Origin of the sequence: Rhodopseudomonas sp. WA056, from assembly GCF_010906995.1 — a bacterium.
Classification (GTDB): Bacteria; Pseudomonadota; Alphaproteobacteria; order Rhizobiales; family Xanthobacteraceae; genus Rhodopseudomonas; species Rhodopseudomonas palustris_G.
This window is the reverse complement of sequence record NZ_QPFS01000026.1, coordinates 1-42,925: the sequence shown is the minus strand read 5'-3', so window position 1 is coordinate 42,925 and position 42,925 is coordinate 1. Positions and strand designations below refer to the sequence as shown.

General features: G+C 65.3%; 37 protein-coding genes, 2 tRNA genes and 1 pseudogene. 9 read left to right on the top strand and 31 right to left on the bottom strand.

What is annotated here, in order from left to right; translation table 11 throughout:
* On the bottom strand, positions 1 to 2,637 hold a 2,637-nt coding region (dnaE, locus tag DU475_RS07885), incomplete at its 3' end, for a DNA polymerase III subunit alpha (protein ID WP_164631616.1).
* Between the two features lie 495 nt (positions 2,638 to 3,132).
* On the opposite strand from dnaE, the gene DU475_RS07880 reads away from it, so the two are divergent.
* Complete coding sequence (locus DU475_RS07880; RefSeq protein ID WP_047309583.1) at positions 3,133 to 3,378, top strand: DUF3551 domain-containing protein; 246 nt, start codon at positions 3,133 to 3,135, stop codon at positions 3,376 to 3,378.
* Positions 3,379 to 3,490: 112 nt separating this feature from the next.
* Positions 3,491 to 3,745, top strand: coding sequence for a DUF3551 domain-containing protein (locus DU475_RS07875; RefSeq protein WP_041807282.1), 255 nt, complete (start codon positions 3,491 to 3,493; stop codon positions 3,743 to 3,745).
* 178 nt (positions 3,746 to 3,923) lie between these two features.
* Here the strand turns inward: DU475_RS07875 and DU475_RS07870 are convergent, their stop codons facing one another.
* The 27 genes from DU475_RS07870 to DU475_RS07740 form a co-directional block, all read right to left on the bottom strand.
* Entirely contained in the window at positions 3,924 to 4,622 is a 699-nt protein-coding gene (locus tag DU475_RS07870) for an ABC transporter ATP-binding protein (protein WP_013502289.1), read from the bottom strand.
* Positions 4,623 to 4,632: 10 nt separating this feature from the next.
* Positions 4,633 to 5,913, bottom strand: coding sequence for a lipoprotein-releasing ABC transporter permease subunit (locus DU475_RS07865; protein ID WP_041807280.1), 1,281 nt, complete (start codon positions 5,911 to 5,913; stop codon positions 4,633 to 4,635).
* Between the two features lie 76 nt (positions 5,914 to 5,989).
* Positions 5,990 to 7,309 carry a proline--tRNA ligase gene (gene proS, locus DU475_RS07860; RefSeq protein WP_164631615.1) on the bottom strand — a complete coding sequence of 440 codons (1,320 nt, stop codon included), beginning with the start codon at positions 7,307 to 7,309 and terminating at the stop codon, positions 5,990 to 5,992.
* A gap of 175 nt (positions 7,310 to 7,484) precedes the next feature.
* Complete coding sequence (locus DU475_RS07855) at positions 7,485 to 9,083, bottom strand: copper resistance CopC/CopD family protein (protein ID WP_164631614.1); 1,599 nt, start codon at positions 9,081 to 9,083, stop codon at positions 7,485 to 7,487.
* Positions 9,080 to 9,607, bottom strand: a complete 528-nt coding sequence (locus DU475_RS07850; protein WP_164631613.1) for a YcnI family protein — start codon at positions 9,605 to 9,607, stop codon at positions 9,080 to 9,082. Before DU475_RS07850 ends, DU475_RS07855 begins: the two co-directional genes overlap by 4 nt.
* On the bottom strand, positions 9,607 to 10,146 hold the full coding sequence (locus DU475_RS07845) for a copper chaperone PCu(A)C (protein ID WP_164631612.1): 540 nt from the start codon (positions 10,144 to 10,146) through the stop codon (positions 9,607 to 9,609). Before DU475_RS07845 ends, DU475_RS07850 begins: the two co-directional genes overlap by 1 nt.
* Before the next feature lie 118 nt (positions 10,147 to 10,264).
* Positions 10,265 to 10,609: a hypothetical protein gene (locus DU475_RS07840; protein WP_349644169.1), complete on the bottom strand. Its 345-nt coding sequence runs from the start codon at positions 10,607 to 10,609 to the stop codon at positions 10,265 to 10,267.
* Between the two features lie 648 nt (positions 10,610 to 11,257).
* Complete coding sequence (locus DU475_RS07835; protein ID WP_013502282.1) at positions 11,258 to 11,539, bottom strand: DUF1467 family protein; 282 nt, start codon at positions 11,537 to 11,539, stop codon at positions 11,258 to 11,260.
* 3 nt (positions 11,540 to 11,542) lie between these two features.
* Positions 11,543 to 11,947, bottom strand: a complete 405-nt coding sequence (mce, locus tag DU475_RS07830) for a methylmalonyl-CoA epimerase (RefSeq protein ID WP_011158483.1) — start codon at positions 11,945 to 11,947, stop codon at positions 11,543 to 11,545.
* A 40-nt stretch (positions 11,948 to 11,987) separates the two neighbouring features.
* Positions 11,988 to 13,658, bottom strand: coding sequence for a ribonuclease J (locus DU475_RS07825; RefSeq protein WP_013502281.1), 1,671 nt, complete (start codon positions 13,656 to 13,658; stop codon positions 11,988 to 11,990).
* The gene (locus DU475_RS07820) at positions 13,658 to 14,464 is read right to left on the bottom strand and encodes a biotin--[acetyl-CoA-carboxylase] ligase (protein WP_013502280.1); all 807 of its coding nucleotides are present in this window, start codon (positions 14,462 to 14,464) and stop codon (positions 13,658 to 13,660) included. Before DU475_RS07820 ends, DU475_RS07825 begins: the two co-directional genes overlap by 1 nt.
* Positions 14,465 to 15,904: an NADH-quinone oxidoreductase subunit NuoN gene (gene nuoN / locus DU475_RS07815; protein WP_142882810.1), complete on the bottom strand. Its 1,440-nt coding sequence runs from the start codon at positions 15,902 to 15,904 to the stop codon at positions 14,465 to 14,467. It lies immediately after the preceding gene.
* Between the two features lie 19 nt (positions 15,905 to 15,923).
* A complete protein-coding gene (locus tag DU475_RS07810; RefSeq protein ID WP_164631610.1) occupies positions 15,924 to 17,441 on the bottom strand; it encodes an NADH-quinone oxidoreductase subunit M in 1,518 nt (505 codons plus the stop codon).
* Positions 17,442 to 19,538 (bottom strand): NADH-quinone oxidoreductase subunit L, encoded by a 2,097-nt coding sequence (gene nuoL / locus DU475_RS07805; RefSeq protein WP_164631609.1) that lies wholly within the window; start codon positions 19,536 to 19,538, stop codon positions 17,442 to 17,444.
* Positions 19,539 to 19,597: 59 nt separating this feature from the next.
* On the bottom strand, positions 19,598 to 19,909 hold the full coding sequence (nuoK, locus tag DU475_RS07800) for an NADH-quinone oxidoreductase subunit NuoK (protein ID WP_013502276.1): 312 nt from the start codon (positions 19,907 to 19,909) through the stop codon (positions 19,598 to 19,600).
* Complete coding sequence (locus DU475_RS07795) at positions 19,906 to 20,544, bottom strand: NADH-quinone oxidoreductase subunit J (protein WP_013502275.1); 639 nt, start codon at positions 20,542 to 20,544, stop codon at positions 19,906 to 19,908. Before DU475_RS07795 ends, nuoK begins: the two co-directional genes overlap by 4 nt.
* Before the next feature lie 9 nt (positions 20,545 to 20,553).
* The gene (nuoI, locus tag DU475_RS07790) at positions 20,554 to 21,042 is read right to left on the bottom strand and encodes an NADH-quinone oxidoreductase subunit NuoI (protein ID WP_013502274.1); all 489 of its coding nucleotides are present in this window, start codon (positions 21,040 to 21,042) and stop codon (positions 20,554 to 20,556) included.
* Between the two features lie 7 nt (positions 21,043 to 21,049).
* Positions 21,050 to 22,075: an NADH-quinone oxidoreductase subunit NuoH gene (gene nuoH, locus DU475_RS07785; RefSeq protein ID WP_013502273.1), complete on the bottom strand. Its 1,026-nt coding sequence runs from the start codon at positions 22,073 to 22,075 to the stop codon at positions 21,050 to 21,052.
* A 9-nt stretch (positions 22,076 to 22,084) separates the two neighbouring features.
* Positions 22,085 to 24,160 (bottom strand): NADH-quinone oxidoreductase subunit NuoG, encoded by a 2,076-nt coding sequence (nuoG, locus tag DU475_RS07780; protein WP_164631608.1) that lies wholly within the window; start codon positions 24,158 to 24,160, stop codon positions 22,085 to 22,087.
* 5 nt (positions 24,161 to 24,165) lie between these two features.
* Complete coding sequence (gene nuoF, locus DU475_RS07775) at positions 24,166 to 25,491, bottom strand: NADH-quinone oxidoreductase subunit NuoF (protein WP_013502271.1); 1,326 nt, start codon at positions 25,489 to 25,491, stop codon at positions 24,166 to 24,168.
* Between the two features lie 18 nt (positions 25,492 to 25,509).
* Positions 25,510 to 25,725 (bottom strand): hypothetical protein, encoded by a 216-nt coding sequence (locus DU475_RS07770; RefSeq protein ID WP_013502270.1) that lies wholly within the window; start codon positions 25,723 to 25,725, stop codon positions 25,510 to 25,512.
* Positions 25,722 to 26,471, bottom strand: a complete 750-nt coding sequence (nuoE, locus tag DU475_RS07765) for an NADH-quinone oxidoreductase subunit NuoE (RefSeq protein ID WP_013502269.1) — start codon at positions 26,469 to 26,471, stop codon at positions 25,722 to 25,724. Before nuoE ends, DU475_RS07770 begins: the two co-directional genes overlap by 4 nt.
* Before the next feature lie 2 nt (positions 26,472 to 26,473).
* The gene (locus tag DU475_RS07760; protein ID WP_047307262.1) at positions 26,474 to 27,445 is read right to left on the bottom strand and encodes an FkbM family methyltransferase; all 972 of its coding nucleotides are present in this window, start codon (positions 27,443 to 27,445) and stop codon (positions 26,474 to 26,476) included.
* A complete protein-coding gene (locus DU475_RS07755; protein WP_164631607.1) occupies positions 27,442 to 28,650 on the bottom strand; it encodes an NADH-quinone oxidoreductase subunit D in 1,209 nt (402 codons plus the stop codon). Before DU475_RS07755 ends, DU475_RS07760 begins: the two co-directional genes overlap by 4 nt.
* Before the next feature lie 51 nt (positions 28,651 to 28,701).
* Positions 28,702 to 29,316: an NADH-quinone oxidoreductase subunit C gene (locus DU475_RS07750; RefSeq protein ID WP_164631606.1), complete on the bottom strand. Its 615-nt coding sequence runs from the start codon at positions 29,314 to 29,316 to the stop codon at positions 28,702 to 28,704.
* 13 nt (positions 29,317 to 29,329) lie between these two features.
* Complete coding sequence (locus tag DU475_RS07745; RefSeq protein ID WP_013502265.1) at positions 29,330 to 29,926, bottom strand: NuoB/complex I 20 kDa subunit family protein; 597 nt, start codon at positions 29,924 to 29,926, stop codon at positions 29,330 to 29,332.
* 11 nt (positions 29,927 to 29,937) lie between these two features.
* On the bottom strand, positions 29,938 to 30,303 hold the full coding sequence (locus DU475_RS07740; protein WP_013502264.1) for an NADH-quinone oxidoreductase subunit A: 366 nt from the start codon (positions 30,301 to 30,303) through the stop codon (positions 29,938 to 29,940).
* Between the two features lie 310 nt (positions 30,304 to 30,613).
* Between DU475_RS07740 and DU475_RS07735 the strand changes: the two genes are divergently transcribed.
* A complete protein-coding gene (locus tag DU475_RS07735) occupies positions 30,614 to 30,808 on the top strand; it encodes a hypothetical protein (protein ID WP_164631605.1) in 195 nt (64 codons plus the stop codon).
* A 312-nt stretch (positions 30,809 to 31,120) separates the two neighbouring features.
* Here the strand turns inward: DU475_RS07735 and DU475_RS07730 are convergent.
* Positions 31,121 to 31,197, bottom strand: a tRNA-Asp gene (locus DU475_RS07730).
* A gap of 245 nt (positions 31,198 to 31,442) precedes the next feature.
* Between DU475_RS07730 and DU475_RS07725 the strand changes: the two are divergent.
* From DU475_RS07725 to DU475_RS07700, 6 genes and pseudogenes are all read left to right on the top strand, one after another.
* Positions 31,443 to 31,757 (top strand): annotated as a pseudogene (locus DU475_RS07725) (HU family DNA-binding protein); the annotation flags it as partial.
* A 295-nt stretch (positions 31,758 to 32,052) separates the two neighbouring features.
* Positions 32,053 to 33,306 (top strand): peptidase T, encoded by a 1,254-nt coding sequence (pepT, locus tag DU475_RS07720; RefSeq protein ID WP_013502201.1) that lies wholly within the window; start codon positions 32,053 to 32,055, stop codon positions 33,304 to 33,306.
* 145 nt (positions 33,307 to 33,451) lie between these two features.
* Complete coding sequence (locus tag DU475_RS07715; RefSeq protein WP_164631604.1) at positions 33,452 to 34,696, top strand: efflux RND transporter periplasmic adaptor subunit; 1,245 nt, start codon at positions 33,452 to 33,454, stop codon at positions 34,694 to 34,696.
* A gap of 28 nt (positions 34,697 to 34,724) precedes the next feature.
* Positions 34,725 to 37,865 (top strand): efflux RND transporter permease subunit, encoded by a 3,141-nt coding sequence (locus DU475_RS07710; RefSeq protein WP_164631603.1) that lies wholly within the window; start codon positions 34,725 to 34,727, stop codon positions 37,863 to 37,865.
* 89 nt (positions 37,866 to 37,954) lie between these two features.
* A tRNA-Val gene (locus DU475_RS07705) sits at positions 37,955 to 38,031 on the top strand.
* A gap of 343 nt (positions 38,032 to 38,374) precedes the next feature.
* On the top strand, positions 38,375 to 41,023 hold the full coding sequence (locus DU475_RS07700; RefSeq protein ID WP_164631602.1) for an EAL domain-containing protein: 2,649 nt from the start codon (positions 38,375 to 38,377) through the stop codon (positions 41,021 to 41,023).
* Positions 41,024 to 41,136: 113 nt separating this feature from the next.
* On the opposite strand, the gene darG is transcribed toward DU475_RS07700, so the two are convergent.
* Both darG and DU475_RS07690 read right to left on the bottom strand, forming a co-directional pair.
* Positions 41,137 to 42,243 (bottom strand): type II toxin-antitoxin system antitoxin DNA ADP-ribosyl glycohydrolase DarG, encoded by a 1,107-nt coding sequence (darG, locus tag DU475_RS07695; protein ID WP_164631601.1) that lies wholly within the window; start codon positions 42,241 to 42,243, stop codon positions 41,137 to 41,139.
* Between the two features lie 16 nt (positions 42,244 to 42,259).
* Positions 42,260 to 42,847, bottom strand: coding sequence for a DUF4433 domain-containing protein (locus tag DU475_RS07690; protein WP_164631600.1), 588 nt, complete (start codon positions 42,845 to 42,847; stop codon positions 42,260 to 42,262).
* Positions 42,848 to 42,925 lie beyond the last annotated feature (78 nt).

Genomic DNA, 42,925 nt, shown 5'->3' with positions numbered 1-42,925 from the left:
GACGACGCGCCGGTTGATGGGGCGCGGATTGACGCGCGCGGCAAGGTCGGCGAGCGAGGCGAACGGCTTGTCGCCGCGCGCCTCGACGATCTGTTGCACCGCCTGCAGGCCGACGCCCTTCAGGCCGCCGAGCGCGTAGTAGATCGTGTTGGGACCGACCTCGAAAGTGGCGCCGGAGCGGTTGACCGACGGCGCCTCGACCTTGATGCCGAGCCGCTGCGCCTCGGCGCGGAATTCGCTGAGCTTGTCGGTGTTGTGGATTTCCAGCGTCATCGACGCGGCGAGGAATTCCACCGGATAGTGCGCCTTCATGTAGGCGGTGTGGTACGACACCAGCGCATAGGCGGCCGCGTGGCTCTTGTTGAAGCCGTAGTCGGCGAATTTGGCGAGCAGGTCGAAGATGGTGTCGGCGGCGTCCTTGGCGACGCCGTTCTTGACCGCACCCTCGACGAAGATCGCGCGCTGCTTGTCCATCTCGGCGCGGATCTTCTTGCCCATCGCGCGGCGCAGCAGGTCGGCGTCGCCGAGCGAGTAGCCGGCCATCACCTGCGCGATCTGCATCACCTGTTCCTGGTAGATGATGACGCCGAACGTCTCCTTCAGAATCGGCTCCAGCATCGGATGCAGATACTCGGGCTCCTCGTCGCCGTGCTTGCGGGCGCAATAGGTCGGGATGTTGGCCATCGGGCCCGGACGATACAGCGCCACCAGCGCGATGATGTCCTCGAACCGGTCGGGACGCATGTCGATCAGCGCCCGCCGCATGCCGGCGCTTTCAACCTGGAACACGCCGACCACGTCGCCGCGAGCCAGCATCTGGTAGCTCGGCGCATCGTCGATCGGCAGCGTGTGCAGATCGACATGGATGTCGCGCTGCTTCAGGAGCTTCACCGCGACGTCGAGCGTCGTCAGCGTCTTCAGGCCGAGGAAGTCGAATTTGACGAGGCCCGCCGGCTCGACCCATTTCATGTTGAACTGGGTCACCGGCATGTCGGATTTCGGATCGCGATACAGCGGCACGAGATCCGACAGCGGGCGATCGCCGATCACGATGCCGGCGGCGTGGGTCGAGGCGTGACGGGTCAGGCCTTCGAGCTTCTGGGCGATGTCGAACGCACGCGCCACGATCGGGTCTTCGTCGCGCGCCGCCTGCAATTTCGGCTCGCCTTCGATCGCCTGCTTCAGGGTGATCGGCGCGGCGGGATTCTGCGGCACCAGCTTGGTCAGCTTGTCGACCTGACCGTACGGCATCTGCAGCACGCGGCCGACGTCGCGCAGCACGCCGCGCGCCTGCAGCGTACCGAAAGTGATGATCTGCGCCACCTGATCGCGGCCGTAGCGCTGCTGCACGTATTCGATCACTTCGCCGCGGCGGTCCTGACAGAAGTCGATGTCGAAGTCCGGCATCGACACACGTTCGGGATTGAGAAAGCGCTCGAACAGCAGGCCGAAACGGATCGGATCGAGATCGGTGATGGTCAGCGAATACGCCACCAGCGAGCCGGCGCCCGAACCACGGCCCGGACCGACCGGAATGCCGTGCGCCTTGGCCCATTTGATGAAGTCCGACACGATCAGGAAGTAGCCGGCGTATTTCATGCGGGTGATGACGTCGAGCTCGAAAGCGAGCCGCTTGTTGTAGTCCTCCTCGGTCGTGCCCGGCGACAGGCCGTGAACGCTGAGCCGTTTGGCGAGGCCCTGCTCGGCCTGGCGGCGCAGCTCGGCGGCTTCGGCGGCGGCGGCTTCCACCGCGTCGCTGACGCCGGCGCCGACCGTGAACAGCGGCAGGATCGGCTTGCGCGTCAGCGGCCGATAGGCACAGCGCTGCGCGATCTCCACCGTCGAGGCCAGCGCCTCGGGCAGGTCGGCGAACAGCACCGCCATCTCGGCGCGGGTCTTGAAGCGGTGATCGGGCGTGAACTGGACACGATCGGTCTCGGCGATCAGCTTGCCGGATGCGATGCACAGCAATGCGTCGTGCGCTTCGTAGTCCTCGGTGCTGGCGAAATGCGGCTCGTTGGTCGCGACCAGCGGCAGGCCCTTGTCGTAGGCGAGATCGATCAACCCGCCCTCGGCGCGGCGCTCGGCCTCGGTGCCGTGGCGCTGCAGCTCGACATAGAGGCGGTCGCCGAACGCCTGCTGCAGCCGCTCGCAGCGCTGCGCGGCGAGCGCCGGGTCGGTCAGCATCGCCAGCGAGATCGGACCGTCCGGCCCGCCGGTCAGCGCGATCACACCATCAGTCTCGTCGTCGAGCCAGTCGAGCTTGATATGGGGAACCTGGTTGACCGGCGTTTCGAGGAACGCACGCGAATTCAGCCGCATCAGGCTGCGATAACCCTGCTCGCGCGCCGCCAAGAGCACGATCCGCGCCGGCGTCGCGAGTGCGCCGTGGCGGGAGTTCGGATCCTGGTCGCCGAAATCAATTCCGAGTTCGAGCCCGACGATCGGCTGGATCCCGGAGCCCGACAGCTTGTCGGAGAATTCCAGGCCGCCGAACATGTTGTCGGTGTCGGTGAGCGCCAGCGCCGGCTGGCGGTCGGCTTTCGCCAGCTCCGCGAGCTTGGCGATCTTCATCGAGCCTTTCAGAAGCGAATAGGCCGAATGGACGTGCAGATGGACGAATCCGGCGTTGCTCATCGGCGCGGCGGCTCTTCGGATAAAACGTGCGGGTTGAACGGGTGGATCGCGGAACCGGAGCCTCACGGCCCCCGACTCGGAAGCCCAATCGTGGGCTCCCTTACCCTTCACCGCAAGCATTCGCGGCCTGCTTATCCCCGCTATGCCGAAGCGGTCGCAACGCAGTCCGGATTCAGGCCTGTGCCAGAACCTGAGCCCACACCGCCACCATGCCGACGAAGAGCGCAATCGACGTCAGCGCCGCAGCTTCCTGGATGAAGATCTTCAACATCGTCCGCCTCCCTGACCTTGTGAACATAACCAGAACATTGTTCTCATTTCGTTCTAGAGTCAAGCAAGCGCGCTGCGCAGCAACCCTGACCGTTAACGAGACGTTACTATCCCCGAAGTTCACCGGCGCAACACGGATTGACGGTCATTCGGGATTGGCGCACGGATCGACGACGACGCGTCTCGCTTCGCAACAGCGAACGCGCCATAGCAGCGGAGACGACGATGCGGATTGCAGCGATGGGACTGCTGGCAGGGCTGATGCTGCCCGCGGCGGCCGCGGCGCAGGCGCCCTACGACAACTATCCGGTCTGCCTGCGGGTGTACGGCCCGGTGCGCTACGACGAGTGCCGCTACGTTTCGATCGAGCAGTGCCGGCCGTCGGCCTCGGGCATCGCCGGACAATGCGTGGTCAATCCGTGGTATCAGCCGCCGGCGGCGCTGCGGGCCAGCCGTGCCAAGCGGCATTGAGCCGGCGCATGTGCGCCTGGCCCCTCGGACGTCATAAATTTCTGCAATACTGGTACGTAGGCCTTGAGTCGCCGCTGAGGCGCTCGGCCGCTCAGCAAGGATACCCACGACGATGCGCAAGCTGTTCCTGATCGCGATGCTCGCCGGCCTCGGCCTCACCACCACCGCCGAGGCGCGGGACTATCCGGTCTGCCTGCGGGTGTATCAGAGCTATCACGACTGGTACGACGAGTGCAGCTACGACACCATGGCACAGTGCCGGATGTCGGCCTCGGGTCGCCATGCCGACTGCATGACCAATCCGTGGTACACCGCGCCGCAACAGCAACCGACCAAGAAGAAGCGCAAGCATCGCCGCCAGCACTGAGGACGAGCGCGGAGGCGCTTCTGCTACTCCGTCATTCCGGGGCGCGCGCAAGCGCGAACCCGGAATCCCGAGATGTTCTGCGTTGATGCGCTGCACCCTGCACCGCGGGATTCCGGGTTCGCGAACTTCGTTCGCGCCCCGGAATGACGTGCCAATGACCGGCGAAAGCCGAGCCCCTCTATTCCAGTTCGACCACTACGCCGTCCTGCAGCGACACCCGGCGGTCCATCCGGCCGGCCAGTTCCATATTGTGGGTGGCGATCAGCATCGCCACCCGGGTCGCCTTGACGAGCTGCATCAGCGCGTTGAACACGTGATCTGCGGTGTGCGGATCGAGATTGCCGGTCGGCTCGTCGGCGAACAGCACCCGCGGCGCGTTGGCCACCGCGCGGGCGATGGCAACGCGCTGCTGCTCGCCGCCGGACAATTCCGACGGCCGATGGGTGACGCGGTCGCCGAGCCCGAGATAGGCCAGGATCTCCTTGGAGCGGCTGATCGTCTCTTTACGCTTCAGGCCGCGGATCATCTGCGGCAGCATCACGTTTTCCAGCGCGGTGAATTCCGGCAGCAGCCGGTGCGACTGGTAGACGAAGCCGATATCGGTGCGGCGGATCTGGGTGCGCTCGGCGTCGGTCAGCGCCGAGGTCGCCGCACCGCCGACATAGACCTCGCCGTCGTCGGGATGCTCGAGCAGCCCGGCGATGTGCAGCAGCGTCGACTTGCCCGAACCCGATGGCGCCACCAGCGCCACCGACTGCCCCGCCCACAGCGCCAGCTTGGCGCCATCGAGGATCGTCAGCGTCGCCTCGCCTTGCGAATAGTGCCGCTTAATGTCGTGCAGATACACGACGGGGATGTCTTCGGCGCCCTGCTCCATCCTATTCGCCTTACTCGTAGCGCAGCGCGTCGACCGGATCGAGGCGCGCGGCGCGCCACGACGGGTACAGCGTGGCGAGGAACGACAGCGTCAGCGCCATGATCACCACCGCGCTAGTCTCGGCAAAGTCGACCTCGGCCGGCAGCTTCGACAGGAAATACAGCTCCGGCGAGAACAGCTCGGTGTTGGTGACCCAGGACAGGAACTGCCGGATCGTTTCGATGTTCATGCACACCAGAAGGCCGACGAAGAACCCGGTCAGGGTGCCGACCACACCGATCGCCGCCCCGGTGATCAGGAACACCCGCATGATCGAGCCCTGGCTCGCGCCCATGGTGCGCAGGATGGCGATGTCCGCCCCCTTGTCTTTCACCAGCATGATCAGACCGGAGACGATGTTCAGTGCCGCCACCAGCACGATCAGCGTCAGGATCAGGAACATGACATTGCGCTCGACCTGTAGCGCGTTGAAGAACGTCGAGTTGCGCTGCCGCCAGTCGACCAGGAACACCGGCCGCCCCGCCGCCTCGGTCACCGCCTTGCGGTAGACGTCGATCCGGTCGGGATTGTCGGTGTAGACCTCGATCGCGGTGACGTCGTTGGCGCGGTTGAAATACGCCTGTGCTTCCTTCAGCGGCATGAACACGAAGGTCGAATCGTATTCCGACATGCCGATCTCGAACACCGCCGCGACCTTGTACGGCTTGATCCGCGGCGTGGTGCCCATCGGCGTCACCGCGCCGCGCGGCGCCACCAGCGTGACGCTGTCGCCGGCGTGCAGCGAGAGCTGATCGGCGAGCCTGCGGCCGATCGCGACGCCCTGGCCTTCGTCGAAGCCGTCGAGCGTGCCTTGCTTGAGGTGATTGGCGATCGACGACAGACGGTTCAGATCTTCGGCACGAATGCCGCGCACGAACACGCCCGATGCGTTGAACGGCGACGACGCCAGCGCCTGGCCGTCGACCACCGGAGCGGCGAGCTTGATGCCCTGAAGGCCGCTGAGCCGGTCGGCGACGTCCTTCCAGTCGGTCAGCGGACTTTCCAGCGGCTGCACCAGCAGATGGCCGTTGAGGCCGAGAATCTTGTCGAGCAGTTCCTTGCGGAAACCGTTCATCACAGCCATCACGATGATCAGCGTCGCCACCCCGAGCATGATGCCGAGGAACGAGAAGCCGGCGATCACCGAGATGAACCCCTCACGCCGACGCGCCCGCAGATAGCGCCCGGAGAGCAGCCATTCGAATGGCGCGAAAGGAGGGGTTCGAACTGGCTCGTTCATGGCGTGATCCATAGTCCGAATTTCACACGATTCGGGCTTTATCTGGCCGACGCCGCCCTCGCCGCTCAGGCCCGCGGTGGATAAGTGCCTATTGCGTCAGACGTGCGACCAGATCGGCGAGCGCGAGGTTCTCGCGCGACCCGTCGCTGCGGCGCTTCAGTTCGACCTTGCCTTCGGCAAGACCGCGCGGACCGACATGCACCTGCCACGGAATGCCGATCAGGTCCGCGGTCGCAAACTTCGCGCCCGCGCGCTGGTCGGTGTCGTCGTAGAGCACCTCGACGCCCTTGGCGGAAAGCTCGCGATAGAGCTGGTCGCAGGCCGCGTCGGTCGCGGCGTCGCCCTGCTTCAGATTGAGGATCGTTACCCGGAACGGCGCCACCGCCTCCGGCCAGATGATGCCGTTGTCGTCGTGGCAGGCCTCGATGATCGCACCGACCAGCCGCGACACGCCGACGCCGTAGGAGCCGCCGTGGATCGGCGCATCGGTGCCGTCGGGGCCGGCGACATTGGCCTTCATCGAATCGGAATATTTGGTGCCGAAGTAGAAGATCTGGCCGACCTCGATGCCGCGGGTGTTGAGCCGGTTGGCCTCGGGCACCTCGCTCTCATAGCGCGCCGCCTCGTGAACGTCCTCGGTCGCCGCATAGACCGAGGTCCACTGCTTGATGATCGGGCTCAGGTCGCCGTCGTAGTCGACGTTCTCGTCCGGCACCGGCAGGTTCAGCACGTCGCGGTCGATGTAGACGCCGGACTCGCCGGTCTCGGCCAGCACGATGAATTCGTGGCTGAGATCACCGCCGATCGGGCCGGTCTCGGCGCGCATCGGGATCGCCTTCAGGCCCATCCGCGCGAAGGTGCGCAGGTAAGCGACGAACATCTTGTTGTAGGACTTGCGCGCGCCGGCTTCGTCGACGTCGAACGAGTACGCGTCCTTCATCAGGAATTCGCGGCCGCGCATCACGCCGAAACGCGGACGCTGCTCGTCGCGGAATTTCCATTGAATATGATAGAGATTCAGCGGCAGGCTCTTGTAGGACTTGATGTAGGCCCGGAAGATCTCGGTGATCATCTCCTCGTTGGTCGGGCCATACAGCAATTCCCGCTTGTGGCGATCGGCGATCCGCAGCATCTCCGGCCCGTAGGCATCGTAGCGGCCGCTTTCGCGCCACAGGTCGGCGAGCTGCAGCGTCGGCATCAGCAGCTCGATCGCGCCGGCGCGGTTCTGCTCCTCGCGCACGATCTGCTCGATCTTCTTCAGCACCCGATGGCCGAGCGGCAACCAGGCATAGATGCCGGCGGCCTCCTGCCGCAGCATGCCGGCCCGCAACATCAGCCGGTGCGAGACGATCTCGGCCTCCTTCGGGTTTTCCTTCAGGATCGGCAGGAAGAATCGCGACAAACGCATGGGATTTGCTCGGAGAATCGGGTGGAAGTTGAATTTCCGCCAGTGAAACCGGATCGGGCGCCAAAACACAAGGGCGGCAGCCGCGCAACTCGGCAAATCGAGCCGGATTGGCGTCGTTTCCGCGCAGCGCGCGACCACGATGGCCTAGCACGGCGGGCCCGCCCCCGGCACCCGACTATCGAATCACGATCGGGCCTTCGAGGTTCACCTTCTCGAAATCCGAGATCAGCACGCCGAGCGTCAGCGTCCACTTTCCCGGCACCGGCGCCGTCAGCCGCGCCCGCCACGATCCGTTCGCCGCCCGCTGTGCCGCAGCGCCGAGAGGCTCGATCCCAGCGTCCGGATTGGCGAGTGTCACCGATAGCGCCTGCGCGGCGAGCGGCGCCTCGTCGGCGGTCTGCAGCAGCACCTCGATCTCGACCGGGCCGGCCCGCGCCGACGTCAGCGTGACCGTGGCCATCGCCCGCTCGCCATGGAGGTGCACGACGTCGGCGGCCACTGCAGCGACGCTGCGCGGCGGCGGCGTGAACCGCCACAGCCCGACAACACCGAGAATCGCGACCACCAGCATCAGCTCGGCGAAAATGCTGGCCCGCATCGTCCGCACCGCGGCCACTTCGCCCGCCAGCAGACGCGGCGTCAGCCGGCCCCGGTTCCACAGCGCCAGCGCGAGCAGCACCAGGACCAGCACCAGCTTGGCGATCAGCACGCGCCCATAGCCGCTCTGCCACAGCGCATCGAACCGGCCGAGTTCGATCGCCGCCAGCGCCACGCCGCTGACCAGCAGCGCCACGATCGCCAGCGGAATCGCGCGCGAGAACCGCCGCAGCGTCGCCGGCGCCGTGTCGCGCTTGCCGATCGCGATCGCGAGCGGCAGCAGCGCGCCGATCCACAGCGCGAGGCTGACGCCATGCACCCACACCGCGGCGGAGGCGAGCGCGCGCGGTTCGGCCGTGGCGGCGTGGCCGCTGACGGCGAACGCCGTGCCCAGGCTCACCACCGCACCGAGCGACAACAGCCGCGCGTTCCAGCCGCGCCAGCGCAGCGACAGCAGCGCCACCATCAATGCGATGCCGGACAGCGCCGCGGCGTCGCCGAACGAGCCGGACCCGCCGGCCCGCCATACCGCAGCCTCGCCGATCCGGGAAAGCGGCAGGTCGAGCACGTCCAGCCCTTGCAGGCCAACCGAGAGAGTGAGCGCAGCGAGACCAAGCAGCGCGACGGCGGCGCAGCCGGCCCGTGCACCGCGCGACGGGGTTGCGGCGATCCAGCCGAGAAATGCCGCGCCGCCGACCGCCATCAGCAGCGTCAGCTCGAACGCAATCCTAGTCAGCCAGATCGCGGTCCGACGCATCGGATCGTCCGGCACCTCGATCGCCGGCAGCCTCTGGCCGGGCGTCCCGATCCAGAACGTCAGCGCTCCGCCGATCGGATGGCCGTCGGCGGACGACACCCGCCAGCTCAGCACATGCGCGCCCTCGCCCAGTGCCTCAGGCGGCGCGAACCGCAGCGTCGCGCCGTCCTGATCGATCGCGGTGATCGGCTGGCTGCGGCCGCGGGCGTCGATCAGTTGCAGCCGCAGCGCGGTGACCGGTTCGTTGAAGGTCAACGTGAACACGGTCGGCGGCGTCGCCAGCACCGCCTCGGCGGCAGGATCGCTGGCGACGAGGCTCGCATGCGCGGCCGCGAGCGCCGGCCACAGCATCACGGCGATCGCCGTGATCCAGGCCAGCCAGCGCCCGCGGCTGAGCGTGTGTCGGCGAGCCGCGGTCACGGCGCTTTCGGCTTCAACCGCAGCACCGGGGCCGGCTCGTGCAGCGCGTCGGACTTCTGCCCCGCGGCCGGGATCTCGATCCAGCGCGACACGCCCTTGTCGCATTCCTGCACCACCGGGAAGTACAGCGTCTTGCGGGCGGCATCGGGCAGTTTCATCACCAGACCGAAAGTGTCGTAGAGATTGTCCGGGAGCGGCCCGCCGCGCCAGGTCACCTCGTCGACGGTCTCGGTGATGGTCTTGCCGTGCAGCTTCGGCTGTTCACCCTCGATCTTGCGGGTCTTGATCTCGACCGACCAGCCCGGCTTCATCTGCGGCTTCACCGACAGCACGCCGTCCGGAATCTTGACCCGCACAGCGAGCGTCGCGCTGCCGTCGCAGCCGTGCGGCACGCTGAATGCGGCCTGGAAGTAATTGCCCGCCGTGGCCTCGTTCGGTTGCAGCGTGACGTGGGCCAGCGCCGGTGTGGCGCCGAACGCGGCGGCCACGAGGGCCGCCGCTGCCGATACGGATCGGGATCGCATCACTTCTTCATCCCGTGGCCGCTGTGATCCATCGTGCCATGGTCCATCTTCATCATGCTGCCGCCGGCATCGCCCGGCGCCTTGGCGCCGACGCCCTCAACGTCGAGCGTGAGCTGCACCTTGCCGGCCTTTTCGAACTCCAGCGTCACCGGCACCTTGTCGCCCTGCTTCAGCGGCCCTTTCAGGTCCATCAGCATGATGTGGTAGCTGCCCGGCATCAGCGTCACGGTCTTGCCGGGCTCGATCGCCAGCCCGTTGTCGAGCGGCCGCATCTTCATCACGCCGTTGTCCATCGACATTTCGTGGATCTCGACCTTGCCGGCGATGTCGGCACTGCCGGCCACCAGACGGTCGGCGCTGCTGCCCTTGTTCTCGATGGTCAGGAAGCCGCCGGCGACCTTGGCACCCCCCGGCGTGGCGCGGCTCCACGACTTGCTGATCACCAAATCGCCGGCCTTGACCTCGGCGGCCTGCACCGCGGCGGTGGACAGCACGGTGGCGATTGCGACGGAGGCGACGCTGCGGATGAAGAAGTTCATGATGGTTCTCTCTGTCGGTTGAGGAATGGAGGATTCCGGACGGCGCGGGCCTCGCGATGCGAGCCCGCCGTCCGGCGATGGTCTGCGATTGGTATTCGGAGAGCGGCGGAGGCCGCGGTCAGGCAGAGGCCGGGAGCGCGGCGGGCGGCCCGCGGGCCTGAGCGTGAGCGACGCCCGGGGCGTACCGCATCGCCGGATCGCCGGGATGCCAGACAACAGTCTGGGCAAACCGGGTCAGGACGTGGTGCTGCGGCGGCAGCGCCGGCACCGACGCACCGCTCAAGGCGATCGAGCAGATCACGCAGCAGCCGGCCTCATCAGTAGCGGGGGTCGAGTCCGGCGACCGGTCCACCATCGCCGCGCACAGCGGCGCGACCGTCACAGGGTCGGCAATCGCGGCCGCGATGAACCGTACCGCCCCGATCGGCGCCAGCAACTGCACCAACACCACCACAGCGACCACAAGCGCCGGCCCGAAGGCTCGCCGTTGTGCCGTCCGCGCGTGGGGGCGATGAATTATCATGCAGGTCCGTTTCGTCCGCTGGAGCCCCCTACCATCGCACGACAAGTCAAGCGCGCCAAACGAAACTGCCAAGCGAATGCACGTGACAGGTTTTCGTTCATTTCACGCCTTGCCTTAAATTTGAACATTCGTTGCCGTGAATGATGACAAGGCTGTTCGAATAGGCTACCAATATCGGCACAGGCTCAGCCTCGCGGCGAAAGTCTGAGTGGTCCAAGTCTCGGGAGGAACCCTGACGTTCAACAATGGACGTCGCCCGGCCAACAACATCAACAAGCACTCGGGAAAATCATAGGGTCGACAAGTTTTTCAGCAGGGCACCGTGCCCTGCTTTTTCTTTTTCGGCATCATTTCGGCACTATTTTTCATTCGACGGATCGCCAAGCAGCCGACGTGGCTCACCAGCGAATCCCCAACCCAACGACATTTGGCAGATTGACTCGCTGCCCGTGCCTGACTCGCAGGACGGGTTGAGCGTATGCGAAACCTGTCGCCACGAATCGTGCGTGCGCCCGTGGATTCGCTGCGCTCGACCCATGCGATCAGCGCAGCAGGGCGCGCCGGCGCCGCCGAGTCGGCGCGCTTCCGCTACAGAGGCAGATTCATCAGCTTGGCGAGACGATCGATACCGAGCCAGCCGGAACGATAGGCATACAGCGCGACGGAGAAGATCACCGCCGAGATCAATGTGGTCCACAGCGCCTTGCGCGCCAGCAGCGTCGCCACCGGCGCACCGGGGTCGGTGCCGGGCGGTGCGCCCTCGCCTCCGCTCTCGGCGTGATTGCGCACACCGAACGGCAGCGTCACGAACAACACGATCCACCACAGCACGAAGTAGATCGCGAGCAGGCCGGCGACGGTGGAGACCATCGCTCAGGCTTGTTCGATTTCGACCAGCGCGCCGGAGAAATCCTTCGGATGGAAGAACAGCACCGGCTTGCCGTGGGCGCCGATCTTCGGATTGCCGTCGCCGAGCACGCGGGCACCTTCCTTGGTCAGGCGGTCGCGCGCTTCGATGATGTCCGGCACTTCGTAGCAGACGTGGTGAATGCCGCCGTCGGCGTTGCGCTCAAGAAACTTGGCGATCGGCGAGGCTTCGCCGAGCGGCTGGATGAACTCGATCTTGGTGTTCGGCAGGGTCACGAACACGGTGATGACGCCGTGCTCGGGCAACGGCACCGCTTCCGAGATCGCCGCATCGAAACCTGCACCGTAAACCTTGGCGGCCTGCACCGCATCCTTCACCGCGATCGCCACGTGGTTGAGCCGCCCGAGCATCGTCACCCTCTTTCGTTGTCGTGTTCTTGTGGTGTTTAACTCAAACCGTGAGCACGTGCACCGTGCACAGAGGTTTCTTGCCCCATTCCATCTGAACGATCGAGCGGACCGTGCGCCGCACCGACTCGGCGACCGCGTCCGGATCGCGCCGCCGGGCCCGCGGCAGGCCCTCGATTGTAGCCACCACGGCATCGAACACGATGTCTTCGAGCGGCTCGCCGGCGGTGTTGTTCTCCGGGATGCCGACCAGTTCGACTTCGGGATCGTCGGCGAGTTCACCGGTCTCGGTCAGCGCCAGTGCCACGAAGGCGCAGCCGGCGAACGCCATCTTGCGGCGCTCGACCACCGCTCGGGACTTGTCCTCCTCGAGGATGGTGCCGTCCTTGTAAAGCCGTCCCGATGGCAACTGATCGATCACAGCCGGATCGCCGGGTCCGAGCCGCACCAGATCGCCGTTGCGGCAGATCATCACCTTCGGCACGCCCATCTGCCGCGCCAGCTTGGCGTGCTCGTTGAGATGCAACGCCTCGCCGTGCACCGGGATCAGCAGTTGCGGCCGCACCCAGGAAATCATCTCGCGAAGCTCGTCACGGCGCGGATGGCCGGAGACGTGAACGAGATGATCGCGATCGGTGATCACCTCGATGCCCTGCGTCACCAGCCCGTTGATAATACCGCCGACCGCCTTCTCGTTGCCCGGGATGGTGCGCGACGAAAAGATCACGCAGTCGCCTTTGTTGAGCGTGATCTCCGGATGATCGTCCCGCGCGATCCGCGCCAGCGCGGCGCGCGGCTCACCCTGGCTGCCGGTGCACAGCGCCAGCACCTTGTCGGGCGGAAAATGCCCGTAATATTCGGGCCCGCGGAAGCTCTGCACGCCGTCGAGATGGCCAGTCTCGCGCGCAACCTGGGCGACGCGATCCATCGCGCGGCCGACCAGTACCACTTCCCGGCCTGCCGCTTTCGCGGCCTCGGCGACGGCGCGGAGGCGGCCGACATTCGACGCGAAGGTCGTGACCGCGACGCGGCCCTTGGCGGACTTGATCAGGCCGGCGAGCGACGCGGCGACCTCGGTCTCCGACGGTGAGCGGCCGTCGCGCACCGCGTTGGTGGAGTCGCCGATCAGCGCCAGCACGCCTTCGTCACCGAGCTGACGCAGCCGCGCTTCATCGGTCGGCGCGCCGACCACGGGTGTCGGATCGATCTTCCAGTCGCCGGTGTGCAGCACGGTGCCGACCGAGGTGCGGATCGCGAGCGCATGGCTTTCTGGGATCGAATGCGCCACCGGGATGAATTCGACGCTGAACGGACCGAGGTCGATGGTGCCGCCCGACGGCACCTCGGTGATCGGGATCTTCAGCGTGGTGCGTTCGGCCGCCAGCTTGGCGGCGAACAGCGAGGCGCTGAATTTAGTTGCGTAGATCGGGCAGCCGAGCTTCGGCCACAGATCGATGATCGCACCGAAATGATCCTCGTGGGCATGGGTCAGCACCAGCCCGACCAGGTTCTTCTTCTCTTTCTCGAGAAAACGGATGTCCGGCATGATCAGGTCGATGCCGGGCAGATGCTCCTCGTCGCCGAACGACACGCCGAGATCGACCGCCAGCCAGCTCCGCTGATGGCGATTGCCGAGGCCGTAGATCGACAGGTTCATGCCGATCTCGCCGACGCCGCCGAGCGGTGCAAATGTAAACTCGTCCGGACGCGCCATCACGCCGCTCCCTTCGATGCGACGCTTCTGAAATACACGTCGCCGGCCGAAACCGGCACCCTTCTTCCGTCGGTGGTGCGCACGATCAGACAGCCGGTGTCGTCGATGCTGTCGAACACGCCTTCGAGGACACTGTCGCCCGACGTGATCGACACCGGCTCGCCTAGGCCGGCGGCACGCTCGAGCCAGCGCCGGCGAATCTCGGCAAAGCCGCGGCCACCGTCCCAGATGCCGCGCAGCTCGGTCCATGCGTCGGACAATGCAGCGAACAGATCCTCGGCGCTGACCGCAATGCCGAGATCGTGCAAAGATACCGCCGGATACGGCGTATCGGTCGGCGCCGCGACGACGTTGGTGCCGATCCCGACCACCACGGCGAGCCGGTCACCGACGTTTTCGGCCTCGAGCAGGATGCCGGCGAGCTTCTTTCCCGAAGCCAGCACGTCGTTCGGCCATTTCAGCCGGAAACCGAAATCCGTCCCCGATCGTGCCCGGGCTTCGAGACTGACCTGTTGCAGCGCAGCTTCGAGCGCGAGACCCGCGGCGAAACCGAGCGTCGCGGCCGTGCCGGGCGGCACCCGCATCACTTCGAGGACGCTGCTGGCGAGATTACCGCGCGGCGCCACCCAGGCGCGCTGGCGGCGACCACGCCCGGCGGTCTGCTCGGTGGTGACGAACCAGGCGGGTCCCGCCTCCCCGGCCCGCGCCCGGGCCAGCGCTTCGGCGTTGGTCGAGCCTACTGAATCGAAAGCGGCGAGCCGATAGCCCGCCGCCGTCGCCTTGGATCCAAGCTGCATCGCCGTCATTCAGAACAGCGACTTGGCGGCTGCCGTCGCCGCGTTCACAAGCGGCGCCGGATAAATGAAGAACAGCATGTTGAACAGGCCTGCGACCATCAGCACGCTGCGCAGCTCCGGCCGAACCGGATCGATGCCGGGCGCAGGCTCGTCGAAATACATCGTCTTGATGATCGCCAGATAATAGTAGGCGCCCACCACGCTGCAGACCACGCCGATCACCGCCAGCACGAACAGACCGGCCTTGATCGCCGCCATGAACACGTAGAACTTGGCGAAGAAGCCGGCCAGCGGCGGAATGCCGGCGAGCGAGAACAGCAGCATCGCAAAGAAGAACGCCAGCGGCGGATTGGTGCGCGACAGGCCGGCAAAATCGGCGATAGTCTCGACGTGCATGCCGTTGCGACGCATCGCCAGGATCACCGCGAAGGCGCCGAGCGTCATCGCGACATAGATCGAGATGTAAACGATCACGCCCTGCGCGCCTTCGACGGTGCCTGCCGACAGGCCGACCAGCGCGAAGCCGATATGGCCGATCGCCGAATAGGCCATCAGGCGCTTGATGTTCTTCTGCCCGATCGCGGCGAAGGAGCCGAGCGCCATCGAGGCGATCGCCACGAAGATCACGATCTGCTGCCACTGCGGCACGATGCCGGGGAACGCGGTCAACGTGACGCGGGTGAAGATCGCCAAACCCGCCACCTTCGGCGCCGAGGCGAAGAATGCGGTGACCGGAGTGGGCGCGCCTTCATAGACGTCCGGCGTCCACATGTGGAACGGCACCGCCGACACCTTGAAGCACAGGCCGGCGAGCAGGAAAACGAGGCCGAACACCAGACCGATGTTGCCGTCCTTGGCCGCCGCGGCGATGCCGGCGAACTCGACCGTGCCGGTGAAACCGTAGATCAGCGAAGCACCGTACAGCAGCATGCCGGACGACAGCGCGCCGAGCACGAAATACTTCATGCCGGCTTCGTTCGACTTGGCGTCCTTCCGGTTGCTGGCTGCCACGACGTAGAGCGCGAGACTCATCAGCTCGAGGCCGAGATACAGCATGATCAGGTCGCCGGCCGAGATCAGCAGCAGCATGCCGGCCGACGACAGCAGCACCAGGATGGCGTATTCGAACATCCGCCGCGACGGGTCGGTCAGGACTTCGAGCGACAGGATCAGCGTCACCGCCGAACCGATCAGCGCCAGCACTTTGAGGAAGCGAGCGAAGTCGTCGACGATGAAGCTGCCGCCGAAGGTGACCAGCCTGCCGGGCGGCAGCGCGAACAGCTCCAGCGCGCCGGTGGCGAGCAGCAGCAGAATCGCCAGCACCGTGATGGTGCCGGTGGACTTCGGCCCGCGGAACGCACCGAGCATCAGGAGCAGCATCGCCCCTACGACCAGCACGAGTTCCGGCAGGATCGGCAGCAGCGGGTAACCGGCTGTTTCAAAGTTCATCGGGATCGGTCCTTGCCGGTCACGGCAGCGCCGCTGCCTTCACGGCAGTCACGGCGGCGGCGTAGTTGTTGACGAGTTGCTGGACGGACGCAGCGGACATATCGAGCACCGGCTTCGGATAGAAGCCGAACAGGATGGTCAGCACCACCAGCGGTGCCAGCATCAGCCCTTCGCGCCAGGTCAAGTCCTTGATGGACGCGAGTGCCGGCTTGGTCATCGCTCCGAACACCACCTTGCGGTACAGCCACAGCGCATAACCGGCCGACAGGATCACGCCGGTGGTGGCCAGCGTCGCGGTCGGAACGTTGACGCGGAAGGTGCCGAGCAGGGTCAGGAATTCACCGACAAAACCGGACGTGCCCGGCAGCCCGACATTGGCCATGGTGAACACCATGAACACCATCGCGTACAGCGGCATCCGGTTGACCAGCCCGCCATAGGCGGCGATCTCGCGGGTGTGCATCCGGTCGTAGACCACGCCGACGCAGAGGAACAGCGCGCCGGACACGATGCCGTGGCTGATCATCTGGAACACCGCGCCGGCGACGCCCTGAGTGGTGCCGGCGAAGATGCCCATGGTGACGAAGCCCATATGCGCCACCGACGAGTAGGCGATCAGCTTCTTGATATCCTCCTGCATCAGCGCGACCAGCGAGGTGTAGATGATCGCGATCACCGAGAGAGTGTAGATCAGCGGCGCGAAATACGCCGAGGCGTCGGGGAACATCGGCAGCGAGAACCGCAGGAAGCCGTAGCCGCCCATCTTCAAGAGGATCGCGGCGAGCACGACCGAGCCGGCGGTGGGCGCCTCGACGTGGGCGTCCGGCAGCCAGGTGTGCACCGGCCACATCGGCATCTTCACCGCGAACGAGGCGAAGAACGCCAGCCATGCCCAGGTCTGCAGCCCGCCCGGCACCGGGGTGCGCATCAGCGTCGGGATGTCGGTCGTCCCGGCGTTCCAATACAGCGCCATGATCGCCAGCAGCATCAGCACCGAGCCGAGCAGCGTGTACAGGAAGAACTTGAACGACGCGTACACCCGGCGCGGGCCGCCCCAGATGCCGATGATCAGGAACATCGGGATCAGGCCGCCTTCGAAGAACAGATAGAACAGCACCAGATCCAGCGCCGAGAAGGTGCCGATCATCAGCGTTTCGAGGATCAGGAACGCGATCATGTATTCGCGCACCCGCACCGTCACCGAGCGCCAGCTCGCGATGATGCAGAACGGCATGATCGCGGTGGTCAGGATCACCAGCGGCAGCGAAATGCCGTCGAGCCCCATGTGGTAGGTGATGGTGGCGCCGAGCCAGGGCGCCTTCTCGACGAACTGGAAGCCCGGATTGGCCGGATCGAAGTGCCATACCAGCAGCAGCGACACCGCGAAGGTGATCAGCGTGGTCCACAGCGCGATCCAGCGGGCGTTGCGCCGCGCCGCCTCGTCCTCGCCGCGGGCCAGATAGACCAGCGCCGCGCCGAGCACCGGCAGAAACGTAACGACCGACAGCACCGGCCAGGTCATGATCGAAGCCGACATTTACCGGCCCCCCAAGCCGAGGATGAACCAGGTGATCAGACCGGCAACGCCGATCAGCATCGCAAATGCGTAGTGATAGAGATAGCCGGTCTGCATCCGAACCACGCCGCGGGTGACGTCGAGCACCCGGGCCGAGATGCCGTCGGGCCCGAGCCCGTCGATCAACAGACCGTCGCCCTTCTTCCAGAGCTGCCGACCGATCCACTTCGCCGGACGGACGAAGATCACCTCGTACAGCTCGTCGAAGTACCACTTGTTGAGCAGGAACTTGTAGAGCAGCCGGTGCTGGCCGGCGAGCTCCACCGGAATGTCCGGGCGGCGGATGTAGAACAGCCACGACACCAGGAAGCCCACCACCATCATCACCGTCGGCAGCAGCGCGATCCAGGCGGGAATGTGGTGCATTTCCTCGATGATGTGCGGATGCATCTTCAGAGAAGACCGGAAGAATTCCTCGACCCCGTGGCCGGCGAACAGCTCCTTGAACGGATAGCCGGCCGCCAGCGCACCGAACGCCAGTACGAACAGCGGGATCGTCATCACCAGCGGGCTCTCGTGTGCCGCCTGGTAGTGCTTGCGATCGTGCGGCTCGCCGTGGAACGTCTTGAACACCAGACGCCACGAATAGAACGAGGTGAGCAGCGCCGCCACCACGGTCATCAGGAAGCCGTAGAACGCCAGCGGATTCTTCGAGACGAACGCCGCTTCGATGATCGCGTCCTTGGAGAAATAACCGGCGGTCAGCGGGAAACCGGTCAGCGCCAGGGTGCCGATCAGCATCACCGCATAGGTGAACGGGATCCGGTCCTTCAGGCCGCCCATGTTGCGGATGTCCTGCTCGTGGTGCATCGCGTGGATCACCGAGCCGGCGCCCAAGAACAGCAGCGCCTTGAAGAAGGCGTGGGTGAACAGGTGGAACATGCCGACCGAGTAAGCCCCCGCCCCCATCGCCACGAACATGTAGCCGAGCTGTGAGCAGGTCGAATACGCCACGATCCGCTTGATGTCGTTCTGCACCAGACCGATGGTCGCGGCGAAGAACGCGGTGGTGGCGCCGAAGAACATCACTACGGCCTGGGCGTCCGGGGCCAGTTCGAACACCGGCGACATCCGCGCGACCATGAACACGCCGGCGGTGACCATGGTGGCGGCGTGGATCAGCGCCGACACCGGAGTCGGGCCTTCCATCGCGTCCGGCAGCCAGGTGTGCAGCAGGAACTGCGCGGACTTGCCCATCGCGCCCATGAACAGGAACAGGCAGATCAGCGTCAGCGCGTCGGCGTGCCAGCCGAAGAAGTTGATGGTCTTTCCGGTCAGGCCCGGCGCGGCGGCGAAGATGGTGTCGAAGTCGGTCGAGCCGACCAGCACGAACAACGCGAAAATGCCGAGCAGGAACCCGAAATCGCCGACGCGGTTGACCACGAAGGCCTTGATGGCAGCGGCGTTGGCCGAGGGCTTCTGATACCAGAATCCGATCAGCAGATAGCTGGCGAGGCCGACGCCTTCCCAGCCGAAGAACAGTTGCAGCAGATTGTCGGCGGTCACCAGCATCAGCATCGCAAAGGTGAACAGCGACAGATAGCCGAAGAACCGCGGCCGATGCGGATCCTCGTGCATGTAGCCGATCGAATACAGGTGGACCAGCGACGATACCGTCGTCACCACCACCAGCATCACTGCGGTCAGGGTGTCGACTCGCAGCGTCCAGGAGACCTGGAGTTCGCCGGAATTGATCCACGGCAACAGCGCCACGCGTGAATCGTGCTGCATGAAGCCGACGTCGACCAGAGTCACCCACGACAGCGCGCAGGAAATCAGCAGCAGCGTCGTGGTGACGATCTCGGCGAGCCGCGAACCGGCTGCGGCCGGTTCGACCGGGCCGTGGGCGTGATCGTCGTGCGCGTGGTCGTCGTGACCATGGGCGGCATGCGCATGGGCGTCATGGCCGTGCGCCGCGTGGGCGTCATGGCCATGGCCGTGATCATCGTGATGCTCGACGGTGTCGCCGCTCGGGTTACGGGCGTGGGCGCCCACCAGCGCTATGACGGCGGCGATCAGCGCGCCGATCAGCGGCAGGAATACGATAGCCTGGATCATGCGCGCGCCTTCAGCCCCCGGACGATGCCGTCAATCCGCAATCGATTGCCGATCATGCCCTAGCCCTTCATCAAGTTGATATCTTGCACCGCGATGGTGCCGCGGTTGCGGAAGAACACCACCAGAACCGCGAGGCCGATCGCGGCCTCTGCCGCGGCCACGGTCAGCACCAACAGTGCGAACACCTGCCCGACGATGTCATTGAGAAAGATCGAGAACGCCACCAGGTTGATGTTGACGGCGAGCAGCATCAACTCGATCGACATCAGGATGATGATGACGTTCTTGCGGTTCAGGAAGATCCCGACGGTGCCGAGCGTGAACAGCACCGCGGCGACCGAGAGAAAATGGCCCAGCCCGATCTCGTTCATCGCACCCACTCCGAAGCATCGTTGTCGGACAGGCCCTGCCCCGTCTTGACGTGGCGGATCGCCATCGCGGTCTCCTTGGAGCGGGCGTTCTGCGCGGCGATGTCCTGCCGCTTGACCTTCTTCTTGTGGCGCAGCGTCAGCACGATCGCGCCGACCATCGCCACCAGCAGGATCATGCCCGATACCTGGAAGTAATGGATGTAGCGGGTGTAGAGCACCAGACCGAGTGCCTCGGTATTGGAGACATCGGCCGGGATCGGCGCCGTGACCGTCTTGGTGACGGTCGGGCTGATCACCCAGCCGCCGGCCAGCAGCAACAGTTCGGCGAGGAAGATCACGCCGATCAACAGGCCGAACGGCAGATATTCCAGGAACCCCTCGCGAAGCTCGCTGTAGTCGACGTCGAGCATCATGATCACGAACAGGAACAGCACCGCGACGGCGCCGACATAGACCACGATCAGGATCATCGCCAGGAATTCGGCGCCCATCAGCACGAACATGCCGGCGGCGTTGACGAACACCAGGATCAGGAACAGCGCGGAGTGCACCGGGTTGCGGGCGAACACCACCATCACCGCTGCGGCGATCGCCACCCCGGCGTAGAGATAGAAGAACAGGACGGGCATCGACATGGCGTCAGCTCACCGGTACGGCGCGTCGAGGGAGATGGCCTTGGCGATCTCGCGTTCCCAGCGATCGCCGTTGGCCAGCAGACGGGCCTTGTCGTAGTACAATTCTTCGCGCGTCTCGGTGGCGAATTCGAAATTAGGCCCTTCGACGATCGCGTCGACCGGGCACGCCTCCTGGCAGAACCCGCAATAGATGCACTTCACCATGTCGATGTCGTAGCGCACCGTGCGGCGGGTGCCGTCGTTGCGGCGCGGACCGGCCTCGATGGTGATCGCCTGCGCCGGGCAGATCGCCTCGCACAGCTTGCAGGCGATGCAGCGCTCCTCGCCGTTGGGATAACGGCGCAGCGCGTGCTCGCCGCGGAACCGCGGCGAAATCGGATTCTTCTCGAAAGGATAATTGATCGTCGGCTTTGGTTTGAAGAAGTAACGCATGGCGAGAAAGAACGCCGATACGAACTCGGTCAGAAGCAACGAACGGGCGGCAGCGGTGACGTTCATCAAAGCCTCATTTCGGTGCCAGGCCGGCGAACTGCAGCACGGCCGCCACGATCACCACCATCGCCAGCGACAGCGGCAGGAACACCTTCCAGCCCAGCCGCATCAACTGGTCGTAGCGGTAGCGCGGCACGATCGCCTTCGCCATCGCGAACAGGAAGAACATGAACAGCAGCTTCAGCGAGAACCAGACGATGCCCGGCACCCAGGTGAAGGGAGCGTAAGGCACCGGCGGCAGCCAGCCGCCCAGGAACAGGATCGTGCCCATCGCGCACATCGTGACGATCGCCACGTATTCGCCGAGCATGAACAGCAGGTACGGGGTCGACGAGTATTCGACCATGAAGCCGGCGACCAGTTCCGATTCCGCTTCGACGAGGTCGAACGGCGGGCGGTTGGTTTCGGCCAGCGCCGAGACGTAGAACACCACGAACATCGGGAACAGCGGCAGCCAGTACCAGCCGAGCATGCCCCATTTGCCGTCCTGCGCCTCGACGATCGCGGTCAGGTTCAGCGAACCGACGCACAGCAGCACGCAGATCACCACGAAACCGATCGAGACTTCGTAGGACACCATCTGCGCCGCCGAGCGCAGCGCGGCGAGGAACGGATACTTCGAGTTCGACGACCAGCCGGCCATGATGATGCCGTACACCGACAGTGACGACACCGCGAGGATGTACAGCACGCCGACATTGATGTCGGCGATCACCCATCCGGCATTCACCGGGATCACCGCCCAGGCGGCGAGCGCCAGTACGCAGGTCACCAGCGGCGCCAGCAGGAACAGGCCCTTGTTGGCGCCGTCCGGAATGGTCGGCTCCTTGACGACGAATTTCAGCAGGTCGGCGAACGATTGCAGCAGGCCCCACGGTCCGACCACGTTCGGGCCGCGCCGGATCTGCACCGCCGCCCAGATCTTGCGGTCGGCGAGCAGGATGTAGGCGATCGCGATCAGGAGGATGACCAACAGCAGCACGCTCTGCCCGATCACGATGAGCAGCGGCCACAGGTTGGTCGCGAAGAATTCAGCCATGGGTCCCGCCTACTCCGCCGCCGTCAGCAATTGCCCCGACGCCAGGCGGGAGCACTCCGCCATCACCGCGGACGCCCGCGCGATCGGGTTGGTCATGTAGAAATCGGCGATCGCCGGCTTGAACGGCGTCTTCTCGACGCTGCCGCCGGCGCTCGCCAGCTTGCGCAGATCGGCCGGATCGCCGGCCTCGATCTGGTCGATCCGCATCAGATGCGGCACCTCGGCGAACATCGCCTTGCGCAGCGCCGCCAGCGAGTCGTAGGGCAGCTTGGCGCCGAGCGCCTCCGACAGCGCCCGCAGGATCGCCCAGTCCTCGCGCGCATCGCCCGGAGGGAACGACGCCCGGTTGGCGATCTGCACGCGGCCTTCGGTGTTGACGTAGATACCGGACTTCTCGGTGTAGGCGGCGCCCGGCAGGATCACGTCGGCGCGGTGCGCGCCGCGATCGCCGTGAGTGCCGATATAGACCACGAACGCGCCGTCCGGCACCTTGACCTCGTCGGCGCCGAGCGAAAACAGCACGTCGACGCCGCCAGCCGTGGCCATCTCCGCCGCGCCCAGCCCGCCCGCACCCGGTACGAAGCCGATGTCGAGCGCACCGACACTGGAAGCCGCCGGATGCAGCACCGCGAAGCCGTTCCAGCCGTCGTCGAGCGCGCCGACGTCGGCGGCGAGCTTGGCCGCCAGCGACAGGATCGCCGCGCCGTCGCGCCGCGCGGTCGCGGCCGCGCCGACCAGGATGATCGGGTGCTTGGCGTTCTTCAGGGTTTCGGCGAAGCCGTGCTTGCCGGCGATCAGATCGTTCAGCGTGTCGGTGCCGGCGCCGAGATAATCGTAGTGATAGGTCAGCTCCGCCTGCTCGCCGATCAGCCCGATCGGCATGCCGCTGGCGCGCCAGCGCTTGCGGATGCGGGCATTGACGATCGCCGCCTCCTTGCGCGGATCAGAGCCGATGATCAGCACCGCGTCGGCCTGCTCGATCCCGGCGATCCCCGGATTGAAGATGTAGCCGGCCCGGCCGGCCTTCGGATCGAACGCAGCGACGTTCTGCGCCGCGACGTTCGCCGAGCCGAGCTTGGCGAGCAACTGCTTCAGCGCGAACATCTCCTCGACCGCGGCGAGGTCGCCGGCGATCGCGCCGATCTTCTTGGCCGAGGTGCCGTCGAGCCTGGCCTTGATCGCGGCGAACGCCTGCGGCCAGCTCGCCGGCTTCAGCTTGCCGCCCTCGCGGACGTAGGGCCGGTCAAGCCGCTGGGTGCGCAGGCCGTCGACCACGTGGCGGGTCTTGTCGGAGATCCACTCCTCGTTGATCGCCTCGTTGACGCGCGGCAGAATCCGCATCACCTCGCGGCCGCGGGTGTCGACCCGGATCGCCGAACCGACGCCGTCCATCCCGTCGACCGACTGGGTCTTGCCGAGCTCCCAGGGCCGCGCCGCGAACGCATAGGGCTTCGAGGTCAGCGCGCCGACCGGGCAGATGTCCACCAGATTGCCCTGCAGCTCGGACGTGAGCGCCTTCTCCAGATAGGTGGTGATCTCCATGTCCTCGCCGCGGCCGATCGCGCCCATCTCCGGCACGCCGCAGATTTCCGCCGCGAAGCGCACGCAGCGGGTGCACTGGATGCAGCGGTTCATCGAGGTCTTGACCAGCACGCCGAGATACTTGTCCTCGACGGCGCGCTTGTTCTCGGCGAACCGGCTCTGGTCGACGCCGTAGCCCATCGCCTGGTCCTGCAGGTCGCACTCGCCGCCCTGATCGCAGATCGGGCAGTCGAGCGGATGGTTGATCAGCAGGAACTCCATCACGCCCTCGCGGGCCTTCTTGACCATCGGCGACTTGGTCGAGACTTCCGGCGGTTCGCCGTTCGGGCCCGGACGGCAGTCGCGCACGCCCCAGGCGCAGCTCGCGACCGGCTTCGGCGTGCCCTTCAGCTCGACCAGACACATCCGGCAGTTGCCGGCGATCGACAGCCGCTCGTGGTAACAGAACCGCGGAATTTCCGCGCCGGCCGACTCGCAGGCCTGCAGCAGGGTGTATTCCGGCGGAACTTCGACTTCCTTGCCGTCGACGATGATCTTGATCATGGCAGTCACTCCGCCGCTTGCATGTGCGCCGGATCGAGCACGCCCTGATCGTCGAGCGTGGCCTTGCGCGAGAAATCGTCGATGCGGCGCTCGATCTCCGGGCGGAAGGCGCGGATCAGGCCCTGGATCGGCCAGGCCGCGGCGTCGCCGAGCGCGCAGATGGTGTGGCCTTCGACCTGCTTGGTCACTTCCAGCAGCATGTCGATTTCGCGCTTGTGGGCGCGGCCTTCGACCATGCGGTCGAGCACGCGCCACATCCAGCCGGTGCCTTCGCGGCACGGCGTGCACTGGCCGCAGCTCTCGTGCTTGAAGAAGTAGCTGATGCGCGCGATCGCCGCGATCACGTCGGTGGACTTGTCCATGACGATGACGCCGGCGGTGCCGAAGCTCGACTTCACCGCACGGGTGCCGTCGAAATCCATGATCAGCTCTTCACAGTCGGCCGCCGGGATCAGCGGACACGACGCGCCGCCGGGAATGATCGCGAGCAGATTGTCCCAGCCGCCGCGAATACCGCCGCCGTGCTTCTCGATCAGTTCGCGGAACGGAATGCCCATCGCTTCTTCGACGACGCAAGGCGTGTTGACGTGGCCGGAGATGCCGTAGAGCTTGGTGCCGACGTTGTTGGGCCGGCCGATCGACGAGAACCACGCCGCGCCGCGGCGAAGAATGTCCGGCGCGACCGCGATCGACTCGACGTTGTTGACGGTGGTCGGGCAGCCGAACAGACCGACGTTCGCCGGGAATGGCGGCTTCAGCCGCGGCTGCCCCTTCTTGCCTTCGAGGCTCTCGAGCAGAGCGGTTTCTTCACCGCAGATGTAAGCGCCGGCGCCGTGCGCGACGTAGAGGTCGAACGGATAGCCGTGGACGTTGTCCTTGCCGATCAGCTTGGCCTCGTAGGCCTGGTCGATCGCCGCCTGCAGCCGCTCGCGCTCGCGGATGAATTCGCCGCGGACGTAGATGTAGCCGGTGTGGGCGCCCATCGCGCAGCCCGCCAGCAGGCAGCCCTCGACCAGCGTGTGCGGGTCGTGGCGCATGATCTCGCGGTCTTTGCAGGTGCCGGGCTCGGACTCGTCGGCATTGACGACCAGATAGCTCGGCCGGCCGTCGGCATTGTCCTTCGGCATGAACGACCATTTCAGGCCGGTCGGGAAGCCGGCGCCGCCACGGCCGCGCAGGCCCGACGCCTTCATCTCGTTGATGATCCAGTCGCGGCCCTTGTCGATGATCGCCTTGGTGCCTTCCCACGCGCCGCGACGGCGCGCGCCCTTCAGCGTCCAGTCGTCGAGACCGTACAGGTTCCGGAAGATGCGGTCCTTGTCGTCCAGCATGGCTTGCGGCGTTCCCTGTCAGCGTTTCGATTGCATGTAAGCGAGCCCGATGGCGCAGCCCCCGAAGGTCAGCGCCCAGAGCAGGCTCGATTGGAGTGTCGCACCGAGCGCGTAGTGCTGCAGCAGAAATATGAAAGCTGCGGCGGCGACACCGTGCAGCAGGATGTAGATCGGGGTCGGCATGGCTCTCACGCTTTCCGCGACGGCGCGCCCCGCAGGGGCGTTCGTCGTCATGGCGGGTTCTTCTCGGTGGCGTCGGCGGCCGGCGGCTTCGGCGCCGGGCGTTCCTGAACATTGGCCGCCGCCCCGGGCCGCTTCGCTTCGTCGTCGGTCAAAGCTGGCCCGTTGGCGTCAATAGGCGCTACGTTGATACCACCCGTCTTCAGGGTCGTCGGTCCGGTGATCGGCGCCGCATGCTGTCGGCCGTTCTGCGGACCCGGCTGCGGCGGGTGACCACTGGCAAAACCGTCGAGCACCTTGTTCAAGGTCTCCGGCGTCAGATCCTCGTAGACGTCCTTGAAAATCTGCACCATCGGCGCGTTCACGCAGGCGCCGGCGCACTCGACCTCCTCCCAGGAGAAGTCGCCGTCGGCGGACAGATGGAACGGGTCGTGATGAATCCGGTTCTTGCAGACCTCGATCAGCTCGCCGGCGCCCCGCAGCCGGCACGGCGTGGTGCCGCAGACCTGGACGTGGGCTTTCTTGCCGACCGGGTTGAGCTGGAACATGGTGTAGAACGTCGCGACTTCCAGGGCGCGGATATGAGGCATCTGGAGCATGTCGGCCACAGCGCGGATCGCCGCTTCCGGCAGCCAGCCGCCGCACTGCTCCTGCGCCCGCCACATGATCGCGATCACCGCCGAGAACTGCCGTCCGGGCGGATATTTGGTGATCTCCTTCTGCGCCCAGGCGAGATTCTCCGCGGTGAACGCGAAGCTCTCGGGTTGCAGCTCTTTCGGTGCCAGACGACGAACGGACATGCTCAGTTTCTCGCCGAGCGCTGCGCCACGCTCGCATTCAGGTGTTGGATTCGGGCCTGCCAGAACGCGCTCGCGGTTCCGACGACGTTGTAGCCGACATTCGACGCGACCTTGATCCGGTCGAGAATGCCGAGATCGACCACGGCCTCGTAGCGATTGCTTTGCGGGTCGTACACGACCAGCTTCAGCGGGGTATGTTCGAGGATGTAGCGCGAAACGGTGTGATCGCGGTCGCTGCCATGCTCCTCGCACAGGATCGCAGTGTCTTCCGCCAGCAGCCGTTCGCCGCCGCGAATCGCGTCGATCTCGACCCCCTCGACGTCGAGCTTGACGATGTACTTGCCGCCGCGCGGCAGATGGCCGTCGTCGATCAGGTCGTCGAGCCGGATCACCGGCACGTCCTCGCCGCCGGCACCGGGCTTGCCGACGATGCTGAACGCCTCGTGCTTGGTACCGGACAGTCTGGCGGTGCCGCGGGCGGCGCCGACCGCGCATTTCATCACCGCGAACCGATCGCCGTTGACCTTGGCATTTTGCACCAGCCGGGCGAAATTCTGGCTCGACGGCTCGATCGCCAGCGTGCGGTGCGCGCCGAACGGCGCACTCGACACCAGCACCGACCAGTAGCCGTAATTGGCGCCGCAATCGACGAACGTGAAATCGATATCGGCCGCATCGCGGAACAGCAGGTCCAGCTCGATCTCATAAGAGTAATCGCGCTGCAGCAGCTTGCTCCAATAGCCGTCGCCGTAGGGGAACACGAAGGTGGCGTCGGGATTGAGCCTGATCGCGATGTCGCGCTCCGGCAGCGCCTTGCGCATCAAATTGGCCGCGGCGTTGTAGCCGCGATACGAAAACGTCGACGACACCCTCGCGCCCATCACCAGCGCACACGCCGCCATGCGCTCGAGAGCACCTGCGCCCTCGAGAGCGCCGGTAGCGCGGTCGAACTGAATGGGCCCGGGCGCGTTCACCGATCGACCTCTCCGAACACGATGTCGAGCGAACCGAGGATCGCCGAGACGTCCGCCAGCAGGTGACCGCGGCTGAGGAAGTCCATCGCTTGAAGATGCGCAAAGCCCGGCGCCCGGACCTTGCACTTGTACGGCTTGTTGGTGCCATCGGACACCAGAAACACGCCGAACTCGCCCTTCGGCGCCTCGACCGCGACATAGACCTCGCCGGCCGGGACGTGGAAGCCCTCGGTGTACAGCTTGAAGTGATGGATCAGCGCTTCCATCGAGCGCTTCATCTCTCCGCGCCGCGGCGGGAAGATCTTGTGGTCGTCGACCACGACCGGTCCCTGCCCGTCCGGCGCACGCAGCCTGGCGATACACTGCTTCATGATCCGCACCGACTGCCGCATCTCTTCCATGCGGATATGATAGCGATCGTAGCAGTCGCCGTTCTTGCCGATCGGCACTTCGAAATCGAGCTCGGCGTAGCACTCGTAGGGCTGCGACTTGCGCAAATCCCAGGCAGCGCCGGAGCCGCGCACCATCACGCCGGAGAATCCCCAGGCCCAGGCCTGATCGAGCGTGACCACGCCGATGTCGACGTTGCGCTGCTTGAAGATGCGGTTGTCGCTGAGCAGCCGGTCGAGATCGTCGACCACGGCCGGAAACGCGTCGCACCAGGCGTCGATATCCTCGATCAGCTTCGGCGGCAGATCCTGATGCACGCCGCCGACGCGGAAATACGCCGCGTGCATCCGGCTGCCGGAGGCGCGCTCGTAGAACATCATAAGCTTTTCGCGCTCTTCGAAGCCCCACAGCGGCGGGGTCAACGCGCCGACGTCCATCGCCTGCGTGGTGACGTTGAGCAGATGCGACAGGATGCGGCCGATCTCGGCGTACAGCACGCGGATCAACTGAGCGCGGCGCGGCACCGCGATCCCGAGCAGCTTCTCCACCGCGAGGCAGAAGGCGTGCTCCTGGTTCATCGGAGCGACGTAATCGAGCCGATCGAAATACGGAATCGCCTGCAGATAGGTCTTGGCTTCGATCAGCTTCTCGGTGCCACGATGCAACAGGCCGATATGCGGATCGACCCGTTCCACCACTTCGCCGTCGAGCTCGAGCACCAGCCGCAGCACGCCGTGCGCCGCCGGATGCTGCGGACCGAAATTGATGGTGAAGTTGCGGACGCTGGGCGCGTCCGGAGTAGCAGCGTCAGCCATTGGGCAAGCTCCGCTTGCTGGCGAGTTGCGAATAGCAAATGGCGAATGACGTCACGACTTCACTCCCGCCTTCTCGTCTCCGGGAAGAACCGGATAGTCAGCACCTTCCCAGGGCGATAGGAAATCGAACTTACGGAATTCCTGATTGAGCCGCACCGGCTCGTAGACGACTCGCTTCTGGTCGTCGTCGTAGCGAACCTCGACGAAGCCGGAGAGCGGAAAATCCTTGCGCAGCGGGTGACCGTCGAAGCCGTAGTCGGTCAGCAGCCGGCGCATGTCGGGATGGCCGGTAATGATGATGCCGTAAAGATCGTAGGCTTCGCGCTCGAACCAATCGGCGCCGGGGAATACATCGATGATCGAGGGCACCAGCGTGGTCTCGCCGACCTCCGCTTTGACCCGCACCCGCTCGTTCAGCTTCGGCGACAGCAGGTGGTAGACGATCTCGAATCGCTCGGCGCGGCCGGGATAGTCGACCGCCGTCATGTCGATGAAGCTGATGAAGCGGAAGCGCGGATCGTCGCGCAGCAGCCGCATCACCTCCACGATCTTGCCGGCATCGACGGTCAGCGTGAGCTGACCGAACGCGACAGAATGACCGGTCGCGATTCCCGGCAAGGCGCCGACGATCGTCTGACCCAGGGTGTCGAGCCCGTTGTCGTCCATGAAACAGCCTTTTTCAGCGTTCGATAGTGCCGGTTCGACGAATCTTCTTCTGCAACAGCATCACGCCGTACAGCAGCGCTTCGGCGGTGGGCGGACAGCCGGGCACATAGATGTCGATTGGAACGATGCGGTCGCAGCCACGCACCACGGAATACGAATAATGATAGTAACCGCCGCCGTTGGCGCACGACCCCATCGAGATCACGTAGCGCGGCTCCGGCATCTGATCGTAGACCTTGCGTAGCGCCGGGGCCATCTTGTTGGTCAGCGTTCCGGCGACGATCATCACGTCGGACTGCCGCGGCGACGCGCGCGGCGCGAAGCCGAAGCGCTCGGCGTCGTAGCGCGGCATCGAGAGCTGCATCATCTCGACCGCGCAGCACGCCAGACCGAACGTCATCCACATCAGCGAGCCGGTGCGCGCCCAGGTGATCAGATCATCGGTCGCGGCGACGAAGAATCCCTTGTCGGAGAGCTCGCGGTTCACATTGAGAAAGAACGGATCGTTCGCCCCGACCGGCTTGCCGGTGCTGGGGTCGATGATGCCGGTTGCGGGCCGCGCGATCAGCGGCTGCGCGCCAACCGGATGTTGCGACGGCGTCGGCTGCATCGTCTCAGGCCTCAATCCCATTCCAGCGCGCCCTTCTTCCATTCGTAGGCAAAGCCGACGGTCAGGACGCCGAGGAACACCATCATTGACCAGAAGCCAGTCGCGCCCAGCTTGCCGAAGGCCACCGCCCACGGAAACAGAAATGCGACTTCGAGGTCGAAGATGATGAACAGAATGGCGACGAGGTAGAATCTGACGTCGAATTTCATGCGGGCATCGCTGAAAGCATTGAATCCGCATTCATATGCCGAGAGCTTTTCAGGATCCGGCTGCTGGTACGCCACAGCGAATGGGGCGACCAGCAAGGCGAGGCTGAGACCCGCCGCAACGATGATAAAAACGACGATTGGCAGATAGTTAGACAGAATGCCGCTCATCCCGTTCCCTAACCCCACGGCTTGTTGCGCTGCCGCAGACTCGTTCGCATTTGAATTGTTCTACCGCTTAGCGCAGTGCAACAGGGGGCGCAAGCCAAGCTGGGGCAAGACCGAGGGATTCCCCATGCATCCGGCGCCTATCGGTACGAATTCGTGACTCATCATTCACATTCGATCGTCTCAATCCCTTGGAAACCATACGGCCCGGGCACGAAACCATTTTCGGAACCGGCGAAACTTTCCTGAAACACACGCAAGGCTATCGTCGGTTTGTCGACGCGGCAACAACAAGCGCCGCGCGGAGGCAGCGATGAATCACTCCTTGCATTCAGCAGATCGTGCGACCCACCTGAAGATCGTGGTGGTAGCCCTCATCGCAGGTATCAGCGTAGCCACACTCGGGATCACGGCCCGCACCACCGCGAGCGACAGCCAAACCGCCCACGTCATCAAGGCAACCAAGCAGATCGCTGTGACCGATTCCGGCCAGTCGACGGTGAGATAGCACTGAGCTCATCGCCGCGCATCGGCGGTAACACAGTGTTGAGAGAGGCCGCCATTGCGCGGCCTTCTGCATTTCGCGGCGGCCGAAGCCTTCACTTCCCAAAACCAGGGCAGCTCTGGCGGACAAGTCCCATGCCCACGCGAGACGGCTCAGGCCGATCGCAGTTCCGCAACAATCAAGGCGATCGAAGCTGACCGCCGGCCAGCCTATCCGGCAACGAACACACGCGGCAGGCGTTCCGGGTCACTTGTTCTGTTGTGAGGTTTTGCTCTGGGGAAATCGCGGTGTCGCCAAATGCCGATATCGGCGAAATGGCGCGAGAGACGGGGCTCGAACCCGCGACCTCCGGCGTGACAGGCCGGCGCTCTAACCAACTGAGCTACTCCCGCGTGGTTTGCATCAACCGCGCAGGCGGTCGATTAAAGGGAGCGCAGACCCAAGTCAAGCGGGTTGCGCCCAGAGAATCCCATTCTCGTGCGGATAGCTCGATTTCTCCTTTAATGGAGGCATTTTTCGACACCCAGATGCAAATAATGCGCTGTTTACGGGGCAAACGACGTAGGCAGCGCCCACCCGAATCGTCTAAGCCCTGCTACGTCTTAGTTTCTAAGCCGCCACACAACAGCAGGAGGGCTATATGGCGAAGAAAGCAGTTGCCAAATCCGCAACGCCGGCGACGGTGACCCTGAAGCATCTCGCAGCAGCGCTCGCCGAAGAGCACGAGCTGTCGAAGAAGCAGACCGAAGCCATTCTCGGCGACATGGTGACCCGCATCACCAAGCACCTGAAGAAGGGCGAGCGCATCCGCATCGTCGGCCTCGGCATTCTCCAGGTCCGCAAGCGCGCCGCCCGCATGGGCCGCAACCCGGCCACCGGCGAGCAGATCCAGATCAAGGCCAGCAAGAAGGTGGCGTTCCGCGCCGCCAAGGAGCTGAAGGAAGCGATCTGATCCTGCTTCCCGGGTCATCGGTTCGGGCGTCCGGCCTTCCGGATCGCTAGAATCAAGCTCGTCCCGCGCGGCGCTGGGGTCCGGTTCCCGATTCGATCGGAGCGGGCTCCAGTTCAGATTGAAGAACGGCAGGCTTGGGCACCCGCCCCGCCTGCCGTTTCTTTGTCAGACGCCCGGCAGACGTTTCGGGTGCGGTCGCGCGTCACACCAGGACGAGATATCAACAGGAAAGCTCGCGACCGAACGCGCTTGATCGCCACGCCGCGGTGTTTGCGAGCCTGCAGGGAGTTCGGATGTGACCGCGATTAACTTCGACTTCACCGTGTTGGAGCGTTTCCTCCGCTACGTCACCATCGACACCCAGTCGGATCCGGATTCCGATACCTGCCCCTCCACCGAGAAGCAGAAGAATCTCGGCGCGCTGCTGGCGGAGGAGCTACGCGAACTGGGCCTCGCCGACGCGCATCTCGACCAGCACGGCTACGTCTACGCGACGATTCCGGCGACCTCGGCCAAGCCAAACGTTCCGGTGATCTGTTTCTGCGCCCACATGGACACCTCGCCCGATTGTTCAGGAGCCGGCGTCAAACCGCAGGTGTGGAAGAATTATCAGGGCGGCGACATCGTTCTGCCGGGCGATGCGACCCAGGTGATTCGGCGCGCCGAGCATCCGGCGCTGTCGGATCAAATCGGCCACGACATCGTCACCAGCGACGGCACCACCCTGCTCGGCGCCGACAACAAGGCCGGGATCGCCGAGATCATGGATGCGGCGCGGTTTCTGCTGGCGCATCCCGAGATCAAGCACGGCACGCTTAAGATCCTGTTCACCCCGGACGAAGAAATCGGTCGTGGCGTCGACAAGGTCGATCTGAAAAAGCTCGGCGCCGAATTCGCCTACACCATGGACGGCGAGAGCGCCGGCCATGTCGAGGACGAGACCTTCTCGGCGGACAGCGCGGTGATCACCATCGAGGGCGTCAGCGCCCATCCGGGATTCGCCAAGGGCAAGATCGAGCACGCCATCAAGATCGCCGCTGCGATCGTCGAGCGGCTGCCCAAGACCGGCTGCTCGCCGGAGACCACCGAAGGCCGCGAAGGTTTCCTGCATCCGATCGGAATCAGCGGCACGCTGGAGAAGGCCAGCATCGGATTCATCGTCCGCGACTTCACCGAGACCGGGCTGAGGGACAAGGAGCTGCTGCTGCAGAGCATCGTCGAGCAGGTGATGCTCGACTATCCGCGCTCGCGCGCCAAGATCGAGATCCAGCCGCAATATCGCAACATGAAACAGGTGCTCGACCGTCATCCCGAGCTGGTCGAGAACGCCCGCGAAGCGATCCGCCGCGCCGGCCTCATCCCGGTCACCAGCGCGATCCGCGGCGGCACCGATGGCGCCCGGCTGTCGTTCATGGGCCTGCCCTGCCCCAACGTGTTCGCCGGTGAGCACGCCTTCCACTCACGACTCGAATGGGTCAGCCGCCAGGACATGGAAAAGGCCGTCGAGACCATCGTGCAACTGGCGACGATCTTCGAACAGCAGGCGTAGCAGACGCATCGCAGCGAGCGGCTGCATCGCGCGACGACGCGCATAGCGGCCGCGATTTTGTCTCAATCGTTGGACCGCCACCCTGGAATCAGTTCTGACTTCCCGTGCCGCACGGTCATGCCTGCGCGCGACACGGAGAGCTCGGATGATTTGCGCCCGCTTCGTATCTTTGGCGTCTGCTCGAAGGATCGGGATTGTCACGCTGATCGCGGGCGCGCCCATGCTCCTCGGTGCCTGCAAGGAGCAGAATACATACGCCGCGCCGCCACCGGCGAAGGTCACGGTGGCCAAGCCGACCCAGGCGCCGGTGACGCTGTATGCGGAATTCACCGGCAACACCGCGCCGGTCGCCTCGGTCGATCTCGAAGCGCGGGTGCAGGGCTTTATCGAGAGTATCGACTATCTCGACGGTGAAGCGGTCAGGAAGGATCGCGTGCTGTTCAAGATCGAGCGCGCGCAATACCAGGCCCAGGTCGACCTGCAGCAGGCGCAGCTCGACGGTACCAAGGCCAAGCAGGCCAACGCCCAGCGCGAAGCCGACAGGCAGGCAATCCTCGGCCAGAAGGACGTCGCCTCGCAGCGCAATGTCGACGACGCCCAAACCAATCTGGCCGCCGCCAACGCCCAGGTCGCCGCCGCCCAGGCGTCGCTGGCGCTGGCCAAGACCTCGCTCGGCTACACCACGGTGGCGGCGCCGTTCGACGGCGTCGTCACGCGCCGCCTGGTGAACGTCGGCACCCTGGTCGGCTCGGCCGGCGCCACCAAGCTCGCCACCATCCTTCAGGTCGATCCGCTCTACGTCTATTTCAACATCACCGAGCAGCAGCAGATCGCCTTGCGTGACGCGCTCGCCAAGCGCGGCAAGACGCTGAAGGATATGCGCGAAGAGCGGCTGGAGCTGCCGATCGAGGTCGCGCTGTCGTCCGACACCACGTTCCCATACGCCGGCAAGGTCGACTACATCGCGCCGCAGGTCGATCCGGCCACCGGCACCCTGCAGCTCCGCGGCTCGCTGCCGAACGGGGACGTGGCACTGGTGCCCGGCCTGTTCGTCCGGGTCCGGGTCGCGGTCGGCAAGCTCGACGACGCGCTGCTGATCAACGACACCGCGGTGATGTCGAACCAGACCGGCAGCTATGTCATGGTTGTCGGCGCCGGAGACGTGGTGGAGCAGCGCCAGGTCACGCTCGGGCCGCAGGAGGGGCAGCTCCGCGTCATCACCAAGGGATTGAAGGCCGACGACCGGGTGGTGATCGGCGCGATCCAGCGCGCCATCGCCGGCAACACAGTGGCGCCGGTGGCGGGGACCATGGCGGCCGCCCCGACCGCGCCGCCCCCGGCGCCCGCCGCGCTGAGCCCTGGAGCCCAATCCGGCGCCGCGAAACCCTGATCCGATCGACCCTCACGAGGCGTTGCCCATGTTCTCGCGCTTCTTCATCGAACGGCCGGTGCTGTCCAACACCCTCGCCTTCCTGATCATCCTGCTCGGCGCCCTGGCTCTGCTGCGGCTGCCGGTGTCGCAATATCCCGATGTGGTGCCGCCGACGGTGTCCGTCTCGGCGAGCTATCCGGGGGCCAGCGCCCGCACCGTGATGGATTCGGTGGCGCTGCCGATCGAGCAGCAGGTCAATGGCGTCGAGGGCATGATCTACATGCAGTCGACCAGCGCCAGCGACGGCAGCTACAATCTGGTCGTCACCTTCGACATCGGCACCGATCCGAACATGGCGCAGGTGCTGGTGCAGAACCGGGTGTCGCTGGCGACCGCGCAACTACCGGCCTCGGTCTCGACCCAGGGCCTCAACGTCAAGAAGAAGTCGACCTCGATCCTGCAGTTCGTCAGCCTGTATTCTGCGGACGGCCGCTACGACAATCTGTTCCTCTCCAACTACGCCAAGATCAACATCCAGAACGAGCTGGCGCGGCTGCCCGGCGTCGGCGACGTCTCGGTGCTCGGCTCCGGCTCGTATGCGATGCGGATCTGGCTCGATCCAGACAAGCTGCAGAGCTACGGCCTGACGCCGAGCGACGTGGTCAGCGCCGTGCAGCAGCAGAGCAACCAGGTCACCGCCGGCCTGGTCGGCGGCCCGCCGGCACCATCGATCGTCAATTTTCAGTACGCGCTGGACGTCGTCGGCCGCTTCAACGAGGCCACCGATTTCGAGAAGATCGTGGTCAAGGCGATCGACCAGGGCGGCGGCAAGCTGGTGCGGATCGGCGACATCGGCCGGGTCGAACTCGGCGCCTCGTCCTACGGCCAGACCGCAACGCTCGACGGCAAGCCCTCGGCTGCGATCGCGATCTCGCTGCTGACCGGCGCCAACGCGCTGTCGGTGGCGCAAGCGGTCAACGCCAAGATGAAGGAGATGGCCGGCGCGTTCCCGACCGGTCTCGACTACAAGGTGTCGTTCGACAGCACCAAGTTCATCACCGCCTCGGTCGACGAGGTCTATGAGACGCTGATCATCGCCGCCGTGCTGGTGCTGTTGGTGATCCTGATGTTCCTGCAGGACTGGCGGGCGATGCTGGTGCCCGCCACCACCGTGCCGGTGACAATCATCGGCGCATTCGCGGCGATGGCGGCGATGGGCTTCACCGTCAACACCACCAGCCTGTTCGCGCTGGTGCTGGCGATCGGCATCGTCGTCGACGACGCCATCGTCATCGTCGAAGGCGTGTCCCGGCACATCGCCGGCGGGATGTCGAGCCGCGAAGCCGCGGTCAAGGCGATGTCGGAGCTGTTCGGCCCGATCATCGGCATCACGCTGGTGCTGATGGCTGTGTTCCTGCCGGCGGCCGCGATCTCCGGGCTCACCGGCAAGATGTATCAGCAGTTCGCGCTGGTGATCGCCGCCACTGCGCTGATCTCGGCGATCAACGCGGTGACGCTGAAGCCGACGCAATGCGCGCTGTGGCTGCGCGCGCCGGTGTCGCCGGAGCAGCGCAATGTCGTCTACCGGATCTTCAACGCGGTGTATGCGCGCTGCGAAGCGGTGTACGCGGCGCTGATCCGCCGCTTGGTGGCGTTCAGCATCCCGACCACGATCGTCGGGCTGGCGCTGATCGGGGTCGCGTTCTACGGCCTGTCGCGGGTGCCGACCGCCTTCCTGCCTTCGGAAGACCAGGGCTATTTCATCGTCAGCCTGAAGCTGCCGGACGCGGCCTCCGCCGGCCGCAGCGAAGCGGCGGTGGCCAAGGCGGTCGAGCTGGTACGCAAGACCGCGGGCGTCGAGAGCGTGATCGGCGTGTCGGGCATCTCGCCGCTCGACAACAACGCCACGATGTACAACGCCGGCATGCTGTACGTCGTGCTGCGCGACTGGAACCAGCGCAAGGCCAAGGATCTCAGCATCGACGCGATCGCCGCCAGGGTGCGGGCCGCGCTGGCCACGCTCGACACCGCGACCGCCTTGGTGCTGATGCCGCCGCCGATCCAGGGCATCGGCAACACCTCGGGCTTCACCATGATGGTGGAGATGAAGAATGGCAGTTCGGATTTCCTGGCGCTGCAGAACGCCGCCCAGCAGCTCGCCGCCAACGCCGCCACCCAGAGCGCCATCACCCACGCCGCCTCGACCTTCAACGCCGACGTCAAGCAGCTCCGCCTGGTGGTCGACCGGATGAAGGCGGAGACGCTCGGCGTCACCGTCGGCCAGGTGTTTTCCGCCGTCGAGAGCTATCTCGGCTCGACCTATGTCAACCAGTTCACCAAGTTCAACAACGTGTTCCAGGTCTATGTCCAGGCCGACGCGCCGTTCCGGCTGCGGCCCGGCGACGTGCTGAAGCTGAAGGTCAAGGGCTCGAACGGCCAGATGGTGCCGGTCGGCGCCGTCGCCTATCTGACCGACGAGGTCGGGCCGCCGCTGATCACGCTGTACAATCTCTACCCCGCCGCAACCCTGGTCGGCAGCCCGGCGACCGGCTTCAGCTCCGGCGAAGCGATGTCGCTGATGAGCGAAGTCGCGGCCAAATCGCTGCCGTCGTCGATGGGCACGGCCTGGACCGGGATGTCGTATCAGGAACAGGTGGTCGGCAATCAGATCTACTACGTGTTCGCGGTGGCGCTGCTGCTGGTGTATTTCGTGCTCGCGGGCCAATACGAGAGCTGGCTGCAGCCGCTCGCCGTGATCCTGGCGGTGCCGCTGACTCTGCTCGGCACGGTCGCGGCGCTGGAATGGTCGGGCCTGCCGAACGATCTCTATACCCAGATCGGCATCGTGCTGCTGATCGCGCTGGCGGCCAAGAACGCGATTCTGATCGTCGAATATGCCCGCGAGAAATGTATCGAGGGCATGCCGATCGCCGAGGCCGCGGTCGAGGCGGCGCGGCTTCGGTTCCGCCCGATCCTGATGACCTCGTTCGCCTTCATCTTCGGCATGCTGCCGCTGGCGCTGGCGACCGGCGCCGGTGCCGGCGCCCGGGTATCGCTCGGTATCGCAGTGGTCGCCGGCATGCTGGCCTCCACCGGCCTCGCCGTGCTGTTCGTCCCGGCGTTCTTCGCGGTGCTGCAATGGATGGGGACGCGGCGCGAGCCTGCGGCCTCTCCGACCGAGGGCTGACGCCCGAAACCGTCACAAAGCTGGATCAGCCCTGCGCCGGTCCCGCTCGCCTTGCACAGACCATGGCGCCCGCGGTAGATAGGCGCGGCGGGCGGCTAGCTCAGCTGGTTAGAGCATCTCGTTTACACCGAGAGGGTCGGGAGTTCGAATCTCTCGCCGCCCACCAAGCGTTTCTGCTCCCCTTCCTGTCGTGTCCTCATCGCGACCGCTCAGCGGCCGGAAATCGACCGGTCGTGGCTGCGATTGGGCTCGCCTCCCCGAGAACGAGGAAATTCTGCTGCGCTGGTGAACGATCTCCGAACGCGCCAGGGGTGGTCGGTCGCGGACAGGTGCGGATTTTCCTCAGGGGTGCGGCGGCGCACGCTTTTTCGTGCAGCATGATACCGGCACACTCGCGAAACCCGCCGGCACTGTGCCTGAAAGCGGCGAATGTGCCGGTAAATGTACTAACCAGATATCCATCTACCCACGGTAGTGAGGGGGAGTTCACGACGCCGCTGGGGTGGTCAATGACGAGGACGAGGTGGGACGCACGGGTTCGGAGCCTGCTGCGGGGCCCCGGAAACGTATCGGTGCGCTGGATCGTCGGGATCGGCATTCTGCTGATCGCCGCGATCTCGATGGCCACCGCCTGGATGATCGCGGACAGCCGCGAGCGCGCTCTACGCAACGCCGAGCGCGAGCTCGGCAACACGGCGATGCTGCTCGGCCGCCAGTTCGACCGCACCTTCGACGCATTGAACGTCGAGCAGAGCGAGACCGCATCCTCGCTCGTGCACACCTTTCCGCTCGCCAAGACGCTGTCGACCCACACCTTGCTGGCGCTGAAGGCCGGCGAGCTCGGCGAGTTCGACCTGTACGACAGCGCCGGCGCCCTGATCAACTCGTCGCGTCCGTGGCCGCTGCCCGATGTCCGGATCGGCCATCATCCGGCGTTCAAACGCTGGACCTCGGACGACGAGCGCGAGGAGAGCGAGGCCGAAATCGTCCGCGACCCGGTGCGCGGCGGCCAGACCCTGGCGCTCGTCAAGCGGCTGCGCGGCCCGACCCGGGAAACCACCGGCGTGCTGACGCGGACCATCCCAAACTCCTGGTACGAGAGTCTCGCCTCATCGATCGTGCTCGGCGCGGACGCCTCGATCGCGGTGTTCACCAGTGGCGGCACACTAGTGACGCGCTGGCCGCGGTTCACCCAGGCGGTCGGCCAGAATTTCCTCGATTCCGATCTGAAGCCGCTGTTTCTGCGCCCCAACGCGACCCATCGCGTCCACAGCCCGTTCGATGGCATTCAACGGCTGGCGTCGTCCAGAATGCTGAGCAAGCAGCCGGTGGTCGTGGTGGTGTCGCGTTCGGTCGACGGCGTTCTGTCCGCGTGGTGGCGCGAGCTGTGGGTGATGGTGGCGGTCGCGCTCGCATCGGCGCTCGCGGTCGCGGTGGTGCTGTTCCAGCTCGGCCGAAACATCATCCGGCATGAAACCGATCTCCGGCAGCGCTACAGCATCGCGGTCGACAACATGGCGCAGGGGCTATCGCTGTTCGACGCCGCAGGACGGCTGCTGCTGTACAACCGTCGCTACCTCGAGATCTACCGGCTGCCCCCCGATGCGGTGAAGCCCGGCTTGCGCGGCTCCGACATCGTCGGATTGCTCGAGAAAGCCGGTCACGATCCGCATCTGATCCAGCAATACCATGCCTTCGCGATGAAGAACGCCGGAGCCCGAAGCTCGTTCGAGACCGAATTCTCCGACGGGCGGACGATCCTGATCACGCGCGAGCCGATCCAGGGCGGCGGCTGGGTGATGACCCATGAGGAGATCACCGAGCGCAAGCGCGCGGACTCACGCATCCACCACCTCGCCCACTACGACGACCTCACCGGACTGCCGAATCGTTCGTCGTTCCGCAAGCACCTCGGCGATGCGCTCGACCTGATCGAGCCGGGCGACCAGCTCGCCCTGCTCTACATCGACATCGACGAGTTCAAGATCGTCAACGATACGCTCGGCCATCCGGTCGGAGACCAACTGCTCAAATGCATCGCGGAGCGTCTGCAACGCTGCCTGGCTCCGGCCGATTACGTCGCACGGCTGGGCGGCGACGAGTTCGCGGTGGTGATGGCCGACGCCACCACGGTGCGCGACCTGGTGGCGACGCTGCAGCTCGCTTTGCGCGAGACCTTCGACTGCGCCGGCCATGTGATCTCACCCGATGCCAGCATCGGCATCGCGCTGGCGCCGGAGCACGGCCGCGAGGTCGACGACCTGATCGCCAAGGCCGACCTTGCTCTGTACGCAGCGAAATCCGAAGGCCGCCGCACCTATCGATTCTTCATGCCGGAGATGGACATCAAGGCCAAGGCCCGGCACGAACTGGCGACCGAGCTGAAGCGCGCCGTGGCCGAGCACGACTTCCATCTGCATTTCCAGCCGCTGGTCGACCTCAACTCCGGCGCGATCGCCGGCTGCGAGGCGCTGCTGCGCTGGCAGCATCCGCTGCGCGGCTTCGTCTCGCCGGCCGAGTTCATTCCGCTCGCCGAAGACATCGGACTGATCGAGGAACTCGGCGAGTGGGTGCTGGATCACGCCTGCGGCGTCGCGGTCGGCTGGCCGGCGTCGATGACGGTGGCGGTCAACGTCTCGCCGATCCAGTTCCGCCGTTCGACCTTCCCGCTCAAGGTCGCCGCGACGCTGGCGCGCACCGGGTTGCCCCCGCATCGGCTGGAGCTGGAGATCACCGAAGCGCTGCTGCTGCAGGATACCGAGTCGACGCTGGCGATTCTCAATCAGCTCCGCGCCCTCGGGGTGAAGATCGCGCTCGACGATTTCGGCACCGGCTACTCGTCGCTGAGCTATCTGCATCGCTTCCCGTTCGACAAGATCAAGATCGACAAGAGCTTCGTCGACACCCTCACCGCAGAAGCAGGCTCGGCCACGATCGTCCGCGCGATCGTGCAGATCGCCGCCGCCGGCAACAAGACCACGCTGGCCGAAGGCGTCGAAACCGCCGCCCAGCGCGATCTGCTCCGCCAGCTCGGCTGCCAGCAGATGCAGGGCTACCTGTTCAGCCCCGCCCTGCCCGCCGACGCACTGGCCCGCCTGATCGGCCTCCCCAGCGCCGAAGGGCAAACGGCGCAGCGCAGGGCGCCGCTGACGGTGTGACACAGGTGAGCGACCGCCCCTTCGCGATCCTCTGATCCGCGTTGGCGTTGCCGCAATGGGTCTCGCAAACCATCAAGGAGGGGCGCGACGACGGATCGGTGAACGACTTCCGGCTACGCCGCCTCAGGCAGTGAGTCGCTGATCGTCAGGCGCAACCAGCCGAGCAGCACCAGGTTGCGGATCGCGCTGGCGACCGCCTGCTTCTTGTCGTCGGTCTGCCAGGACTTCTTCCACGCCAGGATGTAGTCGTACAGTTCCTGCTCGGCTACGTCGCCTTTGGATTGCTTCAACTCGCGCGCCGCGAAGAACACCGTCAGAACCTCCTCGGCCTGTTCGGTGCTCTTGATCCGGCTGAACAGGTCAACCGCCTTGTCGATCTTGCCCTTGTAGCGCCCGATCAGTTCCTGAAAACGCCCGCGATCGCTCTCGTATTCGGGGGCGACCCGAAGAGCGATCATCCGGCCGAGTTGCTGCTCGTTCAGCCAGTTTCGATTGGCGAAATCGCGCAACGCCGGCTTCACGTCATCGGAGAACGGACCGTAGCTGCCTTTGCCGAACCTGAAGCCTGTCGGCACGCCCATTTCCGTCACCACATAGCAGATCTTCTGGAAGATCGTGCGGCCCACGGGCGTCGCATAGGGCTGGGCTTCCAGCTCGCGCAGCACCTCCATCAGCACGACCCATTCCGGCTTTAGCGGATCGGGTTTGCGTCCCTTGCTGTCGAGCGCCGATTGCGGCGGCGCGGCGAGGAAGTCGGAGGTCAATTGCTGACGAGGCGTGCCGTAGGGCGCATAGAGTTCAACCTCGATCGGCAGATCGGCGAGCTTGCTGAAGATCAGCGGCGCGACGTCCGTCCACTCCAACCCACCATTCCCGCAGCCAAGCGGCGGCATCGCGAGGCTGGTAATGCCCCACTCGGCGGCGTGAGCCGCGAGATGGTCAAGCCCGCGTTCGACATCGACCAGCCGCGACGGCGATCGCCAATGATCCTTGGTCGGGAAGTTGATGATCCGCGCGCCTGACAGATCGCAGAACAGGTACGGCTCGCCGAGCCGAACCTCGCCCCGTGCGCAGCGCGCCTTGTAGTCCTCGAACATCGCCGGAAAGCGCCGTTTGAACTGCTCTGCCACGCCTTTGCCCATCACACCGACGCAATTGACGGTGTTAAGTAGGGTCTGTGCCCGGCTTTCAAACAGATCTCCGATCAGCGCACTGAACATGATAGGAACACTTCCCTCATCGGAAGAATAACACGGGAGAAACGCAGATCGGCAGGCCAAATCCACAGTTGGTCAGCCGGGCCTTCGCGGCCTCGTCCACCGCGTAGGCACCGGTCAGAAAGCCCGGATGCACGCGGTACGGCACCAGAATCTCGGCGTACTTCTTGGCACGATGTTGCCAATAGGCGATCTGATCGCCCGGATGGCGCCAATCCATCGCATAAATGGCATCGAAATCAAGCGCCCGCCACTGCCGCGGATGCAGAAAGCGGACGTAGTCGCTGGCTGCGTTCTGGTCCGAGATGACGGTGCCTTCGAGCCGCAGGACGTCCGTTGACACACGTAACACGCAAAGACCGTCCACTTCGCGTTGCCGCTTAAACAGCATCGGATTCCGGGCATGAAAATACAGATTCGCGTACTGGTGCAACCTCAGCCCACCCGGGACCTGCTTGCGATCGCGCTTGTCCTGCACCGGCTGAAGGGCAACGGACCGGTGCGGGAGCTGTGCGGCATCGTCGTAGGATAGGATGCCGTGGGTCATCACCGAGCCGACATTCACGATCGGCATGATGCACTGCAGCTCGGTGACGCGCGGGTCCATCGCTACACACCCCCGGTAACACCCACGGCGGGCGATTTCACTCCGCCGAGAATCGAACCTGTGAGTAATCCTAACAAG

Excerpts from the sequence above, each read along its gene's own strand:
- DU475_RS07795 (WP_013502275.1), bottom strand. The coding sequence starts at position 20,544 with ATGTCGATGCCCGTCCTGTTCTTCTATCTCTACGCCGGGGTGGCGATC.
- nuoF (WP_013502271.1), bottom strand. The coding sequence starts at position 25,491 with ATGCTGGACGACAAGGACCGCATCTTCCGGAACCTGTACGGTCTCGAC.
- DU475_RS07875 (WP_041807282.1), top strand. The coding sequence starts at position 3,491 with ATGCGCAAGCTGTTCCTGATCGCGATGCTCGCCGGCCTCGGCCTCACC.
- DU475_RS07845 (WP_164631612.1), bottom strand. The coding sequence starts at position 10,146 with ATGAACTTCTTCATCCGCAGCGTCGCCTCCGTCGCAATCGCCACCGTG.
- DU475_RS07880 (WP_047309583.1), top strand. The coding sequence starts at position 3,133 with ATGCGGATTGCAGCGATGGGACTGCTGGCAGGGCTGATGCTGCCCGCG.
- DU475_RS07755 (WP_164631607.1), bottom strand. The coding sequence starts at position 28,650 with ATGGCTGACGCTGCTACTCCGGACGCGCCCAGCGTCCGCAACTTCACC.
- DU475_RS07865 (WP_041807280.1), bottom strand. The coding sequence starts at position 5,913 with ATGGATCACGCCATGAACGAGCCAGTTCGAACCCCTCCTTTCGCGCCA.
- DU475_RS07700 (WP_164631602.1), top strand. The coding sequence starts at position 38,375 with ATGACGAGGACGAGGTGGGACGCACGGGTTCGGAGCCTGCTGCGGGGC.
- DU475_RS07750 (WP_164631606.1), bottom strand. The coding sequence starts at position 29,316 with ATGGACGACAACGGGCTCGACACCCTGGGTCAGACGATCGTCGGCGCC.
- DU475_RS07710 (WP_164631603.1), top strand. The coding sequence starts at position 34,725 with ATGTTCTCGCGCTTCTTCATCGAACGGCCGGTGCTGTCCAACACCCTC.
- nuoH (WP_013502273.1), bottom strand. The coding sequence starts at position 22,075 with ATGGCTGAATTCTTCGCGACCAACCTGTGGCCGCTGCTCATCGTGATC.
- nuoK (WP_013502276.1), bottom strand. The coding sequence starts at position 19,909 with ATGAACGAGATCGGGCTGGGCCATTTTCTCTCGGTCGCCGCGGTGCTG.
- DU475_RS07745 (WP_013502265.1), bottom strand. The coding sequence starts at position 29,926 with ATGCAGCCGACGCCGTCGCAACATCCGGTTGGCGCGCAGCCGCTGATC.
- nuoI (WP_013502274.1), bottom strand. The coding sequence starts at position 21,042 with ATGAACGTCACCGCTGCCGCCCGTTCGTTGCTTCTGACCGAGTTCGTA.
- DU475_RS07810 (WP_164631610.1), bottom strand. The coding sequence starts at position 17,441 with ATGTCGGCTTCGATCATGACCTGGCCGGTGCTGTCGGTCGTTACGTTT.
- DU475_RS07825 (WP_013502281.1), bottom strand. The coding sequence starts at position 13,658 with ATGGCGCGTCCGGACGAGTTTACATTTGCACCGCTCGGCGGCGTCGGC.
- darG (WP_164631601.1), bottom strand. The coding sequence starts at position 42,243 with ATGTTCAGTGCGCTGATCGGAGATCTGTTTGAAAGCCGGGCACAGACC.
- nuoE (WP_013502269.1), bottom strand. The coding sequence starts at position 26,471 with ATGTCCGTTCGTCGTCTGGCACCGAAAGAGCTGCAACCCGAGAGCTTC.
- DU475_RS07690 (WP_164631600.1), bottom strand. The coding sequence starts at position 42,847 with ATGGACCCGCGCGTCACCGAGCTGCAGTGCATCATGCCGATCGTGAAT.
- DU475_RS07850 (WP_164631613.1), bottom strand. The coding sequence starts at position 9,607 with ATGCGATCCCGATCCGTATCGGCAGCGGCGGCCCTCGTGGCCGCCGCG.
- DU475_RS07715 (WP_164631604.1), top strand. The coding sequence starts at position 33,452 with ATGATTTGCGCCCGCTTCGTATCTTTGGCGTCTGCTCGAAGGATCGGG.
- DU475_RS07770 (WP_013502270.1), bottom strand. The coding sequence starts at position 25,725 with ATGACGACGAACGCCCCTGCGGGGCGCGCCGTCGCGGAAAGCGTGAGA.
- DU475_RS07820 (WP_013502280.1), bottom strand. The coding sequence starts at position 14,464 with ATGACGGCGATGCAGCTTGGATCCAAGGCGACGGCGGCGGGCTATCGG.
- nuoG (WP_164631608.1), bottom strand. The coding sequence starts at position 24,160 with ATGATCAAGATCATCGTCGACGGCAAGGAAGTCGAAGTTCCGCCGGAA.
- proS (WP_164631615.1), bottom strand. The coding sequence starts at position 7,309 with ATGCGTTTGTCGCGATTCTTCCTGCCGATCCTGAAGGAAAACCCGAAG.
- nuoL (WP_164631609.1), bottom strand. The coding sequence starts at position 19,538 with ATGATCCAGGCTATCGTATTCCTGCCGCTGATCGGCGCGCTGATCGCC.
- DU475_RS07735 (WP_164631605.1), top strand. The coding sequence starts at position 30,614 with ATGAATCACTCCTTGCATTCAGCAGATCGTGCGACCCACCTGAAGATC.
- nuoN (WP_142882810.1), bottom strand. The coding sequence starts at position 15,904 with ATGAACTTTGAAACAGCCGGTTACCCGCTGCTGCCGATCCTGCCGGAA.
- DU475_RS07835 (WP_013502282.1), bottom strand. The coding sequence starts at position 11,539 with ATGGTCTCCACCGTCGCCGGCCTGCTCGCGATCTACTTCGTGCTGTGG.
- DU475_RS07870 (WP_013502289.1), bottom strand. The coding sequence starts at position 4,622 with ATGGAGCAGGGCGCCGAAGACATCCCCGTCGTGTATCTGCACGACATT.
- DU475_RS07740 (WP_013502264.1), bottom strand. The coding sequence starts at position 30,303 with ATGAGCGGCATTCTGTCTAACTATCTGCCAATCGTCGTTTTTATCATC.
- mce (WP_011158483.1), bottom strand. The coding sequence starts at position 11,947 with ATGCTCGGGCGGCTCAACCACGTGGCGATCGCGGTGAAGGATGCGGTG.